Origin of the sequence: Arthrobacter terrae (assembly GCF_015708085.1) — a bacterium.
GTDB classification, from domain to species: Bacteria; Actinomycetota; Actinomycetes; order Actinomycetales; family Micrococcaceae; genus Arthrobacter_M; species Arthrobacter_M terrae.
Window position 1 is genome coordinate 1 of the sequence record NZ_JADNYM010000009.1, and the last position, 57,671, is coordinate 57,671.

General features: G+C 60.6%; 45 protein-coding genes, 1 other RNA gene and 2 pseudogenes (1 of these 48 running past the window's edge). 17 read left to right on the top strand and 31 right to left on the bottom strand.

Annotated features, from left to right (window positions below; translation table 11 throughout):
• Positions 1 to 346 (bottom strand): hypothetical protein (locus tag IV500_RS08305; protein WP_196396347.1); only part of this gene is annotated, 346 nt, incomplete at its 3' end.
• A gap of 147 nt (positions 347 to 493) precedes the next feature.
• Here IV500_RS08305 and IV500_RS08310 point away from each other — a divergent pair.
• Positions 494 to 865: a hypothetical protein gene (locus IV500_RS08310; RefSeq protein WP_196396348.1), complete on the top strand. Its 372-nt coding sequence runs from the start codon at positions 494 to 496 to the stop codon at positions 863 to 865.
• A 66-nt stretch (positions 866 to 931) separates the two neighbouring features.
• On the opposite strand, the gene IV500_RS08315 is transcribed toward IV500_RS08310, so the two are convergent.
• Complete coding sequence (locus IV500_RS08315; RefSeq protein WP_196396349.1) at positions 932 to 1,684, bottom strand: Type 1 glutamine amidotransferase-like domain-containing protein; 753 nt, start codon at positions 1,682 to 1,684, stop codon at positions 932 to 934.
• Between the two features lie 371 nt (positions 1,685 to 2,055).
• Here IV500_RS08315 and IV500_RS08320 point away from each other — a divergent pair, with 371 nt between their 5' ends.
• The 3 genes from IV500_RS08320 to IV500_RS08330 all read left to right on the top strand — a co-directional run bounded on the left by IV500_RS08320 (position 2,056) and on the right by IV500_RS08330 (position 5,465).
• On the top strand, positions 2,056 to 3,681 hold the full coding sequence (locus IV500_RS08320) for a ribonuclease J (RefSeq protein WP_230854704.1): 1,626 nt from the start codon (positions 2,056 to 2,058) through the stop codon (positions 3,679 to 3,681).
• A gap of 288 nt (positions 3,682 to 3,969) precedes the next feature.
• Positions 3,970 to 4,704 carry a hypothetical protein gene (locus tag IV500_RS08325; RefSeq protein ID WP_196396351.1) on the top strand — a complete coding sequence of 245 codons (735 nt, stop codon included), beginning with the start codon at positions 3,970 to 3,972 and terminating at the stop codon, positions 4,702 to 4,704.
• Positions 4,701 to 5,465 (top strand): hypothetical protein, encoded by a 765-nt coding sequence (locus tag IV500_RS08330; protein WP_196396352.1) that lies wholly within the window; start codon positions 4,701 to 4,703, stop codon positions 5,463 to 5,465. The genes IV500_RS08325 and IV500_RS08330 overlap by 4 nt, the downstream gene beginning before the upstream one ends.
• Positions 5,466 to 5,676: 211 nt before the next feature.
• Here IV500_RS08330 and IV500_RS08335 read toward each other — a convergent pair whose 3' ends face one another.
• The 3 genes from IV500_RS08335 to IV500_RS08345 form a co-directional block, all read right to left on the bottom strand.
• The gene (locus IV500_RS08335; RefSeq protein WP_196396353.1) at positions 5,677 to 6,594 is read right to left on the bottom strand and encodes a hypothetical protein; all 918 of its coding nucleotides are present in this window, start codon (positions 6,592 to 6,594) and stop codon (positions 5,677 to 5,679) included.
• Positions 6,595 to 6,666: 72 nt separating this feature from the next.
• Positions 6,667 to 8,052: a reverse transcriptase family protein gene (locus IV500_RS08340; RefSeq protein ID WP_196396354.1), complete on the bottom strand. Its 1,386-nt coding sequence runs from the start codon at positions 8,050 to 8,052 to the stop codon at positions 6,667 to 6,669.
• Positions 8,053 to 8,333: 281 nt separating this feature from the next.
• Positions 8,334 to 8,885, bottom strand: a complete 552-nt coding sequence (locus IV500_RS08345) for a DUF6328 family protein (protein WP_230854705.1) — start codon at positions 8,883 to 8,885, stop codon at positions 8,334 to 8,336.
• Between the two features lie 120 nt (positions 8,886 to 9,005).
• On the opposite strand from IV500_RS08345, the gene IV500_RS08350 reads away from it, so the two are divergent.
• Complete coding sequence (locus IV500_RS08350) at positions 9,006 to 9,242, top strand: hypothetical protein (protein WP_196396476.1); 237 nt, start codon at positions 9,006 to 9,008, stop codon at positions 9,240 to 9,242.
• Positions 9,243 to 9,286: 44 nt separating this feature from the next.
• On the opposite strand, the gene IV500_RS21420 is transcribed toward IV500_RS08350, so the two are convergent.
• The 9 genes and pseudogenes from IV500_RS21420 to ftsE form a co-directional block, all read right to left on the bottom strand.
• A complete protein-coding gene (locus IV500_RS21420; protein WP_230854706.1) occupies positions 9,287 to 10,663 on the bottom strand; it encodes an APC family permease in 1,377 nt (458 codons plus the stop codon).
• Between the two features lie 94 nt (positions 10,664 to 10,757).
• Positions 10,758 to 11,582, bottom strand: a pseudogene (locus IV500_RS22265) (amino acid permease); the annotation flags it as partial.
• A 225-nt stretch (positions 11,583 to 11,807) separates the two neighbouring features.
• Positions 11,808 to 12,174, bottom strand: a transfer-messenger RNA (tmRNA) gene (ssrA, locus tag IV500_RS08360).
• Between the two features lie 109 nt (positions 12,175 to 12,283).
• A complete protein-coding gene (locus IV500_RS08365) occupies positions 12,284 to 13,597 on the bottom strand; it encodes a glycoside hydrolase family 3 N-terminal domain-containing protein (RefSeq protein WP_230854708.1) in 1,314 nt (437 codons plus the stop codon).
• 35 nt (positions 13,598 to 13,632) lie between these two features.
• A complete protein-coding gene (locus tag IV500_RS08370; RefSeq protein WP_196396355.1) occupies positions 13,633 to 14,517 on the bottom strand; it encodes a cytochrome c oxidase assembly protein in 885 nt (294 codons plus the stop codon).
• The gene (smpB, locus tag IV500_RS08375) at positions 14,518 to 14,988 is read right to left on the bottom strand and encodes an SsrA-binding protein SmpB (protein ID WP_196396356.1); all 471 of its coding nucleotides are present in this window, start codon (positions 14,986 to 14,988) and stop codon (positions 14,518 to 14,520) included.
• 132 nt (positions 14,989 to 15,120) lie between these two features.
• Positions 15,121 to 16,512, bottom strand: a complete 1,392-nt coding sequence (locus IV500_RS08380; protein ID WP_196396455.1) for a murein hydrolase activator EnvC family protein — start codon at positions 16,510 to 16,512, stop codon at positions 15,121 to 15,123.
• Positions 16,513 to 16,579: 67 nt separating this feature from the next.
• Positions 16,580 to 17,494, bottom strand: coding sequence for a permease-like cell division protein FtsX (ftsX, locus tag IV500_RS08385; protein WP_196396357.1), 915 nt, complete (start codon positions 17,492 to 17,494; stop codon positions 16,580 to 16,582).
• Positions 17,491 to 18,234: a cell division ATP-binding protein FtsE gene (gene ftsE, locus IV500_RS08390; RefSeq protein ID WP_196396358.1), complete on the bottom strand. Its 744-nt coding sequence runs from the start codon at positions 18,232 to 18,234 to the stop codon at positions 17,491 to 17,493. The genes ftsX and ftsE overlap by 4 nt, the downstream gene beginning before the upstream one ends.
• A 215-nt stretch (positions 18,235 to 18,449) precedes the next feature.
• Here ftsE and IV500_RS08395 point away from each other — a divergent pair, with 215 nt between their 5' ends.
• Positions 18,450 to 19,586 carry a carboxylate-amine ligase gene (locus IV500_RS08395; RefSeq protein ID WP_196396359.1) on the top strand — a complete coding sequence of 379 codons (1,137 nt, stop codon included), beginning with the start codon at positions 18,450 to 18,452 and terminating at the stop codon, positions 19,584 to 19,586.
• 53 nt (positions 19,587 to 19,639) lie between these two features.
• On the opposite strand, the gene prfB is transcribed toward IV500_RS08395, so the two are convergent.
• From prfB to IV500_RS08435, 8 genes are all read right to left on the bottom strand, one after another.
• Positions 19,640 to 20,758, bottom strand: coding sequence for a peptide chain release factor 2 (prfB, locus tag IV500_RS08400; protein ID WP_196396360.1), 1,119 nt, complete (start codon positions 20,756 to 20,758; stop codon positions 19,640 to 19,642).
• 91 nt (positions 20,759 to 20,849) lie between these two features.
• Positions 20,850 to 21,317 carry a pilus assembly protein TadG-related protein gene (locus tag IV500_RS08405; protein ID WP_312875868.1) on the bottom strand — a complete coding sequence of 156 codons (468 nt, stop codon included), beginning with the start codon at positions 21,315 to 21,317 and terminating at the stop codon, positions 20,850 to 20,852.
• 116 nt (positions 21,318 to 21,433) lie between these two features.
• The gene (locus IV500_RS08410; RefSeq protein ID WP_230854709.1) at positions 21,434 to 21,976 is read right to left on the bottom strand and encodes a hypothetical protein; all 543 of its coding nucleotides are present in this window, start codon (positions 21,974 to 21,976) and stop codon (positions 21,434 to 21,436) included.
• Positions 21,957 to 22,370 (bottom strand): TadE family protein, encoded by a 414-nt coding sequence (locus tag IV500_RS08415; protein WP_196396361.1) that lies wholly within the window; start codon positions 22,368 to 22,370, stop codon positions 21,957 to 21,959. The genes IV500_RS08410 and IV500_RS08415 overlap by 20 nt, the downstream gene beginning before the upstream one ends.
• 6 nt (positions 22,371 to 22,376) lie before the next feature.
• The gene (locus IV500_RS08420; protein ID WP_230854724.1) at positions 22,377 to 22,562 is read right to left on the bottom strand and encodes a hypothetical protein; all 186 of its coding nucleotides are present in this window, start codon (positions 22,560 to 22,562) and stop codon (positions 22,377 to 22,379) included.
• Between the two features lie 143 nt (positions 22,563 to 22,705).
• Positions 22,706 to 23,647, bottom strand: coding sequence for a type II secretion system F family protein (locus IV500_RS08425; RefSeq protein ID WP_196396362.1), 942 nt, complete (start codon positions 23,645 to 23,647; stop codon positions 22,706 to 22,708).
• Complete coding sequence (locus tag IV500_RS08430) at positions 23,644 to 24,498, bottom strand: type II secretion system F family protein (protein WP_196396363.1); 855 nt, start codon at positions 24,496 to 24,498, stop codon at positions 23,644 to 23,646. Before IV500_RS08430 ends, IV500_RS08425 begins: the two co-directional genes overlap by 4 nt.
• Positions 24,498 to 25,721 (bottom strand): TadA family conjugal transfer-associated ATPase, encoded by a 1,224-nt coding sequence (locus IV500_RS08435; protein ID WP_196396364.1) that lies wholly within the window; start codon positions 25,719 to 25,721, stop codon positions 24,498 to 24,500. Before IV500_RS08435 ends, IV500_RS08430 begins: the two co-directional genes overlap by 1 nt.
• Before the next feature lie 1,043 nt (positions 25,722 to 26,764).
• Between IV500_RS08435 and IV500_RS08440 the strand changes: the two genes are divergently transcribed.
• A complete protein-coding gene (locus IV500_RS08440) occupies positions 26,765 to 28,927 on the top strand; it encodes a GH25 family lysozyme (protein ID WP_196396365.1) in 2,163 nt (720 codons plus the stop codon).
• A gap of 335 nt (positions 28,928 to 29,262) precedes the next feature.
• Here the strand turns inward: IV500_RS08440 and rfbA are convergent, their stop codons facing one another.
• Positions 29,263 to 30,135: a glucose-1-phosphate thymidylyltransferase RfbA gene (gene rfbA, locus IV500_RS08445; RefSeq protein WP_196396366.1), complete on the bottom strand. Its 873-nt coding sequence runs from the start codon at positions 30,133 to 30,135 to the stop codon at positions 29,263 to 29,265.
• 57 nt (positions 30,136 to 30,192) lie between these two features.
• Between rfbA and rfbB the strand changes: the two genes are divergently transcribed.
• The 8 genes and pseudogenes from rfbB to IV500_RS08485 all read left to right on the top strand — a co-directional run bounded on the left by rfbB (position 30,193) and on the right by IV500_RS08485 (position 39,993).
• Complete coding sequence (gene rfbB / locus IV500_RS08450; RefSeq protein ID WP_196396367.1) at positions 30,193 to 31,191, top strand: dTDP-glucose 4,6-dehydratase; 999 nt, start codon at positions 30,193 to 30,195, stop codon at positions 31,189 to 31,191.
• A 3-nt stretch (positions 31,192 to 31,194) separates the two neighbouring features.
• A complete protein-coding gene (locus IV500_RS08455) occupies positions 31,195 to 32,646 on the top strand; it encodes a sugar nucleotide-binding protein (RefSeq protein ID WP_196396368.1) in 1,452 nt (483 codons plus the stop codon).
• Between the two features lie 174 nt (positions 32,647 to 32,820).
• On the top strand, positions 32,821 to 33,876 hold the full coding sequence (locus IV500_RS08460) for a glycosyltransferase (RefSeq protein WP_196396369.1): 1,056 nt from the start codon (positions 32,821 to 32,823) through the stop codon (positions 33,874 to 33,876).
• Positions 33,869 to 34,825 (top strand): NAD-dependent epimerase/dehydratase family protein, encoded by a 957-nt coding sequence (locus IV500_RS08465; RefSeq protein ID WP_196396370.1) that lies wholly within the window; start codon positions 33,869 to 33,871, stop codon positions 34,823 to 34,825. Before IV500_RS08460 ends, IV500_RS08465 begins: the two co-directional genes overlap by 8 nt.
• A 34-nt stretch (positions 34,826 to 34,859) precedes the next feature.
• Positions 34,860 to 35,327 (top strand): GtrA family protein, encoded by a 468-nt coding sequence (locus IV500_RS08470; protein ID WP_196396371.1) that lies wholly within the window; start codon positions 34,860 to 34,862, stop codon positions 35,325 to 35,327.
• A 45-nt stretch (positions 35,328 to 35,372) separates the two neighbouring features.
• Positions 35,373 to 36,233: a glycosyltransferase family 2 protein gene (locus IV500_RS08475; protein ID WP_196396372.1), complete on the top strand. Its 861-nt coding sequence runs from the start codon at positions 35,373 to 35,375 to the stop codon at positions 36,231 to 36,233.
• A gap of 60 nt (positions 36,234 to 36,293) precedes the next feature.
• Positions 36,294 to 38,552, top strand: a complete 2,259-nt coding sequence (locus IV500_RS08480; protein WP_196396373.1) for a hypothetical protein — start codon at positions 36,294 to 36,296, stop codon at positions 38,550 to 38,552.
• Between the two features lie 177 nt (positions 38,553 to 38,729).
• A pseudogene (locus IV500_RS08485) lies at positions 38,730 to 39,993 on the top strand (IS701 family transposase).
• A gap of 145 nt (positions 39,994 to 40,138) precedes the next feature.
• Here the strand turns inward: IV500_RS08485 and IV500_RS08490 are convergent.
• From IV500_RS08490 to glf, 5 genes are read right to left on the bottom strand one after another with little or no spacing between them, the layout of a single operon-like run.
• On the bottom strand, positions 40,139 to 42,220 hold the full coding sequence (locus IV500_RS08490; RefSeq protein ID WP_196396374.1) for an acyltransferase family protein: 2,082 nt from the start codon (positions 42,218 to 42,220) through the stop codon (positions 40,139 to 40,141).
• Positions 42,217 to 42,966 carry an ABC transporter ATP-binding protein gene (locus IV500_RS08495; protein ID WP_196396375.1) on the bottom strand — a complete coding sequence of 250 codons (750 nt, stop codon included), beginning with the start codon at positions 42,964 to 42,966 and terminating at the stop codon, positions 42,217 to 42,219. Before IV500_RS08495 ends, IV500_RS08490 begins: the two co-directional genes overlap by 4 nt.
• A gap of 1 nt (position 42,967) precedes the next feature.
• Positions 42,968 to 43,846: an ABC transporter permease gene (locus IV500_RS08500; RefSeq protein ID WP_196396376.1), complete on the bottom strand. Its 879-nt coding sequence runs from the start codon at positions 43,844 to 43,846 to the stop codon at positions 42,968 to 42,970.
• The gene (locus tag IV500_RS08505; protein WP_196396377.1) at positions 43,843 to 45,852 is read right to left on the bottom strand and encodes a glycosyltransferase; all 2,010 of its coding nucleotides are present in this window, start codon (positions 45,850 to 45,852) and stop codon (positions 43,843 to 43,845) included. The genes IV500_RS08500 and IV500_RS08505 overlap by 4 nt, the downstream gene beginning before the upstream one ends.
• Positions 45,849 to 47,033, bottom strand: coding sequence for a UDP-galactopyranose mutase (glf, locus tag IV500_RS08510; RefSeq protein WP_196396378.1), 1,185 nt, complete (start codon positions 47,031 to 47,033; stop codon positions 45,849 to 45,851). Before glf ends, IV500_RS08505 begins: the two co-directional genes overlap by 4 nt.
• Before the next feature lie 263 nt (positions 47,034 to 47,296).
• Between glf and IV500_RS08515 the strand changes: the two genes are divergently transcribed.
• The gene (locus IV500_RS08515; RefSeq protein ID WP_196396379.1) at positions 47,297 to 51,544 is read left to right on the top strand and encodes an FtsK/SpoIIIE domain-containing protein; all 4,248 of its coding nucleotides are present in this window, start codon (positions 47,297 to 47,299) and stop codon (positions 51,542 to 51,544) included.
• Here the strand turns inward: IV500_RS08515 and IV500_RS08520 are convergent.
• Complete coding sequence (locus tag IV500_RS08520) at positions 51,507 to 51,902, bottom strand: hypothetical protein (RefSeq protein ID WP_230854712.1); 396 nt, start codon at positions 51,900 to 51,902, stop codon at positions 51,507 to 51,509. The genes IV500_RS08515 and IV500_RS08520 overlap by 38 nt on opposite strands.
• A gap of 334 nt (positions 51,903 to 52,236) precedes the next feature.
• Between IV500_RS08520 and IV500_RS08525 the strand changes: the two genes are divergently transcribed.
• A complete protein-coding gene (locus tag IV500_RS08525; RefSeq protein WP_196396459.1) occupies positions 52,237 to 52,485 on the top strand; it encodes a WhiB family transcriptional regulator in 249 nt (82 codons plus the stop codon).
• Between the two features lie 66 nt (positions 52,486 to 52,551).
• On the opposite strand, the gene IV500_RS08530 is transcribed toward IV500_RS08525, so the two are convergent.
• Together IV500_RS08530 and IV500_RS08535 are read right to left on the bottom strand one after the other, a co-directional pair.
• Entirely contained in the window at positions 52,552 to 54,042 is a 1,491-nt protein-coding gene (locus IV500_RS08530; protein WP_196396380.1) for a sensor histidine kinase, read from the bottom strand.
• A 5-nt stretch (positions 54,043 to 54,047) separates the two neighbouring features.
• Positions 54,048 to 57,671, bottom strand: the 3' portion of a protein-coding gene (locus IV500_RS08535; protein ID WP_196396381.1) for an NAD-glutamate dehydrogenase. The gene runs 1,257 nt beyond the window's last position; only the last 3,624 of its 4,881 coding nucleotides appear in the window; its start codon lies off the right edge, out of view — the gene reads right to left on this strand; the stop codon is at positions 54,048 to 54,050.

Here is a 57,671-nt window from a genome sequence, read left to right on the forward strand (position 1 = left end):
CCACCGCGACCGGGTCCAGGACCGCCGGGGCCTCCTCACACACCACCGCAGCCAACAACGTCCGGGACCGGGCCTGGCCATGCCACAGGCCCCTCTCCACCACGTCCTTCACCGGACCCCACACCAGGTCCAGCACCACCGCACCACCACGACCGTGCCCGGACCTGCGTTTTTGCAGCTGCCCACGCCGCCTGACCAGCGCAACCCTGCGCCCGCCACCGGGAGCCGCCACGTCACCCGAGGCCGGCCCGCGCCCCGCAGCCGGGCCGCGCCCCACCGGCCGGGCATGGTCGGGAGCCTTGAGGAATTCCTCAAGAAGCGCCTCAAAACCCTGACCGGTTCCCATACCTTAAGTTTATCCTAATCCGTGGTATCAGACCATAGTTCTATCGAACATATCTTCCACTATTCCCTGCATTGGAACGCGCTCCTGGAACCGCTTCCGACGTCGGGACATCTGCGGAATCTGCCTCGTCCTTTATCCTTTATTAAGATGATTACCAGACGAGACGCTGCCCTTGCCCTTGATATCCCGCTAGAGATGGCATACAAACATGGCATACCGGCCCGGATGGCCGAGACCGAATTCACCGAGATCCGGGACAACCCCCCGGCGTGGTTGGTTCAGTCACGCGCCAACCGGACGGGTAAGAGACCGGTCTGGGTCCACTTGCGCTGCTACATCTGCGACTACACTGAGGCTGCTCGTCCAAAAAAGTGGTGGCCGGATTTCAGCTACGTCATTTGTGCCGACCACGAGATCGGCGAGCTGCCGGGTCCGGACGCCGGCTCCCGGCGCAGCGAATTCGATGGTGTGGGCAGTCGCTTCATTGGCATCCTCGATGAGCCAATAGCACCGTCCTGATCGGATCCGGACAGGGTGGGGAGACGTTTCCCCGTACCGGGCTAAAGGCTTGAGCTCAGCGCAGAATCAGTGCAGAAGGCGGGCCGCCAAGCGCTGTTCACTGGCCACAGCATCCGGCCCTTCTCCGGCGGCGGTAGAGACAATGTAGGCAGATTTGCCGGGAACTTCGGTGACCACGTCGATCAGCTCCGTGCCCCGGTACACCAGGCCAACGCCGTCGTCGGTGCAGTGCGTAACTCCCAACGTTCCGTCGGCCACTAATCGATGCACCAGCAATCTCCGGCCGGGCTCCGAGTCGTAATGCACGCCGTTGCCGTATGGCAATAGTCCAAGACCGTTGGTCACCGCCCGGAGTTCCGGGCCAAAGGAATCCGTCGTTCCGCCGTCGAACCAGCAGATCGACCCCGCAGACACGCCGGCCAAGACCACCCCTGCCTGCCAAACCCTGCGGAAGATATGGTCCAGACCGTGCACGCGCCATACGGCCAGCAGATTGGCGACGGATCCACCGTTCACCCAGACGACGTCCTGCGCCAGGAGATGCGCCTCCAGCTCAGCGGCATCGCCGAGGTTGGGCATTGGAAAGAGATTTAAATGCTTCAGCTCGAAGCCGGCAACGCGCGCCGCTTCACTAATGTCATTATTGAACCAGCGTTGGTCACCGCTGGCCGTCCCCAGATGCGTGATCCGTGGTGCCCTTGCGCTGACACCGGAAAGTTCGACGGCGTGATGTACCAGTGCGTTGAATTCCAACGCGGTCCGGACGCCCGGCTTATACCCACCGGAGGTTGCCAAAATTGTGGGCTGATCTGCACTCATGAGGTGCCCTTCTGTCGACAGTTGCACGGCGGAAACACACTGTGCTGTTATTTCCATTATCGTAAGTAGTACCGAGCTTTCGGACGAAGCGACGTGGTACCCACTCCCGGGTCGCCGCAGAGGTGCGGCAAAGCCGCATTCCTCGTCTGATTCCTCCACATGGATTTTGGACACCGATTTTTCCAGACCTGTTTTTTTGACGCCGTTTTCCGCTACCGCAGCGCCTGCGGCGCCGTACGACCCCCGCCCCGCAGGGGTCAGGGCCAGCACAGACTTCCAGCCGCTAACGCGGCGCTTTTCGACGAAAGTGAACCACTATGAACCTGCCCCACCAGCTCCCTGTCGCCCCGCCTGCACTACCAAATGGAGCCATGCGAGTCATGAACCTTGGCGGACTTGGCGAAGTCGGCCGCAACATGACGGTCTTTGAGTTCGCCGGCAAGCTACTCGTGGTGGACTGCGGCGTACTCTTCCCGGAAGAACACCAGCCCGGCATCGACGTCATCCTGCCGGACTTCAGCTCCATTCGCGACAGGCTCCAGGATGTTGTTGCCATCGTTCTCACGCACGGGCATGAGGACCACATTGGCGGCGTGCCGTACCTGTTGCGCGAACGACGCGATATTCCCGTTATCGGATCCAAGCTGACGCTGGCCTTTATCAAGGCCAAGCTCAAGGAACACGGCATTAGCCCCCGCACGGTTCAGGTGGCGGAAGGGCAGAGCAAAAAATTCGGCCCCTTTGACCTCGAGTTCTTCGCGGTCAACCATTCAATCCCGGACGGTCTGGCAGTCGCCGTCAAGACCGGTGCCGGAACGGCGCTGCATACCGGCGACTTCAAGATGGATCAGTTCCCGCTGGATCAGCGCATTACCGACCTGGCCGGCTTTGCCCGACTCGGCGCCGAGGGCGTTGACCTATTCCTGACGGACTCCACTAATGCCGAGGTTCCCGGGTTTACCACGTCTGAGGAGGATCTGGCCCCGGCTATTGACACCGTGTTCCGGACAGCCCCGCGCCGGATTATCGTTTCCAGCTTCGCCAGCCACGTCCACCGGATCCAGCAGGTCATGGACGCGGCCCATCGGCACGGACGAAAAGTTGCCTTTGTCGGCCGTTCCATGGTCCGCAATATGGGCATTGCCCGTGAACTCGGTTACCTGACGGTCCCGCGCGGCACGCTGGTGGACTTCAAGGCGCTGTCCAACCTGCCGGACAAGAAAGTGGTGCTGATCTGCACTGGTTCGCAGGGCGAGCCGATGGCCGCGCTGTCCCGGATCGCGAACCGCGACCACATGATCGAGATCGGTGAGGGTGACACTGTTCTGCTTGCCAGCTCTCTCATCCCCGGCAATGAGAACGCCATTTACCGTGTCATAAACTCGCTCACCCGGCTGGGCGCCAACGTCGTCCATAAGGGCAATGCCAAGGTTCACGTCTCCGGACACGCCAGCGCCGGGGAGCTCGTGTACTGCTACAACATCGTCAAGCCCAAGAACGTGATGCCGGTACACGGCGAGTTCCGGCACCTGAAAGCCAACGCGAAGCTGGCGATGCGCACCGGTCTGGAAGCAAGCCAGGTGGCCATCGCTGACAATGGCGACGCCGTCGACCTGCACAACGGCAAGATCAGCATCACCGGCAGCGTTCCGGTCGGTTACGTGTTTGTGGACGGACAGACGGTTGGCGGTGCCACCGAAGAATCGCTGGAGGACCGGCGCAAGCTGGCCGAGGAAGGGCTCATCACCGTCCTGGCCATCGTTGACCCGGAAACGTCCGCGCTGGCAGAGGATCCGGAATTCTTCGTTCGCGGCTTTGTGCATAAACCCGCCGATTTTTCTCCCGCCGTGCAAGCCATTGAAAAGGCCCTCGGTTCGGCTCCTCGCTCGCATTCGAGTGAGCAGCTTGAAGCCTTGATTGAAAATACCGTGAGCCGCTGGATGCACAAGACCTACCGGCGCAGCCCGCTTGTGACTGCCATTATCGTCGACGCATAAGCACCGCTGCCGGTTACTGTCGGTCTTGGCGCACGTTGGTGCACCTTGGGGCGCGATGCTTCCCGGCACAGTTCTGGCTGCTCCGCCCGTTTCGCGGGTCGGGTTACGCGGGGCTGACCCGAGCCCGTCCGGCACCGGCAAAAAAGCCGGCCCTTCGTTTCACACTTGGGGGGTGCGTGAAACGAAGGGCCAGCACATCAAGCATACCCACAAATCCCCTGGCGCAAACTCCTTTTAGCTAAAATATTGGATAACCAATTTTATTTCCGTCGAAAGTGGGAAGACCCCATGTCAGTGCCGGCCAAGGCGTTCACCCAGTGGCTCCATTCGGTGGCGCCTGGCACTAGCACAGCCGCCGTTTCCAGACTCTCGGGGATTAAGCGATCCACCCTTGCCCAGCAGTTGGTCCGAGGGAAAGTCGCTGTCGTCACCGTCGTCAGCATCAGCCGCGCCTTCGATATCGACGCCGTTGCCGCCCTGTCCGGTTTTGACAAATACTATGATCTGGCAAGTGGGCTGCTGCCGCCAACCGAAGCCGAGCTGGTCAGCCAGATTTCCGATGTTGACCTGCTCCGCGAGATCGTGGCCCGGAATGCGATCGTAGATCCGCCCGAGCCGGCCGGCAAACACATCCTGACACCAATGCCACACAAGACGTCCGTCCGCAGCTGGATCGATGCCATTGACGTCCCCGGTCTTAGGCATACAATCTCCCGGGACCTGCAAATGGCGCCGCAGAACCTTTCCGCGCAGCTAAGTGCCAATCGGCTCGCACCCGAGGTCGCTGTGCAGGTTGCCCGGATTGCCGGCGTCGGGCTCACCGGTGGTTTGGTTGTCACCGGTGTTCTTACTCCCAAGGAAGGCGGCTGGCCCGAGGATGCGCGCGGGAAAGCGCTGCGCGCGCTGGGAGACACAGACCTCGTCACGCTAGCGGCAGCACGGCTTGACGCACTCGGAAAAGCGCTGCGGCGGACCGATCAGGACAATGAACAGACAAATGCACTGTGGGAGAATCTCGGATGATTGCTGTACTACAGTGGGTCGCACTGGGCGCGTGCCTGTTTTGCGCGGCATGGCGTGTCCCGGCGACCCTCCGGGGCCGGAACACCGGGCTTTTCTGGGCATTCGTGCTGCTGTCGGTCGCTGTTGGGCTGAGTCTTCCGGAAATCTATCTGGTGGTGGATGCCGGGCTTGGCGGACGCAATATCGCCAATCTCGCCATCCGCTTCGCGTTGTACGCGATTTTTTACATACTTGCCGTGAAGTTTGCGGCCGCATACCGTTCCGCCAGCAGTGCCCGGCTCATCCGCGGGCCCGTCGGAATCTCGTTGCTGGCGCTGATCAGCGTCGCCACGTTGGTGCTGTTTTTACTCAGCGATCTGCCGAGCACCAGCGTTGGTCTGCAAAGCTACAGCAATCAGCCGTCCGTGCAGGCCTATGGTCTTCTCGGACGGCTATATCCGGCGTACGCCGCGGCTTGCCTGATCCGCCCCACTGCGTTGGCAGCAGTGTCTGCGGGCGCTGCCGGGCGCAAAACGGCCGCCACCGCTGCAGGCCTGATCTGCTCAGCCTTCATCATGGTCCTGCTCTTAACGGCGATGCAGATCGCCGCGGCTGCGGTTCCGCTGGTCTCGCAGCTAATTGCGCTGCTCTCCTACACGGCCATCGTCTGCATGGCGCTTGGTCTTTCCTTTACTTGGATATCGCTGCGGATGGAACAGCGCCGAAAATCCCAGGGGGCCAGGGCAGGCGGGCAACTGCATGGCTGGCACGACGCAACGTGACAAAGATAACTTTACGATGCGCACATTTTCATTACAACATGCAATAATCATGAATATGTGAACAGCCGACGGTTTGGCCGGAAGCATGGGGACTTGGGGGGTGAGTGGTGGAGGGCTTGGTCCTTCCACCACTCAGCCATTTAACCTACGGCGATTCCGCCCGCTCAGATCGTCCCCGCGGCCAGAAGAAAGCCGACGGGCCACCTGCGGCTCAGCTGAGAACGCTCAGCGTCAGGTCGAGGGCATTAAGCAGCAGGGCGAGGATGGACGTTCCGAGACCCGCAACCAGCAGAAGACCAGGTTGGGCCAGTCCAATCACGACGCGGCGCAGCTCCGGCCGGTCCTGCAGGAACTTCTCCGGCACCTTTGAATGCGCAGGTGCCTGCCGCCATCCGCGTAACCGGCCCAGGAACCACGCGCAACGGATGATGAGCGCCAGCCAGAGCACGCTCACCACCAGCGGGAACGCTGCCAGCAGCAATTGGAACCCGTAACCGGTGACCTGCCGTTCGTCAGCGGCGGACAGCGACTGGATCGTCGTGGAGATGGAGGCGCTGAGCACTACCGAAAATGCCCAAATCACGAATGCCAGCACCAAGCCAAGGAAACGCACGAAGAAGTGGCTAAGCACCGATTCTGAGGTTGGTTTGAGGTGCCTGCGGGGCGTAGCGTGCAGCACAGTGACGGTTGCCAGGAGCGTTGGTAAGGCCGCCAGTCCCACCAGCAGATACCATATCCATCCCGCTAGTTCGGCAAACTCGTCCACGACGATCAGAACGGCCCATGATCCGGTCCAGATCCAGCCGGTCCGCAGCGGGCTTCGGACCAGCCAGCCGGGCAGCCAGCCGTCAGGGGCGGTGGTGTTCGACGGCGGCACTCCCCGATTCAACCAGCTCGCCGCCGGTCGGTTCGCGGATGCAGGCCCCGACGATCGGACGGTCAAACTATCGGATTCCGCTCTCCCGGTGGCAGCGCCTCCGGTCCGCCGTCGTCCGTGCCCGCCGCCGTGGCCCGCTGCACCGTCGTCATCCACGCCGTCGTCGCCCGCTGCACCGCCGTCATCCGCCCCGCCGTGGCCCGCAGCACCGCCGTCAACAGCACGCTCGCTCACAGCATGGTCCTCGTTCATAGCCCTACTGTAGCGAGCCTTACACCATGGAGCTCGCCCCCGGTTTTAGTCCATGAAGCCTGCTGCGCCCCGCTACCACCGGATTCGCGCAAAGTCCGCCCGCAGCCGCGCACCCCGGCCAGGATTCAGCGCCTCAAGCCAAGCAATCCGTCCCAGCAAATGAGCCCTGAAGTCACCATGTCCGTCACGGTTTTGACCGGCCGGACCATGGACGACGCAGTTGTGCAGCACCGCCTTCAACCGATCAAACTCCGACCGGGCCACATTGGTCCGCTCATTGACCACAATGCCCGTGACCACCTGCCGCACGCCCGCGGCACGGACGCGTGACTTGCGTGGGTTCAGTGCGTGCCCCTCCTCCCCCACGATCCGTGCTGCTCCGCGGACAAAGGCATCCGCCCGGCCGGCCAGCTCCTTGCCGCCGCTGAAGGTCAGATCGTCCGCATAACGCGTGTAGACCGCACCCGCTACCGACGCCCAACCGGACAGCCGTGAATCCAGCCGGCGCACGGCCAGGTTCGCAAGCATGGGTGACGTTGGCGCGCCCTGCGGCAAGTGCGGCAGGGAAAGGGCCTGCCGCAGCGCAAACCGTTCGTCCACAGCACCGCCGGGCGGCATCCGGGAGAGCACCCGCGGCGGCACCACATGCGAGCAAAGCCCTGTCAGGAGGTGCGCCACGCTTTCCGAGTAACCGGCCTGCCGGAGAATCCCGAAGACTTTGCCGGCCGTAACGCGGGCGAAAAATGCCGTGAGGTCCAGCGCGATCACCATCTGGGCTCCGGTATGCAGACGCGCGCCGGTGACAGCGCTGCGTCCCGAAACGAACCCGTGCGCGGCGTCATGCAGCGGGACGGGCGCAAGGATCGAGCGCAGTACGGTTCGCTGCAGGGACCGCAGCCGGGGTGCGGGGATCTCCAACAAGCGCGGCGTTCGGCCGGAGCGGGTGCGCCAAACATAGCGGTAGTGCTGCAGCCGCGGTTCGGCCCGTCCGTTCCAGTGCTTCACGTCCGCGAACCAGTCGAGTTCTCCGGACGTCAGTTCCAGCAGGTCCGCAAGGTCCCCGGCGCTTGAGATGCGCGGGATCGGGAACGGCGTTTGGCGGGCCTGCCCCGGCGCCAGCACGTAACGGGCAATCCGGATCGGTACCCGCTGCCGGGCAGCCCGGTCAACCGCGTTAATGAAAGCCGGGCAGCCCTCGACGACGGCGGCGAGTTCCCGCACGGCGTCAACCGGTGGCCGGGGGTACCAACCCAAAACCTGCGCCGCCAGTGAGGGTAACCAGCGTCGCCGGACTCCCAACAGTTCGGTACCGGACTGGACCAGACCCGCCTTCGTCCATTCCCCGGCGGCAAGAAAGGCGAACGCCACAGCAGTGGCAACGCCCGAGGTTGTGGGGTGTGGGGTCCGGGCGAGCACCCTGGTTCCCTCGGATTGGATCCGGCGCGGCGCGTGCATCATGAATCCGCCCGAATCGTCACCAAGGCACGTGTGCGGTGGCTGATGGATGACCCGTCTATCTGTGCGGGCGCGCAGCTGCGCGGAGCGCAGTCTGGCGCCTGCGGCGCTTGCTTCAGGTAATTCTGCGTGCCCCAGGGTAGCCCCGGAGAGGACGGTATACGAAGTACACCACCCGCCTCATCCGTCAGCCACCGCACGGGCCCACGCTAGCCGATCGCCGGCATCAACGCCAGCATCGCTTTCGGGTCACCGCGGTTGGTAACACTTCGAAGGCCCTTGATTCAGGAGCCTTCCTCTGCGTCCGCCCTGACGCCATTGGGCGTGCTTTTGCGGCCGACAAGGGCCGGATAGGCCAGCCAGAGGAGCCCGACGACGATCAGCAGTACCAGCAGCACGGTGATGCCCGCTGCCCTGCCCACCACCACATCGAAAACCAGGGACGCTGTCCCGGCCGCAAGCACAGCAGCTCCGATCAAGGCAATCCGCACTATCACCGCGCTCCTTTCGACAATTTCATGCTTGAGCCGTTGCCGGAAGAGAGTCCGGTGAAGCCCGATGGGCGTCAGCAGCAGGACAGTTAGTACGGCAGCGAGGATCACCAGGATCAGGTAAACAATGCGCTGAATATCATCGAGCTGGCCGAACCTCTGCTGGAACGGAAGTGTGAATAGGAACCCGGCCAGGATCTGGGTTCCCGTCTCCATCACCCGCATTTCCTGCAGAAGCTCGCTCCAATTCCGGTCGGCCTGCTGCTCACGGGTTTCCTGTCGCTCCGGATCGATAATGTGATCTCCGTCGGCGCTCTTCATGGATTCCTCTCCCGCGGTAATCATGCGTTCCACCGTACCGCGACGGTACCCACGCCACGGACGGCACCGGCAAACGCAACGCTTCCGCCTGACGCTTTCAGCTCGTTCACCGGGGAAATCAGCCAGATTCATTTGGCCACCGCGATGCCCAACAACAAACCGACCCGGCGGGATGAGGCGGACCCGGCGAAACGCGCCGTTCACCGTCGTCGCGGAATCGGCCGTTGTTACACCGAGCCCGTTCTCTCCGATCCGGGCCAGGGACATGACCGCCGAGGAGGGTGTCCGCCGCATCTGTACTGGCTAGGACGGGGAGCCGTCCGGTTTGTCCGCGAGGATCTGGTACTGGGGATTGATCATCTGCGCCGGCTCTTTCTCTGATTGCTGCCGTACCTTCCCGCTAACCCGCAAGGCCATGCCCGGCATCATCGGCTGTGCCAGCGGTCCGTGAAACTGGAGGATAAGTTCGCCGCTTTGGTCGTGATGGTGGCACGATATCTGGTGCGCGGACTGCTTCCGGTCGTCTCCATGCTGAGCACGCGTCCCTCGACTGTTGCGCGCTGGCCGGGAATAAGGGCTTCGATAGGGATCGCGGCGGGTGCCCGCTCATGGCTCTCCTGCCCGTTTTCGACTCTGTCCTCCTCACCAGCCATGCGTTCCCTGAGCCGCTCGACCTTGCGCGTGATGCGTTCCTCAGGCAATTCGGGGAAAGTCTGCCGGATCTGTGCCTGCACATCGAATGGAACAATCGTCGCAACGGCGTGCGGTATGCGGCTGACCACCCGCGCGATCCGGTCCGCGGTCCGATCATGCAGCAACCGTCCCAGGAACGGTGCGTAGCTGCGCCGCGGCAGGAGCACGGTGACGCCGGTGTTCTCCTCCTCAAGTGCCTGGACCACCAGCCTTTGGGCGGCGTGGGTGATCCGCCGGTCCGGGCAGTCGATTATCTCCAGCTTCGCCTTGATGCCGAAATGTTCCCAGCGTTGGCGAAGCCGCTGAGCATAAACGTCGTCGATCATGAAATGCACGGCAGTCAGCTCCGAAGCGCGGAGCCCGCGGGCGTACCGGAGCGCCTCCAGCACGGCCAGATCTATTGAGCCAACCATCAGGAAGACCTTGCGGTGAGCGTACTGGGATTCCAACGGGGCGCTATGGCGGAGCTTTTCCAGCACGGAGGCCTCGGCCCGGTACTCGCAGTTAAGGCGCATCAGGATATAAACAAGGACCGGGAAAGCGACAACGACGAGCCAGGCACCCTCGGTAAACTTGGCCACCGCGAAGATGCCGACGACGATGGTCGCGAGGATGCCAGCGCCCAGGTTGATCGCCAGCGGCCATTGCCAACCGGGCTCGCGCGCGCCCAGATGATGTTTTGTCATCCCGTAACCGGCCATCACAAACCCGGTGAACACACCGATCGCATAAAACGGGACCAGAGCATTCACCGACCCGCCGGTGACCACCAGGAGCAGCACAGAGACCACCGTGAGCACGATGATGCCGTTGGAGAAGACCAGCCGGTGCCCGCGCTTGGTCAGTTGACGGGGAAGTAATCGGTCCTCTGCGACGAAACTCGCGAGGAAGGGAAAACCATTGAAGCTGGTGTTCGCGCCGGTGTAAAGAATCGCCGCTGACGCGATCTGCACCAGATAGAAGAGCACGTTGCCGATCGTGCCGGTGCCAAAGACCGCGCGGGCCTCCTCGGAGAGCACCGAGGGATAGCCGGCCTGAAATGGGGTGGCATGTGTGACGAACGCCAGATACGACACTCCGGCGACCAGGAACCCTAGAATGCATGCCATGGCGGTCAGCACTTTGCGCCCCTTTCCGCCCTGCCGGTTCCCGCAGCGCGCTGACCGTATTGGAAATGGCTTCTACCCCCGTCAAAGAGGAACCGCCATTGGCGAAGGCGCGCAGCACGATCAGGATGCTCGCCCCCATCACCAGCCCGTCGCCCTGACGCACCTCAACAGCGCCGGCCAGGTGCCCGGCGTCGTACTGCGGCAGACCGCCAAAGAACAGCTGGCGCAGCACGCCGACGACGATCATGGCGCCGATCATGATCGAGAAGAAATAGGTGGGCACCGCGAAGGGCGTACCAGCCTCGCGCAGACCGCGGAGATTGACGTAGCACATCAGCAGGACGACGGCGATGGTGATTTCCAGGCTGTAGGGACCCAGCGGCCGGATGGCGGACACGACCGCGACGGTGCCGGCAGCCGCCTGGACCGCGACCGTCACGACGTAGTCGATGAGCAGGGCGGCCGCCGCGACCTGCGCCACCTTGGGGCCGAAATTCTCTCGTGCCACGACGTAGGATCCACCGGCCTGGGTGTAGACCGTCAGGACCTGCCGGTAGGAGGCCGCCACCAAAACCAGGATCAACAAAATAACGCCCGTGATCGGCAGGACCAGGGCGAAGGCGGCCAAGCCCGCATACGGGAGCAGCTCCAGGAGGATTTCCTCGGTACCGTACGCCGAGGAGGAAATGGCATCGGGGGAAAGCACACCCAGGGCCACCGGATTGCTCAGCTTCTCCGACTTCAGCTGCGCGGTGATCAGCGGCTTACCCAAAAATACGCGCTTGAGCACGCAACCTACGGTCTCGGGCACGCCGCCCGGACGGACCCGGTCCTGCTGCGCAGACACGGCGAAGCCTCCCGGCACTGCCGGGTGGGTGCGCGGTTTTTTAGGATTCCGGCCCGGGTGGCGCCAGCGCACTGCCCTTTAGCAGCCAGCACGCGCTGCTGCCGAGTTTCGTGGTGAACGGCGCGCAGATCCTGCCTGCGGCTATCCGGATCGCGCCGGAACACCAGGCAGGAGGGTGTTCCGCTCTTGCGGCGGCGTTCATCGACGCTGGCGATGATTTATCGTAGATCCGAGTCAGCACTTTTGCCAGAAAAGAACAGCAGGTCAGCGGCGATATGCCGCTGACCTGCTGTTCTATGGTGGAGATGGGGGGAATTGAACCCCCGTCCGATGTTGTGTTGTCAGGTCTTCTCCGGGCGCAGTTTGCGTCGGTTTTTCTCAGCCCCAGCTATCCTGCAAACGAGTAGCTGCCAGGCTCAGTTACATAAGTGTCCCCTATGCCCCTGTAACAAAGGCGTAGAGCAGTGGCCCTCTAAATGACGCCAGGATCCGGGGCGAGAGCAGACCCGGTCTGACGGACTGTCTTACTGCTTAGGCAGCAAGAGCGAAGTCAGTGCGCGATGTTTTGGCACTTATTGGTTTACAGAGAGCGTTTACGAGATAACCCTGTATCCTCGGCCCGCTTCACCTGTCGCGACGAACACCGTCGAAACCAGTCATCCCCATATTGTTTTATCAAAGTCCAGCGGTCCCCAAACGTTCAGGAACCACCGGGGTACTTAGTCTAACGCACTTGCGTCGAGTTGTATTCCGAGCGTGTCAGGCTGCGTTCCTCAGCCGGCAGACAGCAGGCCGCTTTCGGCTTTTACCTCAAGGACTTTCAGGGCCGCAGCGTCGACGACGGCGGCGAAGGCCTGGTCCGCCGCCTGCCGGGCCAGGATCCCTTGAGACAACTGCGGCAGGATGTTCTGGTTGGTGCACAGCGCCATGGTCCCGCCGGCGGCGATAAAGTCCGCCGCCCGGTCCGACGGCGCCGCAAAGGAGAGCTGGACGGCGTCGCAGATGTCGTCGGAGACGATGATGCCGGTGAATCCGAGGTCGTCACGGACCATGCCGCGCATGATGATGGAGGAAAACGGCGCAATTTCTCCGGGGTCTATCGACGGGTAGGACGCGTTGGAGATCATCATCCAGCGCACACCGGCGCGCACCGCATCGCGGAAGGGCGCAATGAACGGGCCGTTGCGCACCGTAATGCCATCCGTGACACCGCTGGTGGTATCCGTATTGGCGCTCACCCTCCCCAATCCGGGAAAGTGTTTGACGGCCGGCGCCACGCCCGCGTCTGCCATACCTTGGGCAAAGGCGACGCCGTGCGCCGAAACATCCGCCGGGGTGTAGCCGTACTCGCGGCCGAAGTGTCCGATCGGAGCGTTCGCCGGCGCAAAATCCGCGCCGGGAACGGTATCGAGCGACGGCGCAAAGTTCACATTGACGCCTGCGTGGGCCAGCTCATTTCCCCAAAGTTTTGCGTCCGCGCGTAATTGGCCCGGATCAAGGGCACCCTGAACAACCGCCGCGGGAATATCCGAAAAACCAGGTCCATTCATAATCTGGACCATGCCGCCTTCCTGGTCCGTCGCGATGAATTGGCGAACGCCCGCGGTGCCTGGCGCGGACACTTGGGCCTGCAGGGAGGCCACGACGCCGGCGACCACGTCCGTTCCGGCGTAGCTGCGTCCCTTCAGGAAGACGTTCCCCACATGGTCCTCGTTAAGCGCGGCAAGAGTCGCAGCATCCGGTCCGCTCACCGGCGAGCCCACCATGAGCACCTGCCCAACCCGCTGCTCGGGGGTCAGCGTGGCGAGCGTTCGCTGTGCTTCCTGAACCGGCGACGGCACGGGAGGGGGCGACGGAACGGAAGAGGGCGACGGCGGCTGGCTTGGCACCGTCGTCGTCTGCCCTGGCGCCGTAGTCGTCTGCCCTGGCGCCGTCGTCGTCTGCCCTGGCGTTGGAGCGGGTGCAGTTGAATCGCGTTCCGTTGGAGCCGCTGTCGTCGGCCCGGGCGAGGCGGCATTGACCGCGAAGATAATCCCCAGCACAACGGCGAGGCCGGCAACCACGCCCAGCCACCACCGGCGGCTCATTTCTTTAGCCATACCGGTTCACGAGCCATACCGGGTCACGAGCCATGCCTGAACAGGTGCGCTTCGTTGAGAGCATCCATCTCGTCATCGCTCATCTCGTCCAACACCTTGCTTTCGCCCTTGTCGGTCTGGGAAAACCTGACAAAGAGCAAGATGATGATCGGCAGATCGGCGGCCTCGCAGATAAACCAGAGCCAGTCGCCCGCCAGCTGCTGATCCCGCAGTGGGTTGGGAAACCAGGCCGGACGCGCCCCGGACACTGCCGCGGCGCCGTCGAGCACTGCGTTGTTGAGCCGCAGCAGAATGCCGGGAATGGCGTCGGCCAGCAACTCGATGAAGGCGAAGACAAACTGCAGCATCAGCAGCGACGTGGTGGTCCGGGTGCCGGCCTCGGTGATGGGCAGCACCAGCAACAGACCCAGCAGCGGGATGCCTACGGTCAGCAAACCCTCCATGGGCGCACTGAGCCTGGCAAAACCGGCCAGCGGCGTGAGCATGGCCGAGAACAGCAGCAGGCCCACCAGCGGCGCAACCGCGGCGTTGCCGAAGAACTTCATCGGCCACCGTCCCGCTGTGCTTAGACCACGGCGCAGACCGGGACTGGTAATGGCCGCCTGCGCCAGCCCTAGCGGCAGGCCGAGTGCGAGCAGAATTGGCACTACAAACAACAACAGCGCTAAACGTACGGAAAAGGCCCAGCGCAGGTCGGTGGAATACGCTCCCAGGAAACCGAAGGAAATGAATGAATACGTCCCCAGGCCCAATAGATAGAAGCTGAGCACCCGCCACACGGGCCAGCGGGTTCCGGCAGTCCGCACCCGCGCCAAACCGAAGGCGTAAAGGCCTCCGGCTGCCAGGACGAGGGCCAGCGCCCATGGATCCATCGCCCAGGTTCCGAAGAATTGCTGCAGTCCGGGCATCTAGCTGCGGTTCTTCTCCCGCATGGCGCGCAGCGCCTCACGATTGTCCTGCTTTTCGCGCAACGACTGGCGCTTGTCGTAGTCCTTCTTGCCCTTCGCAATGGCAATTTCGACTTTTGCCCGGCCGTCCAGGAAATACAGCTGCAGCGGCACAATGGTGAAGCCAGACTCCCGGGTCTTGTGGCTGATTTTTTCCAGTTCTTCGCGGTGCAACAAGAGCTTGCGGCGCCGGCGGGCGGAGTGATTGGTCCAGCTGCCATTGAGATATTCCGGAATATAGACGGACTCCAGCCACAATTCTTCGTTGTAGAGGGTGGCGAATCCGTCCACCAGCGAGGCGCGCCCCTCGCGCAGCGACTTGACCTCGGTTCCCATCAGGACCAACCCGGCCTCGAAGGTGTCCATGACGTGGTAATCGTGCTGGGCCTTACGGTTGGTGGCCACCACCTTGCGGCCACTTTCTTTCGGCACGGCATTACTCCTTGGACGTCATAGCGGTTTGAACACAGGACTTCCTAGTCTACGCGCATCAACTGTGCCACAGATGCTCGTTAATGCGCCGATACCGGCATCTGCGGCACAATCGATGGGTTGTCCGGTTTGTTAGCCCAACAGCGGCATGGGATCCACCGGGCTGCCGTTGAGCCATGTTTCAAAATGGGCGTGGCAACCGGTGGAGTTTCCCGTGCTGCCGGAGTATGCGATCAGGTCTCCCGAATTCACATGCTGCCCGGTCTGTACTGCTACGGAAGAGTTGTGGTAGTAAACCGTGGTCAGGGCATTTCCCTGTATCACCCCGTGGCTGATCATCACCGTAAAGCCACCCCCATATGGGGTCCACCCCGCCGTAGTCACCGTTCCGGCCGCAGGGGCGTAGATGGCAGTACCACAGGGGGCACCGAAATCAATGCCGGTGTGGTCGTAAAACCCTGTCCCATTGAAATCGATCGTGCCCGGCGGGACGGGACGGTGCTTGACGAATCCGGAGGTAATCGCAATATTGGCAGCAAAAGGATGCCGGAGACCGAAGGCGGACGGATTACCCTGCGTCTGCGGCGCTGGGGGCACATAACTATTGTTGCCGGCCGCTGCGGCAGCCGCCGCCTCCGCCGCAACCCGCGCCGCTTCCGCCGCCGCCGCGGCGGCCAGTTCCTGACGCTGCCGTTCCGCGATCTGACCGGCCACTGCATCCTGCTGGGCCTTCACGGCGGCCATCTGCGCCTGGATCTGTGGTTTCTTAGCGGTCAGCTCTGCGTCCAGAGCCGCCGCGTCCGCGACGAGTTTGTCCACCGCAGCCTTCTTGGCCTCGGCCTCGTCCCGGGCTGCCTTCTCAGCGGCCAAAGCAGCATCCGCCTTGCCTTTAAGGTCCGTGATCTCTGCCTCCACCGCCCCGAGCCTGGCCTGCGAGTTGACGTTGGTGGCGTTTTGCTGCGAGAGCTTGTCGAGCATGGAATTCTGGCTCCGCATGGCCTGATCCGCCAGGTCCATCCCGTCCGCGAGGTTGCCCGTTGAACTGGAGCCGAAGAACAAGCTCAAATTGGAGGGCACCCCGCCGGATTTATAGGACTGCGCCGCAATCTGGCCAATCAGCTTCTTGGTATCGGTGAGCTTTTCCTGATCGGACTGGATCTGTCCGGTAATTTTATCTTTGTTCTGCTGCGCCAGGCTGACCCGTGCGGCGAGGGCATCGACGGCGCCGGTGGCAGCACCGACGCGCGTCTGCGCGTCAGAGAGAGCGGCCTGCGCACCAGGAAGCTGGCCGCGGTAGAGGGTGAGGTTGGCAGCGGCCGTGGCGATACCGGCGTCAAGGAATTCCAGCGACGATTCAACATCGTTCGCCTGATTCTGCAGCGCCTTGGCCTGGTCATCAAGGTTGTCCGCCTGCGCTGCGGGGGCCCCGCTCAGCAGCGCCGCCGCCAGCACAGCTACCGTGGCCACGCTGACGGCGCTGGTGCGTCCGCGCATCCCCAGACCCTTGGCCCAGGAACGCGGCATGCTGCCGCCCGGGCGTCCGCGCTCGAACATCTTAGCCATGGGCTGTGTCTCCTCGATGGTCAACTACCTACACCTTCAGATACTTGCGCAGCGTCAGCAGCGAGGAAATGCCCGCCAGCAGTATTCCCAGCACCAGCAGTCCCGGTGTCAGGATCAGGACTTGGTTGGCAGAGATAAACGCTGTGTCTTTGTACTGATCTGCCAGATAATCCTGAATAAAGAACTTAGCGACCGCCCATACCGTGCCGGAGGCCAGCACTGCGCCAATCACCGCGGCGATCACACCTTCCAGCACAAAAGGCAGCTGAATTACCGCCTTGGACGCACCGACCAACCGCATTATCCCTGTTTCCCGCCGTCGGCTGAAGGCCGATAGCCGGATGGTAGTGGCGATTAGTAGGATAGCGCAAATAATCATGAGACCCGCAATCCCCACGGCCACCAGCGAGGCTATGTTCATTACGGAGAAGAGTTTCTCCAGCAGCTGACGCTGATCGATCACCGTTTCCACGCCCGGGGTGGCGGAGAAGGTCTCATTGATGATCTGGTATTTTTCCGGATTGACCATATTTACCCGGAAGGACGCCGGAAGCTGATCCGCGCTGACCGAATCGACGATCGGCGAATTCGCAAACTGCTCTTTGAAGTGCTTGAGCGCATCGGCCTGTGACTCATAGGCCCAACTCGTCACGTAGGGTTTCACCGCCGCAGAATCCAGCAGAGTCTCAATGTTCTTTTTCTGCTCATCGGTGGCGGGCCCGGAGGCGCAGCTGGGAGACGTGGAGGTATCAACGCACAGGAAGACCGCCACCTGGACCTTGTCGTACCAGTAGCCCTTCATCTGGTTGATCTGCATCTGCAGCATTCCGGCTGTACCAACGAACGTCAGTGACACAAAGGTCACCAAAATGACCGAAACCACCATCGAAACATTCCGGCGCAGGCCCCCGCCGATTTCGCCGAGGATAAAGGCGAGTCTCACTTGTGGGCCCCCGCGGAACGTCCGGAGCCGGAGTCAGCAGCCGGAATTATCGGCATCATCGACGTGTACAGGGCCTTCGCCTCGTCGCGGAGCACGACCCCGTTGCGCAGCTCAATGACGCGCTTGCGCATTTCGTTGACGATGTCGTCGTCATGGGTTGCCATCACCACAGTGGTGCCGTTGCGGTTAATCTTGTCCAGCACTTTCATAATCCCCAGTGAGGTGGTGGGATCCAGGTTTCCGGTGGGCTCGTCCGCCAGCAGGATCCCGGGCTTGTTGACGACGGCGCGCGCGATCGCCACGCGCTGCTGCTCGCCTCCGGAGAGTTCGTGCGGCCGGCGGTTTTCTTTGCCTTCAAGCCCAACGGTTTTCAACACCTCAGGCACGGTCTCGCGGATGATTCCGCGGCTTTTGCCGATCACCTGCATCGCAAAAGCCACGTTTGCGAAGACGGTCTTATTGGGCAGCAGCCGGAAATCCTGGAAGACAACGCCAATGCCGCGGCGCAGTTTCGGCACCCGCCAGCTGGAAATATTCGCCACATTCTGGCCCGCCACGTAGACGATACCGCCGGTGGCGTGGTCTTCCTTGAGTACCAAACGAAGAAAAGTGGATTTGCCGGAGCCCGAGGCCCCGACCAGGAAGACGAACTCCCCACGGTCAATCTCCAGCGAGATCGAGTCCAGGGCCGGACGGGTCTTCTGGTCGTAAATCTTGGTGACGTTATCGAAACGAATCATGGCTCTTTTGGACCCAGTCAGCAATGGATTCTGACATGCCGATGCTCGGGTATTTGGTGGGGGGAAGAATACACCGGCTTATCGACTATAGACATTCCTTTGGTCATTCGCCGCAACGCCTGGGGCGTGTCGCAGCGCAGAGCAGCCACAACGCGGGCCTGACGCGGCAGGCAGTCCTCCATTAGGCTCGTGGGGTTGGCTACTTCAGGAGCATCATGGTCACGTTCGGGATAGAGGAAGAATACCTGTTGGTGGACCCGGTAACCGGGCTGCCAAAGTTCATTAGCACGGAGGTCAGTCGTGTGCTGCAGTCGTCGGTGGAGGTTGATGACGGCGACATCCAGCATGAGCTGCTGGCGTGCCAGCTGGAGACATCCACTCCCCCCTGCCACACGGCTCAGGAGGCGCTCCACTCTCTGCTGGCCTTTCGCGTCGAATTGGCCAAAGCGGCCTACAAGTCACTGGCCCGCGCCGCGAGTACCGGAGCCGCCCCGAAGATGGAAGAGGCACCGCCAAAGGTTACAGACGATCGTCGTTACCACCGGCTGCGGCGCAGCGCCCGTGCCATCGTTGCGGACCAGTACGTCAACGGACTGCACGTCCATGTCCAAATCCCGGACAGGGAAGCGGGCGTCAACGCACTAAACCGGATCCGGCCGTGGCTGCCGGTGCTGGTGGCGTTAAGCGCCAACTCGCCATTTTGGCAGGACCGGGACAGCGGTTTCGAAAGCTGGCGGACGATCAGCTACCGCCGCTGGCCAATCCAAGGGGTTCCGCCGGTCTTTATTGACGCCGCAGATTACGAGGCGCGGGTCCAGCACCTATTGGACACAGGGGTGATCATTGACCGGGGCGTGATCACGTGGGTGGCACGGCTGTCCGAGAACTACCCTACGTTGGAAGTGCGCGCCTGCGATGCCCAACTCGAGGCACGCGATTCGGTGTTGCTGGCTGTCCTGATCCGTGCCCTGGTGACCACCGCATTAGATGACCCATCGCGGCTCGACTCTCTGCCGGCCGGTTCAGCGCACGCCGGCTCAGCGCACGCTCACCTGCAGCTCACGACGGAAATCATTGACGCGGCCCTGTGGCAGGCTGCCAGGCACGGGCTGACCGGAGATTTGGTTCACCCTGTAACCGGCCGGTTGGCGCCTGCAGCGAATGTTACGGCCGCCCTTTTGGCTCTGGTGACGCCCGCACTGGACGAAGCCGGCGATTACGGTTTCGCCGTGGACGGGCTAGCGCGAATCGCGGAGCGCGGAACAGGGTCCATTCGGCAGCGCCGTGCGCGTGAGCAAGGTGGCCTTCCGGCGCTGTTGGACCTTTTCAGCGGATCGCTGACCGCCCGCTGAATGCTGGGCACCGGCACCCCTGATTTATTGGGCGCCGGCTCTATTCGGCATCTTTACTGAGCGTCGGCGTTCCGATTATCGGCCCGCCAGCGGATCCCGGCGTCGATGAAGTCGTCAATTTCGCCGTCGAGCACTGCCGAGGTATTCCCCACCTCGTACTCGGTCCGCAAATCCTTCACCATCTGATAAGGATTGAGCACGTAAGAGCGCATTTGATCTCCCCAGGATGCCTTAACATCCCCGGCCAGCAGCTTCTTTTCGGCGTTCTCCTCGGCTTTTTTGATCAGCAGCAGACGCGACTGCAGCACCCGCAGCGCCGCAGCCCGGTTCTGCAGCTGGGATTTCTCATTCTGCATAGACACCACAGTCCCCGTGGGAATGTGCGTCAGTCGAACCGCGGAATCCGTTGTATTCACCGACTGCCCACCCGGTCCAGACGAGCGGAACACATCGACGCGGATCTCGTTGTCCGGAATGTCAATGCTGTCCGTCTGCTCGATCAGCGGAATAACTTCAACGGCAGCAAATGACGTCTGCCGTCGACCCTGGTTGTCAAACGGGCTGATGCGGACCAGCCGGTGGGTTCCGGCCTCCACGCTGAGTGTGCCGAACGCATACGGTGCCTTCACTTCGAACGTAGCGGATTTCAGCCCCGCTTCCTCCGCATAAGAGGTATCCATCACCGTTGTCGGGTAACCGTGCCGCTCGGCCCACCGCAGATACATCCGCAGCAGCATCTGGGCAAAGTCCGCGGCATCCACGCCGCCCGCGCCCGACCTGATGGTCACTACGGCCTCGCGTTCGTCGTACTCACCTGCCAGGAGCGTGACAACTTCCAGCTCCTGCAGTGCCTTGCGCAGCACGGGCAGATCCTTGGCCGCCTCGGCAAGCGTGTCGGCGTCATCCTCTTCCTGCGCCAGCTGGACCAGGACCTCCAGATCGTCGATCCGGGCCTGTAAGGACACCAGCTTCTCCAGTTTGGACTGTGCGTGCGAGAGCCTGGAGGTGATCTTCTGTGCCGCAGCCGGATCGTCCCACAGATTCGGCGTTCCGGCCTGATCACTGAGATCTTCAATGCTCTCCTTGAGCGCGTCGACCTCCGACACCTGCTCGATGGAAAGGTAGGTTGCCCGGAGCGCCCGGATCTCTGCAGCAAAATCGATTTCAGCCATGATAATCCAGCGTACGGCATCAGCCGGTGCGGGGTTCTATAGGCGGACCGCTTACAGGGCTGTCCGGGGGCGCCTAATAGTGTCATGTTTGTCAGCGGGCCAAATGGGACCTGGCCGTGCTCGTTGCCGTGATGGCGATCCCGTCCGGGACCAGAAAATTGATGAAGAGCGGATGCACGACGTCGGTCAGCGTCACCTTGGCGCTCCGACCATCGTCCGTTCCGGTTCCTGCACCGACGGCGGGTGCTGTCAGGTTCAGGTGGCCAGAGTTCCGATACAGGTACGACACCGCTGCTGCCTGTACCCCGCCCTCGGACAATGTGGTCACCGGCGGTCCGGTCTTTCCGACGACACCGCCGAGAGTGAAACTGTCCGCTGCGGCAACGGCAGCGCCGTCTGCCGCCGAGAGTAACTTCTTATGTCCAATGTAGACACTCGATACAGCGGCGACGACGGTGACCAGCAGCAGTGCCAGGAGAACGTAGCCGATAATCATTACCATTAGCTCACCGCCCTCCAGATCCTTTTCCGCATCGCCCTTGGCAGCATTTTCCTTCACGGCGCCTTGCTTTGCGGGTCCGCGTTTCCCGGCACCATCCTTGGAGGTCCTTTCCGTCGCGGGCCGGTTGCTTCCCGCAGCAGAGCCTCTTGGGCTGTTTCGCTGCCTTTCACCCCTCATCGGAACCTACCCACGAGTTGGCTTGCCGCAGCCTCCACGGTGGCAGCGGTCAGCTGAACGCCCGGCAGCGACGGGACCAGCGGTAACGGCACTGCCAAACTCACCGTGGCTGTTACCAGCGAGCCAGGGCCAGCACAATCGGCTGGATCGCACTGCAGGTCCAGCCGAACGTCATTTTGGCCGAAGCCATAATCGGCCATGGCCAGCACAACGGCCTCTTCCGCTGCCGTCCGCGCCGCAGCAGGCTCCGGCGCGGCAACATAGACCTTGGCGGCCTGATCAGCAGCGCCAGTAACGGCGTAGGCCCCTGCCTGCAGCTGCCCGACGGTAATTACCAGATATACCACCGGGATCATCAACAGCACGGCCAGGAACACAAACTCCACCAGCGCCGAGCCGGCGTCGCCACTTTCGGACTCCACCAGCGCCGAGCGGGTCTCTCCGCCCTCAGGCCGGCAGCCACCGGCGGGCCGGTTTTCCAGCAGCAGGTGTCTGAGTTCGAGCTGGCGGAGGCAGCCCTTATGGTTGTAGTGCAGCATGCCCGGAGACCTCCATTGTGGAGCCGGGACCGATAAGTCCCAGCACGGGCAGTGGAGTCTGAACGGTCACCTTGAGCGTTCGCACGCCCATATAGACTTCTTCGGTAACGGTGACCGCGCGGGCGTAGTCGGCGTTCAGCGCACCCGTTATCAGTTCCTCCGTGCGGTCCTTCGCATCGGCGGCGTTCCTGTCCCCCAAGGTTCCGTAGCGGGCTCCGGACGCGGCCGCATCGACCACCGTATTGTGCACGTGGAGTACCAACGTCAGTTGAATAATGATGAGAAACAGAACCGTCAGCAAGGCCCCAACCAGTATGAAATCCACCACCGCGGACCCCGCCTGCGCCTTGGACTGCACCCCAGATGGGGCTTCGTCATCGTCGCCCCCGTTCATTGGGGTTCATCCGCCTTTGTTGACCTGGCTGATCGCCTGATTGAAGAGCCCCTCCAGCGCAGGCCCTGCAATGGCGAGCAGACCTGCGACCAGCACTGCGGACATTAGCGTGATCATTACCCAGCCCGGAACATCGCCTCGGTCGCCCGGGTCCCTGCTGCCGCCGTCGTCCACGGCAGCTGATCCGGCCAACCGGCCGGCGAAGTACGCCGGACCTTGCCGGATCAACACTGTCCTGAGGGCCCAAAGCGCGACCAGCAGCGCCGCTGGTGCCAGTTTTAGTTGTTGCATCGGTTTACTCCTTGCCAATTGTCATTTCATCTCAAACAAAGGTCCTAGAATCCGAATTGGAGCAGCGCCAACCCGGGGAACACGGCAAAAATAATGGTCAGGGGCAATACCCCGAAAACCAGCGGAACCATCATGCCGATCTCCTTTCGCCCCGCTGACTCCATCAGCTCCCGTTTGGCTGTATCGCGGACGTCCTGAGCCTGCGCGCGAAGGACGTCCGCCAATGGTGTGCCGCGCTCCACGGCGACAATAATTCCGTCCACAAACCGCACCAGCGGTATTATCCGGGTCCGCTCGGACAATCCAGTCAGGGCCTGAATTAACGGGATCCCGCTTCGCGTTTGAGCCAGTACGATCTTAAATTCGCCCGAAAGCTCGCCATGCGAGGACCGACAGACTCTTTCCAAGGCACCGGTTGCGCTCTCCCCGGCACCGACGGCGAGCGCCATCAGTTCCGCCAGACTGGGAAATTCCGCCAGGATGCGCCGCTGACGGTGTTTGATCCGAACGGTCAGGAAATAGTCCTTGGCGACGAACCCGGCTCCAGGCAGCACAATCGCACCAAAGAGCGCTAGGGATAGATTGAAACTCCCTGTTGCCGCGGACAGCACTACCGAGGCAACTACCAAGCCCAGGCCGGCTGCTGCCCACAGCACTTGGCGGGCGCGAAAATCCAGCGGGGTCTGGTTCCGTCCGGCCTGCCTGAGCCGAACTGCCAACGCAGCAGCACCGATATCGAATCTGCCCAGCCACCGGATTGCATCGGCGATAAGCGCACGCAATATCCTCTCCAGCGGTCCAAAAAGCACTTGAGGTCCGTCAATATCGCGCAGGAGCCGCGATTGCGGGGCGACGAAGCGCAACTGCGGCTCGATCCGCTCCGCGAAACTGGGGCGGCGCATGAACGGCAGCCGGACGAGTACCAGCCAAAGTCCCGCTCCGAGGATTCCACCGGCAACGATTGCCAGAGCAGCGATGGTACTCATCGAAGTACCCGCTCATCCGCCGGCAGCGTGCCAATGCTGAGCATCACTCGGTAGCAAACCACCGAGACCAGCAGGCCGCCGGACAGAACCAGCCACCCGGCCGAAGAATTGTAGGCGGCGACGGCTTCCGGGCGTGTGGCCAGCAGCATCAGGACCAGCCATGGTGCCGCAACGGCGAGCCGTGCGGCGTTCACTGTCCAGGACTGCCGCGCCTCCAGCTCACTGCGCGTTCTGGCATTGTCCCGAAGAAATCCCGCCAAGGTGCCCAGCAGCCGGCCCAGGTCGGACCCGCCTACCTCACGGGTAAGACGCAATGCCTCGATAATCCGATCTGCGACGGGATCGGCCAGTCTGTCCTTGAGAACGGTCAACGATTGATCGAATTGGCCACCAGCGCGGTACTCGGATCCAAAATCGATGAAGAAATGCCGCAATTGCTCGGGTCCCTTCTCTCCGAGCTGGGTCAGGGCCTCTGGCAGGGACAGACCCGCGCGGATGGCGGAGCGCAGGTGATCCACCACATCCGGCCAGAGTTGCCGCAGAAGCGCCGTGCGCCGCCGCGCCCTCCACCGCACTGCGGCGAGCGGAAGGTAGGCGCCAAACAACCCGAAACAAAAGGCAATCGGCAACGAGCGCGTCGGCAGGTAAAAGAGGACCACCGCCAACAGTCCAAGGCAGGCGCAGCTGAACAGCAATCCAGCCGAGCTGACCCTTTCCACTCCTGCACGGAGCAGAAGTTCGTGCAGATGATCCACGCGGTCCGGCCGCGGAGCACCCTGCGGCAGCTGCCAGCAGGACCACCAGATCAGAAACAGCCCCAGCCCGGCCAGCAGACCTGCAGCGGCCGCCATCAGCTTGCCTCCAAGAGGGCGGCCACGTCGTACCCGGCAGCGGCAAATTTCTCCGGGGCCGGCATCGAGGTTGCCACCGGCCGGAGGCTCCCACCGGTCATCGCAAAGACGGTACCGGATTCAATGACACCGTTTTCGACCCGCCGGCCAAGGAAAAGAATCTCCGAGACAAGGCGGCGCCCGTTGGGCAACCTGACACAGTGCACCACCAAGTCAATGCACGACGCGACAGTAGGCACTACAAAGGACGCGCTGATGTTGGTTCCGGCCAGCAGCGGGAGCGTGCAGAGCTTCGTCACCGCGTCATGCGCCGAATTTGCGTGGATACTGCACATGCCGGGTAGGCCACTATTTAAAGCGATGAGCATATCCAGGCTTTCCGCCTCCCGGACCTCCCCGACGATCAGCCGATCAGGGCGCATCCGCAGAGCCTCTTTCACCAGCCTGCGCAACGGAATCTCGCCCTGGCCCTCCAAATTCGGCTGGCGGCACTGCAGCCCCACCACGTCCCGCAGCGGAAGCTGGAGTTCGAAGAGCTCCTCCACCGTCACCACGCGCTCCCGCGATCCGATACTGGCACACAGACAGTTAAGCATTGTGGTCTTACCCGCCTGCGTGGCACCGGAAACCAGGATATTCAACCCGCTGCTCACCGCTGCACCCAGGAACCGGGCCGACTGCGGGCTGAGCGTACCGAGTCCCACCAAATGCTCCAGCCTGCTGGCCTTAACGATGAACTTGCGGATGTTGACCGCCCAATGCCGCCGCGTAACATCGGGAATCACTACATGCAGTCTCGAGCCGTCCGGGAGGGCAGCATCCACAAATGGACTGCTCAGATCCAGGCGGCGCCCGGAACTCTTGAGCATGCGCTCCACCAGGTCCCGGATCTGCTGATCGGTGAGCGTCAGGGATGTCAGCTCGGACTCGCCGTTCCGGGCCACGTAGATTTCTGTGGGTGCATTGATCCAGACTTCTTCGATCGAGTCATCGTCCAGAAAAGGCTGTAGGGCGCCGAAGCCTGCCACTGCGTCAAATACGATCTGACGGGCGGACGTGCCTGACGTCAGCGGAGGCACGGCTCCCAGCAGTGAGCGTTCGTCATAGTCATTGACCGCTGCCTCCACCAGCCGTCTGACCTCGGCGACCTGCCGCAGCGGATCCAACCCGCGGCGGCGGATCAGCTCGCGGACCTCGTCCTCGACCACACTGACAGCATCCATGTACGCCGGCGTTCCCTCCAACAAACCGGACCCCAACGCGGGGTTCTGGGTGTGAGCCTAGGGCAGATCCTGTTGGCGGTCTATAGGCTTGCTGGGCCTGTGGATATCGGGTTGGTTCGCAGCCTGGAAGAAACAACTCCGGTGGCAGTTAAGACACACTCCCGGCACGAATTGCTATCTTCGATTTCCGGCACGTTTCCCGCTGGTGTGGGACTCAGGAAGTGCCGTCAGGATAGACACAGCCGCATCCGCGCTAATCTGACGTGATCATTGGAGACCGTCCCCGGTCCTGGCGCAGAGCTCCTTGATATCGCCTTCCCGCACTTGTTTGAAACTGAAGGTACTCGTGTCCCCTAATCGGCAACACACGAAGGGCTTGGCTACGTCCTACGACGGCGTACAAAGCACTCCTGCAACCTTGGTAACATAAGCAACAAAAGCGGTGGCTTGTCTCGGCTACCTCTCGGCAGGTCCGCACTCAACACTCATCGGTATCGCCACCCAACTCGATCCAAGCGCCGGAAGACGTCTCCCAGCCCGCGCTTGTCACTGTCCTGACAAGGAAAACAATGCTCCAGCCTGGCTCGCTTCTGCATCTTCGCGGCCCAGCAACAAGGTTCTGCGTGTACATCGCGGTTTCCGTGTTGCTCGTCACATCAGCCGCCGTCAGTCCGGCGTCAGCGGACGTAACACCGCCTGTTCGGGACAGCAAAACTCAGGCGACGACGTCGCCAGCACCGACGCCCGACCCGATCGCGGTACCAACGACGACGCCGACGCCCGACCCGATCGCCGTACCAACGACGACGCCTAAAATGTCGCTCGCTCCCACAACAACGCCTTCCCCTGCGGACAGGACAGCGACCGCTGAGCCGTCAGCGCTGAACGTCCCTTCGTCTGGCGCCGATCCGGGGCATGCTATGGGCAAGGCCGGAAAGGACGCACCCGCCAGTTCGGGTTCAGCGTCCGCCGGAAGTCCAAAGCTAATGGACCCCCACGCGCTATCTGTCAAAACCGCGGGTCAGCCCTCTGGGACTTCGGGTATGCCTATGGGCATCGACGTCAGCGGCTGGCAGGGGAATGTGAATTGGGCTGCGCAGCGGAACAACGGTGTGCGCTTCGCTTACGTCAAAGCCTCCGAAGGTACCTCTGCGATGAACGACTATTTCGGACAGCAATATAACGGAGCAGCCGCCGTGGGCATTCTTCGCGGTGCCTACCACTATGCCCGGCCGGACCTATCGAGCGGAGCCAGCGAAGCTCGAACCTTTGCTAACAGCGGCGGAGGCTGGGCAGCCGATGGACGCACGCTGCCCGGTGTCCTCGATCTTGAGGCCGGCACCCCGCGGACTTCAGGAACTTGCTATGGGAAGACCCCCGGGCAGCTTACCGCTTGGACCCGGGACTTCACCAGCACCTACAAGGCGCTAACCGGGCGCGATGCTGTCATTTACACCGGATACTACTTTTGGCAGGATTGCCTTGGCGGTACCGCCTCGTTCAGCGGCACCAATCCCCTGTGGATTGCGGCCTACGGTGCTGCTGCAAATAATGTTTACATTCCCGGCGGCTGGCCGCAGTACACGTTCTGGCAATACACGAGCGATGGTGGCGACCAGAACGTCTTTAACGGCTCCTATAGCCAGCTTCAGGCGTTTGCCGCGACCGCCGGTTCTGAGCCAGGAACGCTCTTGGTTAAAGGAACCTCAGATCCCACTATTTACATGCTTAGCGGTTCCAGCAAATATGCCATACCGGATTGGGCTACGTTTCTGCGCTACCAAGGCGTCAGCGCTCTGCTGACTCTTGACGATGGATACTTGGCCCGTCTCACCACGGGGCCCGCCGTGGGGCGGTTTGTCCGGTCGCCTGACGGCACAATCTCCTTGCTGAACGGAGGCGCCCTCAATCGAGTACCGAATTGTTCCATGATGAATGATTTCGGGGGCGGGAATTGCACAAATTGGGTACCGCTAAGCAATACTCAGCTGGCCCGCTTTTCCAAGGGCCCGGAGCTGGCCAATGCTGTGCTGCTGCCTGGCAGCCGTAATTTGTTCGTCAAAGGCGGTGCCACGCGTGAGTACTTCGATGTCAGCGCACTGACCCAGGCAGGTCTGCCGACCAGACAGATCTCCCTTCCTGAAGACATGTTTACTAGTGTCCCGAGAGGTACGCCGATCATGCGTGCGGACTCTATCGCCATCGATCGCGAGACGGGAACTCCATATCTATACACGTTGGGCCAGCTCCACGCCCTTCCCGTTTCAGTCAATAAGGAGAACGTCTGGACTCGGTCCTTGGCCGTTTATCACATGGACGCGGTCAGCCTCGGCAAGCTCAAAAAGACTGGTCCTTACACGGGGTGGGCGGCCAATGCTTCCGGCTCCAAGGCTTATCTCGTGGGTTCGGAGAAAAAGTTTCAGCTGACTTCCGCACCTAATTGGGGTGTGTCTGTTACAACGATGTCCGATGGGCTCTTGGCTCTCATCGCCAATGGGAGCAGAATCTCGCTGCCTGCCCTCATTTCCATCGACACCAGTGCAAATATCTACGCGCTCGACGGTGGAAAATTCCGCCAAATTTCAGATTGGGCGACGCTGACCAACCTCTTCGGTCCCACGCTGCCACCAATAGTTGACCTGCCGCCAATGGTGACGAACAGCCTAGCCCCCGCGGCGCCTATTTTGCCAACGGGCAAACTGTACGTCGCTCCCACTAGCCCCATGGTCTATCTCAGCGATGGTACGGGATCGATGGTGCCGCTGCCCAACTTCTCCATCGCTTCCCGGCTCGGAATCAACGGTTATACCCATGTGTCCACCGCATCATTGGCTCCCTACAGAATATCCAATCAGGTCCTTACACCCGTTTTGAACTGCAACGGCGGCAAATATCTCCAGCGCAACGGTAAATTTGTGAGGCTATCAACGTCGGTATCCTCCACTGGCCTCCTCCCTTCAACAGCTCTGGCGCGTTCAACCTGCCAGGCCTTGGGCGTTCCAGCATCGGGATTCACCACTGTTTCTAGACCAGTGTTCGTTATGGATGATGCTTCAAGTACCGTCTACTCGCTTCAGGGGAAGACTAAACGTCCCGTAGGAAATTGGGCTCGGCTGGTCTCCCTAAACGGTGGAAGGACCGATCCCATCATCGCAGTCTACGACGTCGCGACGCTGGCTTCCTTGCCATCCGGGAAGGCGGCCTAGAGGTAAGCCGATGAGGCTTTTGTCTGGACCCGAGGCTTATCCAGCATCATAGACGAGTCGCTAGAGACGAGGTCGTGCTGCTGTCCAGGGACCTGCGTGGGCTGATCGGGAACCCAAGATTACTAGCGTTCGGGTTCCCGGTCTGCCGTCCGGCATATGTCCCATACAACCGCTGACCTAAACTTCGTCCGTGGTGACCCAGCAGAAATGCGGTCCTTAGATATGCCTACTGGAACTGGCGTCGATTGATCAATGAGAGCACTGCCGGATCGCATTCGTTGGATAGAGAGTGGAATCCTCCGCAGCAGCTTTGGTGTGACCACCGATGTAAATTCTCAGAGATCGTCCCCGCGGAGCAGATTCAACAGATATTGGCCGTAGCCACTCTTTACCAGCGGCTCAGCCCGCTGACGAAGCTCATCATCATTAAGGAAGCCCATCCGCCATGAAATTTCCTCCGGGCAGCCGATCGACAAACCCTGACGTTTTTGGACCGTCTTAATGAACTCCGACGCTTCATTCAGTGAATCGAAGGTTCCGGTGTCCAACCATGCGGTGCCCCGCGGCAGGATCTCCACCTGTAGCTTTCCGCGCTCAAGATACGCCCGGTTGACATCCGTTATTTCCAGCTCGCCACGAGGTGACGGCTTTAGATCCCGGGCGATCTGCACAACATCATTGTCGTAAAAGTAAAGTCCTGGAACAGCGTAGTGACTTTTCGGCTTCGCCGGCTTTTCCTCGAGAGAGATGGCGTGGCCGGAGCCGTCAAACTCGACCACTCCGTACGCCTTGGGATCGGCGACCCAGTATCCAAAGACGGCACCGCCGTCGATGTTATTAAAGCGCCGAAGCTGCGTGCCCATCCCCTGGCCATAGAAGATGTTATCTCCTAGCACAAGAGCGACCGGACCGTCGCCAATGTGCTCGGCACCGAGCACGAAAGCCTGCGCGAGACCGTCCGGGGAAGGCTGCTGGACGTAAGTGATGTTGACACCGAATTTGGACCCGTCTCCGAGCAAGCGCTGGAACTGCTCGGCGTCGTGCGGTGTTGTGACTACCAGGATGTCTTGGATACCCGCAAGAATCAGCGTTGACAGCGGATAATAAATCATAGGCTTGTCATAGACGGGAACAAGCTGCTTGCTCACACCCAAGGTGATGGGATGAAGCCTGGATCCGGTTCCACCGGCAAGGATTATTCCGCGCATGCGTACAATCATGGCGGAATGTCCAGAGGTGCAGCAAATCCCGTAACCTTGGAAACTATGCAACGACTCCTCGTAACCGGCGGCGCCGGCTTCATCGGTTCCAATTTTGTGCATTACATTCTGGAGCACACAAACTTCCACGTCACAGTGTTGGATAAGCTAACATATGCCGGAAACCGCGAGTCCCTCAAACATCTGGACGGCGAAAGGCTCACCTTCGTCCAGGGAGATATTACGGATGCCGTTTTGGTCGCTGAATTGGTTCGGGCCACGGACGCAACAGTCCACTACGCAGCCGAGTCACACAACGACAACTCATTACACGATCCCAGGCCCTTCCTGGACACGAACATCATCGGTACCTACACACTGATCGAAGCCGCCCGGCGCTATGCCAAGCGATATCACCACATCTCCACCGATGAGGTCTACGGTGATCTGGAGCTGGACGACCCTGAGCGCTTCACGGAGAACACTCCGTACAACCCGTCCAGTCCGTACTCTTCGACGAAGGCTGGATCGGATCTACTCGTGCGTGCATGGGTCCGCTCCTTCGGACTGCAGGCCACCATCAGTAACTGCTCGAATAACTACGGTCCCTATCAGCATGTGGAAAAGTTCATACCCCGGCAGATCACCAATGTGATCGACGGCATCCGGCCTAAGCTCTACGGCAACGGCCAGAATGTAAGGGACTGGATCCATGCTAACGACCACTCGTCCGCTGTTCTGGCGATACTGGAAAAGGGCAGCATCGGCGAGACCTACCTGATCGGTGCAGATGGCGAGAAAAACAACAAAGAGGTTGTGGAGCTGATCCTCACCCACATGGGACTCCCGTCCGATGCTTATGACCACGTCATCGACCGAGCAGGCCACGACCTGCGGTACGCCATAGATTCGACCAAGCTTCAGACTGAGCTAGGCTGGACCGCCCAATTCTCGAATTTTGACGCCGGCATTGAGGACACGATTATGTGGTACTGCGACAATGAGTCCTGGTGGCGCCCGCAAAAAGCCGAAACCGAAGAAAAATATAAGGAACAGGGACAGTAGATCGTGAGCATTGCGTTTTCAAAGTCCTTGTCGGCAACGCAAACAGCAATTCCGGGACTGATCGTCTGCGACTTGCCCGTCCATGGCGATAACCGCGGCTGGTTCAAAGAAAACTGGCATCGTGAAAAGATGGCTGCACTGGGACTGCCGGACTTTACACCAGTACAGAATAACATTTCATTTAATGAAAAGGCAGGAACGACCCGTGGAATCCATGCGGAACCGTGGGACAAATTTGTCTCGGTCTCATCGGGACGAATATTTGGAGCATGGGTTGACCTCCGCGTAGGGCCTTCTTTTGGCGCCGTTTTTACTGCTGAACTTGACTCCTCAAAGGCAGTCTTTATTCCACGCGGGGTAGGAAATTCGTTTCAGACGTTGGAGGACAATACGTCCTACGTCTATCTGGTGAATGACCACTGGAGTGCTGAAGCCCAATCACACTATACATTTCTGAATTTAGCCGACGAGTCGGTTGCGATTGAATGGCCCATTCCGTTAGAGGAGGCGGAACTCTCGGATAAGGATAAGGCCCACCCGCGTATGGCCGATGTCTGCCCCATGGCGGCAAAGCAAACCTTGGTGGTGGGCGCGGATGGCCAATTAGGTAGCGCGCTGCGGGAGCTCTATGCCGACGACGCGAAAGTCGAGTTTGTAGGGCGAGTCGACTGTGACCTCACCGATGACAATTTCTACGCCTCCCGAAACTGGAAGGGCTATGACACCATCATTAACGCCGCGGCGTTCACCGCTGTCGATGCTGCCGAATCGCCCGATGGCCGGACCGCAGCGTGGAAAGTCAACGTTGACGCCGTCACCAAGCTGGCGCGGGTGGCCATCGAAAACTCGTTGACAATGATCCACATTTCCAGCGATTATGTCTTCGACGGCACTCTGTCTGAGCACACAGAATATGAACAGCTTTCCCCGCTTAACGTCTACGGACAAACTAAGGCCGCCGGAGACGCCGTCGTGTCTCTTATCCCCCGGCATTACATTTTACGAACCAGCTGGGTGATCGGTTCTGGAAATAACTTCGTCACAACCATGGCATCCCTTGCAGAGAGAGGCATTTCACCGTCGGTAGTCAACGACCAGATTGGCCGGCTGACCTTTACACAAGACCTAGCCGCATGCATTCAACATCTGGTGTCCGTGACAGCCCCATACGGTACCTACAACATCACCAATGACGGCGATCCTCAGTCCTGGGCGGATATAGCCGCGGACGTCTTCGAGCTTGTGGGCGCAGGACGGGACTGCGTTAGCGGCGTCAGCACAGCGGAATACTTTGCAGGAAAGACTTCTGCCGCCCGACCCTTAAACAGCAGTCTTGATCTTGCAAAAATCAAGGCGGCTGGTTTTTTCCCGGCAGCGGCTAAGAAGCGGCTAGACATGTATGTTGCGTCCCTAGTCTCGTCTTCGGGTATGAGTGGGAGACCAACGACGACGTAAGCGCCGCCGGGGCTTCCCGGTAGGGTTCGGGGATCCATGATCATGCCGGCAACAGCATCGACATCATTGGCATGCCATGAAGGCTGATTAGCCGCAAACGAATTCCAGTCCCCGTCGCGACAAGAGGATCTTCACCTCAGGGCGACCTGTGGATAGCCGGTAGACTATGGGATCATGACGCAATTATGGACGGGCAACTCTGCCACCCCCCATCGTATTTCAGTAGTAGTTCCTGTATACAAGGGTGAGAGAACCTTACCGGCCGTCATCGCCGAACTAGCGCCGTACTTCGAGCCGTCTATCTCCCCCGATGGCAACAACTACGCTGTTTCTGAAGTTCTGCTGGTCTTCGATCATGGCCCGGACGACTCCGCCCGCGTCATCCGGGCGCTCATCGAAGAATACGACAATGTCCGCGGTGTCTGGCTGAGCCGGAATTTTGGACAACACCCGGCAACGCTTGCGGGCATGGCCTCCGCAGGCGGTGATTGGGTTGTCACCATGGACGAAGACGGCCAACACGATCCCTCGGCCATAGCCGACATGCTCGATACCGCCATGCGCAATCAGTCAACCGTGGTTTATGCCGAGCCCAGCAATAGGGCACCGCACGGTGCACTGCGAAATCTGACGTCTAAGGGAGCTAAAAAAGTCGTCTCAACTCTCCTCTCGAATCCCGCAGCCCCCAGCTATCAAAGCTTTCGCCTCGTGGCGGGGGAAGTTGCACGTTCCGTGGCCGCCTACGCCGGCAACGCTGTTTACCTGGATGTTGCATTGGGCTGGATTGCTTCCAATGTCAGCACGTGTCCTGTCGCCCTGCGCGACGAAGGGGATCGCCAGTCGGGCTACCGCCTGCGTACCCTCCTCTCGCACTTCTGGCGTATGGTGATTTCCAGCGGGACCCGAGGGCTGCGAATGGTCAGCTTTATTGGGGCCATCTTTGCTCTCCTGGGCCTTGGAATGGCGGTATATCTGCTCATCGCTGCCTTAACCGGGCACATTGCCGGACAGCAGGGGTGGACCTCCACCATGATTGTATTGCTGATCGGCACAGGCGCCGTCCTGTTCTCGTTGGGGGTCATTGCCGAATACGTCGGCGTAAGTGTAAATATGGCGATGGGCAAGCCCGCCTACTTGATCGTAGGTGATCCCGCCGTCGGACCACTGGGCAAAGCTGCGGCGGTTAGAGAACGCCAGCCGTCCGTCGATCAGACCTCCTCAGATGCCTGATCCCGTTTGGGTAGTCGGGGCGGGAGGCTTATTGGGGACCGGCGTCGTGGATGAATTTCGGCGGCGGGGCCATGACATCCTGACTTCGCGTGTCCCATGGGCGCGTCCACAGGAGGCCAAGGCCGTCCTCCATGACGATGCCCTTCAACTCGCCGCCCGTGCTGCTGGACAGCCGTGGATCATCGCCTGGTGCGCAGGTGCCGGCGTCACTGGCTCCTCACAGCAGGATCTTGACACTGAACTTGAAGTCTTCGGCTCCGCTCTTGCTTCCATTGCTAAAGCGCTACACGGCCCGGGACATGCCTTGGGCCGCATGTTCCTAGCGTCCTCCGCAGGCGGAGTGTATGCCGGATCGCCCTGTCCTCCCTTCACTGAGGCCAGCCCGGTTCATCCGTTGGCGCCCTATGGTGTCGCCAAGCTTGCGGCTGAGCGGCTGACCGCAGACTTTGCTGCCGCCTCCGAAACCTCCGTCCTGATCGGCCGCATCGCAAACCTGTATGGTCCAGGACAGAACCTGGCTAAACCACAGGGGCTGATTTCCGTCTTGGTTAAGGCCCATCTGACGGGCCAGCCCGCATCGGTCTATGTGTCTTTGGACACGTTGCGCGACTATCTCTACATCGACGACGCCGCCCGGCTTGTGGCAGATAGTATAGACCGCCTTGCCGGCCCTGATGTAGCCTCCGGCTCGGCAATCATCAAAATTCTAGCCACTCAGCGTGCAGATACCATCGGAGCACTCGTCGGAGCCTGCCGGATGGTCTTTAAACAGCGACCTCGAATAGTCCTTGGTGCGTCCCCTCATGCCAAAGTCCAGGCTCACGATCTACGAATGAAGTCCGTTGTTTGGCCGGAGCTCGACCGCAGGACCTTTACCCCGCTTGCTGTCGGCATCGATGCTACGGTCCGGGACATGGCAGGTCGTAGAAATAGGGATGGCCGACTATGACCCGTATCCCACCTCTCGGCACAGCGAGGAATCCGTGAGTACTCAAACATCCCAGCCGAATGAGCCCATTCGCGGCATAACAGCCGGCCCTCCCGGTCCTCTTCGGAAGTTCGTCAAGGACGAGAGAGTTGCTTTCCTCTTGGTGGGCGGAGCGAATACCGCCTTTAGCACCGGGCTGTTCATTGTGCTTGCCCTTGCCTTTCCAAGCACACCGTCGTTCATTCTCCTGACTGTCTCGTGGACTATTTCGCTGGTGTCAGTCTTCATGGTCTACAGGAAACTGGTGTTCCGGGTCAGCGGACATTTCTGGCTCGATTTGGGCCGCTTTGCGTTAGTCAACCTCACGTCCTTGGGTCTTAACGTGCTCCTGCTGGGGATCCTGGCCGACGTGCTGGGCTGGCCTCGAATACCGACGCAGCTTGGCATTACCGTAATTTCGGTGGTTGTCAGCTATTTTGGCCACAAGTATTTTTCGTTTCGCCGGTCGGCGGACAAAGCATGATCGTTTCTTCCGAGAGCCCCTTCTTCTTCGCATTAGGAATCCAGCATGAACCCTAAAGTCTCCGTCGTCATTCCCGCCTACAATAACGCCCACTACATTGCTGAGACACTGGACTCAGTGCTTAACCAGACCTATGACGATTTCGAGGTCATCATCGCCGATCACTCTTCCATCGATGGTACGGCTGAGATCATTAATAAATACGCCGATCATCCGAAAATTCGGATTTTGAGCCCAACAGTCGTGGGCGGCGGAGCTCAGGCCAATTGGAATCGAGTCAGCTCCGAAGCCACCGGTACGTACCTTAAACTGGTATGCGGCGACGATGTCATCGCTCCTACGGCGTTGGCGGAGCAGGTGGCCGCGTTGGAATCTCACCCATCGGCCGTTCTGGTTGCGTGCCTGCGGGATCTGATGGATGCTAATGGCGAAATTTTCATTAGGAGCCGAGGGCTTCAGGGCATTTCAGGACTCGTCACTGGCGAAGAAGCCATCCGCCAGACAGTTCGAAATGGGACAAACATTTTTGGCGAACCGGCATGCGTCATGTTTAAACGCGAACTGCTGGAACTCGAAGGCGGCTGGGATAATTCTTACCCTTATCTAATTGACGAGGCGACCTATGCCCGTATCTGCCAACACGGAGATGTCGTTGCCCTTCGCAAGAGCTTGGCATTCTTCCGTATAAGTGCGAGCCAATGGAGCGTCCGGCTAGCCCGGAAGCAGTCGGATCAGGCCATTGCCTTCCACCGCCAGGTTTCGAAACAAATACCGGGAGTCATCAGCAGCCTTGACCTGGGACTGGGAAACCTTAAAGCCATCGCCATGTCCTATGCCCGGCGTCTGGTTTATCTCCGCCTGCGTGGTCGGATGGGACGCGAAAAGGCGGTCGAAAGCACTGTCTAGCCAGCGCGCGTGCCCATTCAGTTTTCATTTATATTGCCGCATGAACGGACCATTCCTGCAATGATTTCAGCATCCACGCCGAACTCCGCCACGGATGCTCCGGCTATTCCTGCCCCCGGCGCGACGACTCATCCCAATGGGGCGGTGTGGATGGTGGCCACTGTCCTCGCGACTGTGACCGGAGCGCTCGTTCCGTTGATCTTCAATCCGCGCTTCTACTTCTATGACGACACAGCTGCAGGCGCCTACGGCATCTGGTATGAAATCGGCACGAAGCTGCGCGGCGGCCAGTGGCCCCTGTTCAGTGACACCGGATGGGCCGCCGGCAATTACGCTGCCGAGGGCCAGTGGGGTCTCTGGAACCCTGCGGTGATGTTAGTCGGACTGCTCGCCAGTGTTGCCAGTAACGCCGTGGTGTTCACCACCATCTTCAAGATCGTGCTCTTGGCAATTCTGGCCTCCGGCACGTATTTGGTGGCTCGCCGGCTCGGTTCTAACCCGCAGTGGGCCGCAGTCGCCGGGGTGGCGGTTCCACTTGCCGGCTTCACCGTGTATATGGACGCTGCATCCTGGGTCACAGGACTTATGGTCTTCAGCCTGTTGCCGTGGGCATGGTGGGGCCTTCATCGCAGCGTATTCTCGCGTCGAAATCCGGCACCTGCTTTGATAGCCAGCTATCTGCTAATCACTATTGGGTATGTTCACGGTACCCTGATGCTCGCATTATTAATTGTGTCCGTGCTGATCCAGTGCACAGTGGCCAGGCAGTGGAAATTGCTGCTCCGCACATTTGCCTTTGGCGTCATAGCCGCCATGATCGCCCTGACCGTCTACCTTCCCGGTGTGCTGACCGCCTCCGTTACCGTACGCTCCAGTGGGGTCCAAAACACGGGCTTCCTTGGCATCGACCTGACCGGGCTGGCGAGTTCTGCCATCGGAAGTTCCCTCCCCCAAGTCGCTGGTTGGTGGGGAACCTTCTCGCCGGTTCCGCTACTCTATATCGCGTGGTTTTTACCGCTGTTGGCCTTGGTCTCCTTGGTCGCTTTGAAGCGCATCATGCCGCAGCTGGTTAGTCTGATCACTTTTGGCGTCGTCTCCTTGGCCCTGACGCTCGCACCGAGTGATCTGGGACCGTTGCGTTTCCCGGTTCGCCTCGTCCCCTACGTGGCGCTGGTCGTGGTGCTCTTCGTTGCAGTGGTTCTGTCCCGTGCGTCGGTGAAGACCATTGGGCCCAAGCGCATAGCAGGCGTCTTTACCCTTTGGCTGATCGGTCTTTATTTGGCCGTCGCCCAGAATCCAACAATCTCCAAAGCCCACCTTCTTTTCGCGGTCCTATCGGCGGCCGGTCTGGGTCTGGTCCTGCTGGTCCTGAAGAGACCATCGTGGCCGGTCATCCGGCGAGCGGGCCTGACTGGCGCGGCGGTCTGCGTCATCGGTGTCAGCCTGGCTACGTCAGTACTGCAGCACCACTACTTCACCGGCGCCCCGTTGCCGGACTTCCACATGGCGGACACCGTGGATCAGTACAAGAAACCGCTCGAAGGAACTCAGGGCATCGCATTCGTATCGGGCAATCCGATTCCGTTGAGACCAGCGATCTGGGAAGAATCGTTATTGTCCAACCAGTGGTACCTCAGCGATGTCCAGGTTCAGAACTTGTACAGCCCGATCCTTTTCGCCAAGTACACGTACGATCTTTGCATGGACTCCCACGGGTGGACATGCGACCACGCCGTGGACACGCTATTCACCAAGGACCCAACCACGGGCAAGCCTTTAGTCGATCTCCTTTCGATAGACACGGTCCAGGTTCTTAAGCCAGCAAAACCCACCCCGGCCACCGAGCTCTCAAATCGCAAAGTGCCCGACGGCTGGACTGAGATCCATCGCAGCGATCTCTCGCTCGTGTGGGTACGGGACAAGCCGCTGATGAATACCGGAGGACCCGTTTGGACATCCTCAGCGCTGGATGTGAGCACGGTTAGCAACTCCAGTCAACATCTAGTGCTCCATGTGTCCTCCAACAGCGGCGGTACCGTAGTACTCAGCCGGTTAGCATGGCCAGGTTACGATGTCTCGGGTGCCTCGATGGCGGAGCCTACCCGCGGCTATTTGGTCACGCTCGCCATTCCCGCCGGCGCGGAAGGTACAGACGTATCCCTAACGTTCGAGCCTCCGGCGTGGAGGTTCTTGGTGGTCACAATTTATCTGGCCATGGCGGGGGGGCTTGCTTGGTGCATTGCAGAGTCCGTTATCACACGTCGCAGAAGCCGAAGCGAGATCCGGTCGAGCGCCAATAGGACCTTGGTGAAACAATAACAAGGTTACCTGCCGCATCCACACTGTTACCCAGCCACAGTTTCTGCTTAAATAGCGACGCCTCGTCAGTTGTTCATGTAGTTTCCGCCGCGATGAACCTCTGATGCCCCTAGTAGTACTTGGTTACGTCGGCGTGACGGCTTTTAATTTCTGAGTGATCCTGTTAATTTTTGAGGCATGAAACCGGATGAGCTTGCTGAGACTAAAGCGGAACTTGAAGGGTTCGTTCAGGAGGTGTTCGCCTCACTCCCTCGGGCGGATCAGCGGAACAAGGGGAGCCTGTATCTGCACGGCCTGATGCTGGACGGGCGGCGGAAGTCGATGCAGCCGATGGGTGCCCGGCTCGGGATTGATTACCAGCGGCTGCAGCAGTTCGTTTCTGCCTCGCCGTGGAAGGTCGAGCCGGTGCGCCGGTTGCTGGTGCGTAAAGCTGTGGAGGTGATCGGCCCCGATGCGTGGGTGGTTGACGATACCGGATTCAAGAAGGAAGGGGACTCCTCTCCCGGTGTCGCGCGGCAGTATTCGGGCACGTTGGGCAAGATCGGCAACTGCCAGATCGCCGTGAGTATCCACGCCGCGACGGATAAGGCCTCCTGCCCGCTGGACTGGCGGCTCTATGTGCCCGAGGCATGGGATGACACGTCCGCGGACACGAATGCCCAAGCGGAAATGATTGCCGCCCGTCGGGCCAAGGCGCAGATCCCCCAGCTCCAGCGCCACCGGACGAAGTGGGCGATGGCGCTGGAGATGATCGATGAACTCGAGGTTTGGGGCTACCGGCCTCCCATCATGGTCGGGGACCCCGGCTACGGGGAGATCACCGCGTTCCGGTCCGGGCTGACCGAGCGGGCGATCCCCTACATGGTCGCCGTCAAGCACTCGCCCCACAGCACATCTGCAGGACGCAGCGATCGGCGTGGCCCAGTACGCGGGCAAAGGACCCCACTCAAGCCAGCGCCGCTACCTCGACGCCCCCACATCCCTGAAGGACCCCGTCATGGCAGCCGGCCGTAAGGGATCGCATCAGGTCACCTGGCCCCACGGCACCAAGTCCACCACGAGCAACAAAACCGCTTCGATGAGGTCGGCGTTTCATCGCACTGCGGTCCGGGCCGCAAACCGTGAAATTCCCCGCGCCCAGGACGGCTCCCTGCCCGCCGAATGGCTGCTCGCCGAATGGCCCAAAGGCGCCCCTGCACCCACCGATTACTGGCTCTCCACCCTCCCGGAAACAACACCACTGAAAGAACTCGTCCGGATCGCGAAAATCCGGTGGCGCATCGAGCACGACTACCGCGAACTGAAAACCGGACTCGGACTGGACCACTTCGAAGGCCGCACCTGGCTCGGCTGGCACCACCACGCCACCCTCGTCACCGCCGCCCACCTGTTCATCACCACACTGCGCCTGACACGCCCAAAAGCGCCTGGGGCAGCCTGAGCCTCTCCGGCATCCTCCGCGAGCTCCAACACCTCGTCGCCGCACGAACCCGATACTGCCCCCACTGCCACCCACAAGCACCAACATAGCCGATTACTACCAGGATGCGTGGAGAGTGCTGACAGAAACCAGTTGGACGAGACTGTTACAGACCTAGGGCGGCCCCAAGCGGGCCAGCCAAGGACTTGGCGAAGGTGTTAGTCATGTGATTATCACGGTAGACCATGACATTGCCAATCACAGCTGGACAGATGTTTTGTTGGCACAAGTAGTGCCTCATATTCACCACGCGAACTCCTGGGATGTCCGCACCTACTTGTCGCAGCGGATCAACTGGATCATTGGTCGTCGAGGCGGGCGTTTGGCATTTTGCCGATACTGGGCCGTTAAGCGCCACGCAGTCCGGTACCGATACGACGGGATAAGGGTTATCCAATATCACGCTGACTTCAATGTGGGCAGCGATCAGAGGTTTGACGAGGGCCTCGTAACCGCTAACGAGTTCTCTTGGGTCTTGCCAATGCCAGTGCAGTGCAGCTTCGTAGGCTTGAGGAGTCATTCCGGAGATAACCACCATATCCGGATGGAGCGCGAGGATCTTCTCCAGCGAAGCCTTGTTTTGCTCCGAGCAGTTTGTCAACGCCACACCGCCTGAGGATGCCGGAGCTGTAGAGAACGGACAGCCATTACGGACCATGGCTCGAACCTTCCAGCCGAGCGGTTCCACCAGGTCAACCAACGGATCGACGTACTGGGCTGCGTGCGAGTCGCCAATGACCACCATCGATGAGTGACCGGATAGGTCGCCGAACCAGCAGGAAGTATCGGGCACCGTGGCAGGATCATACTGATTGCAGCCCGCCTTGTCGGTCATAGGACCGTCCTGAGTTGCTACCGCCGGATCAGGGCGAACGGGTAAGCCTGGCTTCACTTGGTGTGGACTAGCTGCGTCGAAGGCCAGAGCACCGGGATAATCGACAGCATTTATGACCCTATTATTCTGCTCGATCTTGTCTTGGACGATCAGCCAAGGCCCCAAAGCCGCCGTGCAGGATAGCGCCAACAGCGCAGCGCCCAACACGTAAGCCGTCCTGTGCGGAACCAGCGCCCGATTAAAACGGCGGCCGGCGGGCGTTCTGATTGGCTGCCCGTGGCGCAGTGGCTGTTCAATGTACTTGTATGACAAGACTGCCAAGACAATACTCAGGGCTAGGATCACGATTACATCATGCATTCGCAGCGGATGGCCCAGCCGGAAGACGTAGAACACGATTATCGGCCAGTGCCACAAATACAGTGAATAAGAGATGTCACCGATGTATGTAATGGGGGAAAGGCCCAGTAATGAGGTTAGAGAATATCGTGCGGGCACCCATAACGAATTAGACCCGGCCGCGATGATAAGCATAGTTCCAGCAACGGGCACCAGCGCGATCGAACCAGGGAATTGCATCGTGGTCGTGTAGACCACCGCGGAAATTCCCACCAGCGCGAACCCTGTCCAACCGGCGACAACACCTGAGGTACGGCGTAGGGAGAACTTAGGCATAAGGATGGCCAGAACACCACCCAATCCCAGTTCCCACATACGCGTCGTACTGGCAAAGTACGCTATGTCATGATTGGAGGCTGAAAAAACCACCGAATGAATAAATGATGCGACGGTGATGACCGCAAGTACGCCCAGACACGTCATTTCCTTTCCCCGTTTGAACAGATGCGCGAAGACAGCAGCGGCCATCAACAGCAGCGGGATCACAATGTAAAACTGTTCCTCCACAGCCAGAGACCAGTAATGCTGCACGGGGGAAACTATGGCGGTGGCGTTCGCGTAGCTCGTCGATCCTAAAGCCAAGTTCCAGTTCTGCACCTGCAGCGCAGACAGCATGACATCTTTGGCCACGCTGGGCCATCGACCCTGCGGCAGCAGGACCACCGTGGCCGCCATAGTGGTCAGCAGAACAGCGGTGGCTGCGGGTAATAGTCGTCGAATTCTCCGCGCATAGAACGCCAGTAGACGGATCTGCCCGGTCTTCACGGCTTCCCGCACCAAGGAACCGACGATCAGGAAACCAGAAATCACGAAAAAAACGTCAACGCCCACGAATCCCCCTGGAAGGAGCACGGGAAACAGGTGGTAGACAATCACCATGCCAACAGCAATGGTCCGAAGACCTTGGATATCTAACCGCTGCTTAGAGGGGCGTCTGGAAGTTTGGTCAGTCATTTGCCTCGCAGGACACCCACTGCCTCGTGAATGGGTCCGTCAAAGACCACATGACCGTGGTCAAGTAAGATACCGCGCGAACAGATTTTGGAAACTACGTCCAGATCGTGACTCACGACCACTAGGGTCTTCCCCGCCTCTGCGAGCTCTTTGATTTTTTTGAGGCACTTCTTCTGGAACGGTTCGTCACCGACGGCAAGAATCTCATCGACCAGAAACACTTCGGGATCTGTGTGAACGGCTACAGAGAATGCCAGCCGTAGGTACATCCCGGAGGAGTAGAACTTGACCTCTGTATCAATGAACTGTCCGATTTCGGAGAACTCGAGGATCGAGTTGAATCGATCGTTGATCTCCTCCTCCGTCATTCCCAGAATCGCTCCGTTGAGGTAAACGTTGTCGCGGCCAGAGAGGTCCTGATGGAAGCCTGCCCCGACTTCAATCAGACCCGCAACCCGTCCACGCGTATGAACCGATCCTGAATCCGGCAGCATAACACCGGAAATATGCTTCAGTAGTGTTGATTTACCAGAACCATTGAGACCCAGCAGTGCGACGGTCTCACCCTGCTTGATGTCAATGGATACGTTATCGAGCGCGAAAAATTTCTCTACCAAGTCACCCTTGCGGCCCTTGGCAAGCCACACAACTGCTTCCTTAATAGAACGAGTGTGACGCAGCACAAATTGTTTACTGATGTTCTCGACCGCAATGGCCGTCGTCGTGTTAAAGGTCGTGGTTGCCATATCAGAGCTCCTGGGCAAAGCGGCCCTCAAGGCGGCGAAAAGTCAGCTGCCCGAGAAGTAGGACTGCTATGGAAACAACTATGCCCAGTGGTATCCAAAATGAGAGAAGATGTGGCGGGATGCCCGCGCTGCCGTCCGTCGTCGGAAGCCAGAAAGTATAGTGGAACGCCTCGACTGCAATTGTGATGGGATTCGTCTGGTAGACGTTATACCACCCTTCACCAAGTTTACTTTGGACCATGGTCGATGCATACATCACCGGTGATGCCCAAGTCGCAATCATCAGGAGCATATCCACGAAGTTTTCTGAGTCCCTGAAGTAGACGTTGATTGCTCCAAATAGCAAGCCCAGCCCAGTGGCAAGCAATGCCACGATTATGAAGCCGCAAACTGCCGCTCCCAGCTGGATCACGTTGGGATGCCATCCCGCCACAAAACAGGCTGCGACCAAGACCACCAATTGGGGAAAGAAGTGCACTGCCGAAACCCATACGGACGCGACGGGAAAAAGCTCTCGGGGGAGATAAATCTTTTTGATTAGGCCACCGTTACCGACAATGGAACGCGCGGCATTACCCAGTGCCTCGGTGAAGAAGTTAATCAACACGATACCCGAGAATAAATAGACGGCGTAATTTGGTAGGCCACCCGGATTCCTCGGGCTTTTCTCCAAACCAAGAAAAACACCAAGTGCTATGTAGAAAACTATGAACTGAACTCCGGGCTTAACATAGGACCACAACAGACCCAGAACCGATCCGCGGTATCTGACTTTTAGTTCCTTACGAACCAGAAGCTTGAGGAGAAATCGTGACCGAAATACGTCCCCAAGACCACCGCCCAATCCGGGCTTGACCAGCGAATCAACGTTGGAACTCATTGGCTTTGATTCTCGCTATGGGCGTCAAACGTCTTCTTCCACTCCTCGAAGGAGGTTATCGCGGGCAAGGCTGCCTTGTATTCGGCACTGAGCTTCTGCCAATCGCGCAAGAGGACGGCATGCAACCTCGCACTCTCAGCGAGCATCTCCCTTAATTGCTTGGGATCCCTCTTGTACCAGGAGGCTCCGGTTCCCTCAGCATTGGTGACTACAGCACTGTCGAACTGAGACATTCGCCACCAGCGGTTATCCTGGTGCGCAACGCTGGTCTGCGGCCGTTCCATGCTCAACGCCGTTACGGGTTTTGTCAGTTGGCGGACTATGGTTTTCGCAGCCCAAGGGAGCAATGACATCTTTGAAGGTTGACGGACGCCGTGCCCGTGCCGAGGCGGTTTCGCCATCTTCGGGGTCGGGTAAGAATCCGGTTCAGCCGCAAACTGTGAATCGGAATAGCCTTTCATCATTTCTCGAATTTCGGGCAGCTTTTCGGGAAGTAATGCGTGCAGGTGTTCCGGCCCTGCAAGCAGATCCTCTAACGCCATGTTCCGCCCTCGACCGGTGGCGTACTGCATCGATACCAAGTGCTTGATGTCGTTGTAGTTGGACTCCCTCACTACCCGCCCGCCATGTTCGTAGGGACTGTGGATGAGGGCAGTGATAATCCGGTTCCGCGCGTGAAAGTACGCCTGCCAACCGACAAGGTCATCCTTGTCGATCCAGGAGACGTGCCAGACTGCTGCGCCAGGCAACGACACCGTCGGGAATCCGGCTTCCTTGGCCCGCAACCCGTATTCTGCGTCGTCCCATTTGATAAAAATGGGCAGCGACAGCCCAATTTCACGGATAACCTTCGTGGGGATCATGCACATCCACCAACCGTTGTAGTCCACGTCGCAACGTCGGTGTAGCCACGAAGTATGACGCAGGTTAGATCGCATGAAATCGTGACCGAGGATCATGTCTTCGTGCGGCAGCGCAGGCTGGAAACGATAAGGATTCACGATCTCACCGAATGTGTGCAGAACAGTCCTGTTGTAGAGATCGAACATGTGCCCACCCACGATGCTTGGCGTCTTGCAAAGGTCCGCGAAGGTCAGCAGCCGAACGATACTTTCAGGTTCAACGACGATGTCGTCGTCCATCAGAAGAGCGTAGTCGCTACCGTTCTCTACCGCCTCATACATGCCCCGCGAGAAGCCACCGGAGCCGCCGATGTTGCCCTGATTGATGACGCGCAGCTTTCCGCCCAAGGCTGCGGCTACATCCTCAAAACCATCTGCATCTTCCACCTTTTGCGTGCCCTGATCGACAAGAATAACTTCCTTGACGTTTTCCAGTGCTTCGGGATGCTCCGACAATAGACGCAAGTTATTCATGCAAAAATCGGTTTTGTTCAGCGTGGTGATTTCGAGAGTTACTGAACCCGCGCGCTTTGCCTCCCCCTCGCTCTGCCACTGGGCTTCCTTCAGCACCAGTGGCTCCGAGCCGGCCACCAAGTCAAACCAGTACCAGCCGCCGTCGCCGAACGGCGTCAGCGTCAGATCAAATGTGTTGGTGGCGTGGCCGTCCACCCGTCGGGTATCCACGCGCTGTAGGGAACCGCGGGCATTGGATTTGTAGACAATAACAGCTCCGATACCGGACGTCTTTACGGACAATCGAACGCTATTAACGGTTGTCCAACGGCGCCAGTAGCTGGCGGGGAAAGCGTTGAAGTACGTTCCGAAGGAGACCCGTTCCCCAGAGCGGACCGAAGTAGACCGACGGGAAAGAAAGTCTTCAACATGAACCTCCGTTCCGGCGCCGTTAGCCGACTGCGGTCGCGGCGACCCGTAAGGGTCTTGCCCCATCGTGGGCAGCTGTACCCCAGTGGCGCTGCCACTGTCCATATACAGCGGCACCGTGTCCATCTGGCTCTGGCTGGGCAGGATTACCCGCTGCAGGATCCGCCAATTCTTCTGCAGATCCTCAACCGTCTCGTTTTCAGCCTTTGCTTCAACGCTCATGCGTCCACTCCTCCGCTTTCCAGCTTCGCTCCGCCGGTAAAATGCGGCTTGATCTTGTTGTCAAACATGTTCAGCGCAGAGCCAATCGCCATGTGCATGTCCAAATATTTGTAGGTTCCCAGCCTGCCGCCGAACAGCACGGACTTTTCATCCTTCGCCAAGTCGCGGTACGCGAGCAGTTTAGCCCGGTCCTCTGAAGTGTTGACAGGATAATATGGCTCGTCGCCCTTCTGCGCGAACCGGGAGAACTCGCGCATGATGACGGTGGCGTCCTTGGTGTAGTCCCGCTCCGGGTGGAAGTGCCGGAACTCATGGATACGGGTGTAGGGCACGCCGTCGTCGGGGTAGTTCATGACCGCACAGCCCTGGAAATCCTCAGTCGGGAGCACTTCCTCCTCCAAGTCGATGGTGCGCCAGGAGAGGTCGCCTTCGGCGTAGTCGAAGTAGCGATCCACCGGCCCAGTGTAGACGACCGGCACCTGGCCCAACACTGTCGACCGGCCGAACTCGCCGTCGTCGAAAAAGTCGGTATTCAGGACAACCTCGATGTTTGGGTGGTCGGCCATCCGTTCGATCCAGGCGGTGTATCCATCCACCGGCAGGCCCTCGTGCGCGTCGTTGAAGTAGCGGTTGTCGTAGTTGTAACGGACGGGCAGCCGGGAAATGATCTCCGCCGGCAGGTCCTTGGGATCCGTCTGCCACTGCTTGCCCGTGTAGTGCTTGATGAAGGCCTCGTAGAGCGGCCGCCCGATCAGCTGAATGCCCTTGTCATTGAGGTTCTGCGGATCCGTGCCGGCCAGCTCACCTGCCTGCTCCTGGATCAATGCCCGCGCTTCGGCAGGCCCCATCGACGCACGGAAGAACTGGTTGATGGTGCCGAGGTTGATAGGCATTTGGTATACCTCGCCGTTATGGCTTGTGTAGACCTTGTGCTGGTAATTCGTGAACTGCGTAAAACGGTTCACGTACTCCCACACGCGTTCGTTGGAGGTGTGGAAGAGGTGTGCTCCGTAGCGGTGCACCTCGATTCCTGTCTGCGCTTCCTTCTCGCTGTAGGCATTGCCGCCGATATGGTGCCTGCGGTCCAGTACAGCGACCTTCAAGCCCAGCTCGGTGGCGGCGCGTTCCGCGATGGTCAGGCCAAAGAAACCCGAGCCGACAATGACGAGATCAGCGTTCACAAACTCTCCTGTGTATATGCGTGCGGACACAATAGTGCCCACGTCTACACGCCAAGGTTACCCGATTCGCGGGTTCCCCACCCATTGCCCGGTTATGTTCCCCGTCGTTCCGGGTGCAGTCCGGGTTCGGATTGCTGCCAGTCCTCCACACCCATCCGACGCCGCAGCGATTGCCACAATTACAACTGTGACCCCCCTGACGCGCCCGGCTCCTTCTACCGTTAAGGACGGCCACAGGGCCAACCAGGAGGTATGAACCGGCCATGAGACTCGAGCTGAGCGTGGTGGCAGCACCCGGTTGTAACATCGCGGAACCCGTCGAACTTTCCGTTGACGTCCCACGGGGAAGCAGCGGCACCGTCATCGACGATGACTTCACCCGCCGCTGGTCGGAGACTACATTCTCACTGAACGGCCGGCCGCTGGCGGACCTGACCGTTGGTACTCCCCCGCTGATCAGCGGGGGAGTTATCGTTGCCGGTTCCATCGGGACGACCGTCGAACGCAAGTACCCGTCACTGGTGCTCGAGGTGTTGGCCGGACCGGATTCTGGTGCCGTCTTTGCCCTCAGCCGCGGCCGGTACAGGATCGGCCGCGGACGTGTGGAAATCAGCATCCGGGATCCTGCACTATCCAGGATTCAAGCCGTACTGGAGGTGGGCGAGCACGTGATTTCGCTGCGCTGTCCGGCTGGCTATAATGAGTTTCGAGTGGCTGGAAGGCGGCTGCGCAGCGGGGTGATCACCGTCGGCAAAACCATCGATTTCGGTTCCACCAGGATGCGGCTGGCTTTCGTTCCGGATCCAGAAGAGCTTCCGTATCCCGGTGGTGAGTGCCAGGTTCCCCTGCCCGTCCGGCGGACACAGCAGCGGGCAGGCCGTACCTGGTCGCTGGCGGTCACGGGCGGAATGCCGCTTTTGTTGGGGATCGGCTTGGCCCTGTGGACGGGTCAGTGGATGTTTATGGCCTTTGCCTTGATGTCGGCCATCAGCGTCTGGCTTCCCCTTTTAGGGGGCCGCCGCCGCAAGGCCTTCCGCTCCGAGTTGGCCTCTGCGGTTAAGGCAGACTGCCGACGCCGGCTTGCGGACTACCCGTCGGCTGCGGACCTGGTACTTCGGCTGGGACTCCTTCCGGTAGGCCAGGACGACGACGACGGCGCTTGGAGACGCGCTGGGGCAAGCGTAAGCACGGGTTCTCTTGTGTACCTCCGGGTGGGAACGGCAAAACTGCCGGCGAACCTTGTCGCGGTGCCGGCGGATGAGAACTTTCTTCCGCCGCTGGTGTCCGGTTTGCCGGTGCTCGTGTGCTGGGAAAAATCCGTCCCAGCAGCGGCTTCGAAGCGAGGGCTGGTAATTTCGGGTCCGCGTGAATGCGTGAACGGGCTGCTCAGATACCTGCTCATGCAGCTCGACTCAGCCGGTGTACGGACCGTGGTGTTTGGTCCCGTCGACACGCTGCCGTGGGCGGCCCGTTTTTTGCCCAATGTTGTGCTGACCACCAACCCCGCGACAGTGTCTGTACAGCTGTGTCTTCCCGGGCCGGCCGCTGTGGTGCGGACCGCAGTCCCGGTGGCCGCCGCAGCCGGGGGAACGGAAAACGGTGTACCGCCGGCTGCTTGCGACGTCCACCGGTATGCGGCCGTGGAGCTGATTCTGGGAAACGCCGCAGGGCCGCCTGTTTCCACCGGGTCGGAATCGGCAGGAGAACAACGAACAACGGGCAGCCGGATCCGCCTCACGGCGTCCGCTGACGGCGTGCAGGGGCTGCTGGATGGCTCACGGTTTGTCCCGGATCTGGTCAGCGCAGTGACTTTCGAACGGTTCGCCCGTCGACGAGGAGCTGCATGCTCTTCACACGAAGCAGTTCCGGAAGATGGCATCCACGGCATTCCTGACGCTTTCGCGTTGCCGGGGCTCACAACGCCGGAAGGAGTCCTGGACATTTGGCGGCAAAGCAGTGCTGCCGCCTTGGCTCCCATTGTGATCGGCGCTGCAGACCGTGGTCCTTTGCTGCTTGACCTGGAGCGTGATGGGCCGCATTTACTGGTCGCGGGCACTACCGGATCGGGGAAATCCGAGCTGCTGCGTACGCTGGTGGCCAGTCTGGCCGCGATCCACCCGCCGTCGGCACTGCAGCTGCTTTTCCTCGATTTCAAGGGCGGATCGGGCCTGGGTCCACTCGCTGAGTTGCCGCATTGCGCCGGACTCGTTACGGATATCTCCGGCCACGGCCTACACCGGGTGTTGGCGTCGATGCGGGCCGAGTCCCGCAGGCGAGAGGACCTGTTCAGCCAGACCGGAGCGCAGGATATCCGCAGCTACACGGCCGCAGCCCCGGCGGCTGTAACGTCCCTGCCATGCCGACCGGTTCCGCAGTTGGTGATCGTTGTTGACGAGTTCAGGATGCTGGTGGAACAGGCCCCGGATGCTTTGTCCGAACTGATGCGGATTGCCGCGACCGGCCGTTCGCTGGGAATTCATTTGGTGCTGGCCACGCAGCGGCCGCAGGGTGCCATCTCGGCCGACATCCGCGCAAATGTCACCACCAGCATCTGCCTGCGGGTGCAATCAGGATACGAATCCCTGGATGTTATCGGAACCCCCGTGGCCGCCGGTATCCTTATCTCGTCGCCGGGACGGGCATTTATAAGCCGCGGAGGAGAGCTCCCTGTTGAATTTCAGGCGGCAGTGTTGGGGACAGCTCAGAGCCGCGACGCGGATCCGGTTATTCGAACGAGCCGGGTGGCAGCGCAGGAGGCCCCATTGGCTAGACCAGAGACCGATTCCGCAGATGCTGCCCGCGAATGGAGCCGCCTCCTTGGCGCTGCCCATATCCTGTCCGGGGACAAACTGCCTCCCCCAGCACTGGCACCGGAATTACCTCAGGCGCTGACAGCCAAAGAACTGGCAGGAGCGGCCCCCGGAGAGCTCTCCCTAGGACTCTTGGACGTGCCGGAACGGCAATGCGTGCTGCCGCTGACGTGGGTTCCACGGAGGCAATCCCATCTTGCTCTGATTGGTCCTGCCTCTGGCGCCCGGGCTGACCTTTGCCGGCTCCTGGCAGAGCAACTGCCGCAGCACCATAGTTTGCCTGCCTGGTTGTACTGCCTCGATGGAGATGGCTCGCTTGCCTCCTTGGCCGATCATTCTGGCGTCGGTGCTTATCTGCAGCCTGCCGATCTGCGCTCTGCGGCACGCCTGTTCCAGCTGTTCGCGGACCGCTCCGACGAGCCGGAGGAAGGGACGCCCCTGCTGGTCCTCGTCATATCAGGATGGGGGCGCTGGCTTTCCGTCATCCGATCCTCCCCTTGGCCCTGGTGTGAGGACCTGCTTGCGGACGTGGTCCGTGGCGGTGGCAAATCCGCGGCGGTGTTACTGATCAGCGGCGAACGGGAACTCGTGACGGCCAGGTTCATTGCGGGTATCCCCAACAGGATCTTTTTCCCGTTGGGCGCCAGTGCGGAATCCACGGTGTCCTGGCCCAGATTGCCGCTGGTACCCCGCTATCCGGGGCGAGTACTCGTGAGCGGAACTATCGCCGACGACTCCGCTTGCGCTGCGGGCGCCCTGAATTCAGGCATTCTTTCTGCGCAGCTGGCTCTCCTCGACCCCGAGCCGCGTACCAGCGACCAAGAAACGCTGCAAGGGAAACCACCGTTCACGGTTCGCGCTCTCCCCTCGGAACTTACCGTTAGCGAGGTCCTCGTCCGGGCGCACGCCACGTCAACAAGCGGGCCCGTTAAATGCCCGGATCCCGGTCATGACCCTGCTTCTGATTCGGCACAAATTCTGCTGGGGCTCGGCGGCGACAACCATGATCCGACGTACGTTCGGCTCGATCCGGGATCTGTCTTACTCGTGATAGGTCCGCCCCGGAGCGGAAAAACCACTCTGCTGGCAACCCTCGCGGCGCTGAATCCCGTCTACTTTGATTGGCATCATCTGGGGCAGCAACTCAGCTCCGACAGCGCAGCGTCATCGAACTGCCTGACGCTCGTCGAAAGGAGTGCTGCCAACGGACGGATTCTGGTGCTGCTCATCGACGATGCAGAAGGCCTGAGCACCGAGGTTCAGGATATGGCCCTTTGTTTGCACGCTGCCGGGGCAGTGGTCGTTGCCGCTGTCGACTCCCGCTCGCCAGGCGCGGGCAGGTTCCAGCTTGCCTCGGTCGCCAGGAATCGCGGCATCGGGCTGGTCCTGGCCCCACGGCGTCCGGCCGATGGCGACTTCTTCAACTGCCGATTGGACGCTGACGGACATCTGCCGACCGGACGGGCCGTACTGATTGACCATGGCAGTACCAGGTGGCTGCAGCTCCCGCGGATCTCAGCAGGAAAACAACCGGTCACGTTGCCGACCGCTGCGACGAGGGCGACGCCTGCAACGACGGTGCTTCCCACAGACACAGTACGTCCCACGACTACAGCACTGCCCCCAGACACAGCACTGCCCCCAGACAAAGGGCGGTCCCGAGCTACAGGGCGGGTGGGCCGCCACCGGAGCGCAGAGTAAACGCGACGACTCTAGGGCTGAAGAGCAATACCAGGACCGCCAGTGGAGGAATCAGCATGAGCAACCCGGGCAGGGCCAGCCCGCTGAGCAAGGTCGGGACCGCGATGGTTAGCATCAGTAATTGCCAGACAAAAGCGGCCGCACGGGTCCATCGGTATCCACGGTAAAGATTGCCGCCCACGGCCAACAGGCCTACACCCAGGGCGAACAGCAGTACCGCCATGAAAATCGAACCTCCCAGTGAGAGCGGAGCGGACGTCAGCAGGTTCACTACATACAAAGCCCCGATGACCAGCAGGGCAAGGGACTCCAGCAGCAGCACAGCAGCGCAGACGACGACTCCGGCCGGCCGGCTCAAGCCGGCCCCCCGGTCAGGAGACGAATTTGCCGGCTCCTCAGGCGTGTCGCCGGGCCGAGGAGGTTCATTGGCAGCAGGTATTGGCACAAGGGCACCTTACCTGAGAAACTTGGCTTGAGGCCGCCGGGAAGCTTCAGATCCGCGGCCCGGTGTGATGCATCGCTCACGTCCCAACGCCGTTTTAAGGTCGCTAACCTCTTGTTTACGCTGGATTAACATGACACGCTTGTCTAAGTGACCAAGGGGGCCCGAGGGGCCCCTTTCTTATGCGGCTGCACGTGAATGTTTTCACAAAGTCTGCCGCCCCCGTATTAGAAGGAGAAAAGTGATCAGCATGGACTGGCGCAATCGCGCCGCCTGCCTCGACAAAGACCCGGAGCTGTTTTTCCCGGTCGGAAACACCGGCCCCGCGCTGCTCCAGATCGAGGAAGCGAAAAGTGTATGCCGTCGCTGCCAGGTCATGGACACCTGTCTTCAGTGGGCTCTGGAGTCCGGCCAGGATGCTGGCGTATGGGGTGGCATGAGCGAAGACGAACGCCGCGCTCTCAAGCGCCGCGCTGCGCGGGCCCGCCGCGCCAGCTAGGTATTCGCGCGGCAGCCGGCGGGCTTGGCCCAATTCCTGAAAGCCGCGGCCCGGTCTGGGCCAGGATCAGGCCCCGCGGCTGATCAGGGCCATTTCAAGCTCCACCGTGGTGCCTCCACCTGATCGGGACGACCAGCGAATGGACCCGCCGAGTTCGCTGGTCACCAGGGTGCGGACAATCTGCAGCCCCAAGCCCTCACTGTATGGTCCCGACGGAAGCCCCACTCCGTCGTCAGATACCTGTACGTTGAGAATTTCATCGCCGTCATCGCTGATACTCCGGTTGGCTTTGAGCCATACGGTGCCCTCCCTGTCCTGTAACCCGTGCTCCACCGCATTGGTGACTAGTTCGTTGATCACCAAGGCAAGCGGCGTTGCAAAATCACTGGGCAATTCGCCGAAAACACCTTCCCGCTCGGTGCTGACCCGTTGGGCCGGTGAGGCCACCTCCGCGGAAAGCCGGAACTGGCGTCCGATCAGTTCGTCAAAATCGACGCTCTGGGCCAGCCCTTGGGACAGCGTCTCGTGCACGAGGGCAATGGTCCCCACCCGGCGCATGGCCTGGGCCAGCCCCTGCTTGCCTTCCTCGCTTTGCATTCTGCGGGACTGCATGCGCAGCAGTGCGGCCACGGTCTGCAGATTGTTCTTAACCCTGTGGTGGATTTCCCGGATGGTGGCGTCCTTGGTCACCAGCTCCTGTTCCCGGCGCCGCAGCTCGGACACGTCGCGGCATAGCACAACGGCACCGAAACGCTCGTTGGCATCGCGCAGCGGGATAGCCCGCAGCGACAGACTGACCCCTCGGGATTCGATCTCGGTCCGCCACGGCATTCGTCCGGTAACGACCAACGGCAGTGTTTCGTCTACCATGCGGCGGTCCTGCAGCAGCGCCGTGGTCGCCTCGGCCAGGGATCTGCCCTCCAGCGATTCCACGTCGCCTAACCGGCGGTAAGCCGATACCCCATTGGGGCTGGCGTACTGCACAATGCCCTCAGCATCGAGTCGGATCAGGCCGTCGCCGACCCGCGGGGCACCGCGCCGGGACCCGGTCGGTGAGGCGAAATCCGGCCACAGCCCCAGCGTGCCCATTCTCAGCAGATCGGAGGCACACTGCCGGTAGGTGAGCTCCAGCCGCGATGGCATCCGCGAACTGGAAAGATCCATGTGCGTGGTTACTACAGCCAGCGTGCGGCCGTTGCGGACCATCGGCACAGCCTCCACCCGCATTGCAATCTCGGTATTCCAACCGCTTGTATCCGCGGAACGCTCAATGACCTGGCTGACCCATGCCTTAGCCACTAACGGAGACAAGTCGCTGCGGATCCGGTCGCCGACAAAGTCGGAGTGGAACACGGTATGCGTGGTGGAGGGCCTGACATGGGCCAACGCAACATAACCGTGCGCCGGGTCCGCGTCCGGAAGCGGAAACCACAATGCGAGGTCCGCGAAGGCGAGGTCCGCCACGAGCTGCCAGTCCCCCACCAACAGGTGCAGCCACTCCGAATCTCCCGGGCCCAGATTGGCATGATCCCGGATGGGGTCGGTGAAGATTGCCATCGTCGCTAGTGCCGCACAATGGAGCGCAGGAGCCTCAATGCCACCGACAAGGACGCCATGTCATCTTGTTCCAGCTGATTGACCTCGTCAAACATCTTTCGGGCCCGCCCCAGCTGCTCAGCGTTCTGTGCCTCCCATTGCGCGATCCGCTCCGCAGCGGGTAGCCCCGACTGGGTACCACTCATCACGGCAACGGTCATGTCCGACGTGGTCGCGTATAGGTCGTCACGCAACGCCGCACGCGCCAACGACTGCCACCTGTCGTCCCGCGGCAATGCTGTGATCCGCTCCAGCATTCCGTCGACCCCAAAGTGGTTGTACAGCGCAAAGTAAACGCCTGCAATATTGTCCACCGGCTCCTCGATCCGGCCTGCAACCTTGGCAACATCCAGCAGCGCAAAGCTCTCGAACAGCTGGGCCCAACGTTGCCCCAACTCGCCACGGACGTCCCACTCATCGGAGCGTTCCTGTAACGTCTCGATCCGTGCCTTGTCGACGCCGTCCAGGAAATCGGGAAGTCCATTTCGCAAACCGGTCACTACGGGGCCGAACTGAGCAACGACGTCGTCAATCCGGCGACCATCGGTGCCTTGGTTGGCAAGCCAGCGGACCCCTCGATCCAGCAGCCGCCGGATGTCCAGCTGAATACCCGTCCAGTGCGCGGTGGGGAATGACGGCGGCAGGGCGTTGAGTGCGTCCAGCATGCCGTCCAACTGGTAGATCTCCCGCATTGCGACAAAGGCGCGGGCAATGACCGCCTCGCTCATGGAGGTTTCTTCCATGGCACGGAAAGCGAACGTGATGCCGCCGATATTGATCATGTCATTGGCCACCACGGTGGCGATGATTTCCCGACGCAGCGGGTGGCTGTCCAACTCGGCATCGAAGCGCTCCGCCAACTGGCTCGGGAAATAGCTCCGCAGGGTTTTGCGGAACCAAGGATCGTCGGCGAGGTCGCTGGCTGTAAGGGCACCCGCGAGCTCGATCTTCGCATAGGCCAGCAAAACCGAAAGTTCAGGAGACGTCAGCCCCTGCCCGCTTTCGAGCCTCGTCTTCAGCGTCGCCGTCGACGGCAAAGCCTCGATGTCGCGCTTGAGGTCCGCGGAGATTTCCAGCCAGTCCATCAGACGCTCGTAGCTGGGGCTGGCCTCGACCACGCGCGCCCTGTCCACGAGCAGCAGGATGTTCTGCTCCACATTGTCGTTGAGCACCAGAGAGCTGACCTGGTCCGTCATGTCCGCAAGGAACTGCGCCCGTTCCCCGGGGACCAGCTTCCCTGCCGCCACCATGCGGTCCACGAAGATTTTGATGTTCACTTCGTGGTCAGAGCAGTCAACACCAGCGGAGTTATCGATCGCATCGGTATTGAGAATCACTCCTGCGAGCGCAGCTTCGATGCGCCCGCGCTGAGTCATGCCAAGGTTTCCACCCTCACCGACCACCTTGACGCGCAGGTCCCGGCCATCTACCCGGATTCCGTCGTTTGCCTTGTCCCCCACCATGGCGTGGGTTTCCGTGCTGGCCTTGATGTATGTGCCGATGCCACCGTTGTAGAGCAGATCAGCCGGTGCCAGCAGGATGGCCCGTAGTAACTCCGGCGGGCTCAGCTTCGTGGTTCCTGTCGGTAGGCCCAGCGCGGTGCGCACCTGAGCGGAGATCGGAACCGTTTTGGCCTGGCGGGGGTAGATTCCGCCACCTTCGCTGATCAGCGAGGAATCGTAGTCCGCCCACGAAGAACGCGGCAGGTCAAAGAGCCTACGGCGCTCAGCAAAGGCGCTGGCGGCCTCTGGATTCGGGTCCAGGAAAATATGCCGGTGGTCAAAGGCCGCGAGCAATCGCACGTGCTCGGAGAGCAGCATCCCGTTGCCGAAGACGTCCCCTGACATGTCCCCGACGCCGACGACGGTGAAATCCTCGGTCTGCGTGTCCACGTCCAGCTCACTGAAGTGTCGCTTCACGGATTCCCAGGCGCCCCGGGCCGTGATGCCCATGGCCTTATGGTCGTAACCGACTGAACCTCCGGAGGCGAAGGCGTCGCCGAGCCAGAAGCCGTATTCGGCAGAGAGCGAGTTGGCAATGTCGGAGAAGGACGCGGTTCCCTTGTCGGCCGCGACAACGAGGTAAGAGTCGTCGTCGTCGTGCCGTACAACCCGCTCCGGCGGGACCAGCTGCTCGCCGTCAGTGCCGGTGACCAGGTTATCGGTGATGTCGAGCAGACCGCGGATGAATGTCTTGTAGCTGTCCACGCCCTCAGCCATCCACGCCGCACGGTCAACGGCCGGATCCGGCAATGCCTTGGCGAAGAACCCGCCCTTGGCGCCGGTGGGGACAATGACTGCGTTCTTGACCGTCTGCGCCTTAACCAGTCCGAGGACCTCGGTCCGGAAATCCTCGCGCCTGTCCGACCAACGCAAGCCGCCGCGGGCCACCTTGCCGAAGCGCAGATGCACGCCTTCAACCCGGGGCGAGTAGACCCAGATCTCGAACATCGGCCGAGGGAAGGGCAGCCCGTCGATCATGGCGGGGTTGAGCTTGATGCTCAGGTACGGCTTGTCTTGGAAGTAGTTGGTGCGCAGCGACGCTTCAATCAGGTTCGCCAGCGTGCGCAGCACCCGGTCGGCATCGAGGGTTGCGACGTTTTCCAGTCCTGCGCTCAGTTCCGTGCGCACCTGGTCCAGCCGAACGGCACGTGCCTCGGCGCTGAGTTCTGGATCAAAGCTTGCGCCAAAAAGCTCCACCAGGGAACGTGCCACCCCGGCGTTAGCCAGCAGCGTGTCCGATACGAAGCCGTAGGAGTTGGCATTACCCATTTGGCGCAGGTACTTAGCGTAGCTGCGCAAGATGACTATCTGCCGCCAGCCCATGCCCTCGCGGAGCACCAAGCGGTCGAAGGCATCTGATTCGCTGGCTCCGGTGATGGCGGCGCCAAAGGCCTCCGCGAGCAGGCCGGCGGTGGCGATCGGGTCGATTCCCTTCGGATACCCCAAGCCCAAATCGTACAAGAAGAAATCCCGTTGATCTGCGGTCCGGATTTCGAACGGGCGCTCGTCCAACACCTCAAGTCCCAGGTTGTGGAAGTAAGGCAGGATCTGGCTCAGGCTCTTCGGATCGGCCATATAAAGCTTGATCCGGGCATCCTCCTCCCGGTCCGCCTCGCCGCCCTGCGGGATGTAGACGTAGGTTCCGGGCATACAATGCCCGACGTCGCCGCCGGTTGCCTTCAGTGCCTTGTAGGCAGTATCAAACTCTTCAAAGCGGCGGATGTCCTCCAGCCCCTCTTCGACCTCGAAAATCACCCGGTATCCGGCGGGGAACGCGTCGGACCACTTAGCTGCCAGCCGGTTGGCGCTTTCGAGTTGGTGCGCGCCGCGGAGTACCTCGCTAATGCCCTCCGGCCAGGACCGCGCCGCCATGACCAGTCGCTGCTCCAACGCGGCGGCGTCCACGGTACCCAGCTCTTCGCCCTTGGGCAGCCTGATCCGGAAAAAGAGCCGGGCCAGGGCCGATTCGCTCATCCTGGCTTCGAAGTCAATGGACACGGCGTCGAAGGTGCTGGTCAGCTCCGCTTCAATCCGGTGCCGGACGGCGGTGGTGTACCGGTCCCGCGGGATGTAAATCAGAGCGGACAT

Bases quoted from the DNA above. Each gene is read 5' to 3' on its own strand.
- IV500_RS08480 (WP_196396373.1), top strand. From the start codon at position 36,294: ATGATTTCAGCATCCACGCCGAACTCCGCCACGGATGCTCCGGCTATT.
- IV500_RS08500 (WP_196396376.1), bottom strand. From the start codon at position 43,846: ATGAGTTCCAACGTTGATTCGCTGGTCAAGCCCGGATTGGGCGGTGGT.
- IV500_RS08490 (WP_196396374.1), bottom strand. From the start codon at position 42,220: ATGACTGACCAAACTTCCAGACGCCCCTCTAAGCAGCGGTTAGATATC.
- IV500_RS08435 (WP_196396364.1), bottom strand. From the start codon at position 25,721: ATGGATGCTGTCAGTGTGGTCGAGGACGAGGTCCGCGAGCTGATCCGC.
- IV500_RS21420 (WP_230854706.1), bottom strand. From the start codon at position 10,663: ATGGCATGCATTCTAGGGTTCCTGGTCGCCGGAGTGTCGTATCTGGCG.
- IV500_RS08310 (WP_196396348.1), top strand. From the start codon at position 494: ATGATTACCAGACGAGACGCTGCCCTTGCCCTTGATATCCCGCTAGAG.
- ftsE (WP_196396358.1), bottom strand. From the start codon at position 18,234: ATGATTCGTTTCGATAACGTCACCAAGATTTACGACCAGAAGACCCGT.
- IV500_RS08465 (WP_196396370.1), top strand. From the start codon at position 33,869: ATGCCTGATCCCGTTTGGGTAGTCGGGGCGGGAGGCTTATTGGGGACC.
- IV500_RS08525 (WP_196396459.1), top strand. From the start codon at position 52,237: ATGGACTGGCGCAATCGCGCCGCCTGCCTCGACAAAGACCCGGAGCTG.
- IV500_RS08440 (WP_196396365.1), top strand. From the start codon at position 26,765: ATGCCTATGGGCATCGACGTCAGCGGCTGGCAGGGGAATGTGAATTGG.
- IV500_RS08345 (WP_230854705.1), bottom strand. From the start codon at position 8,885: ATGATTACCGCGGGAGAGGAATCCATGAAGAGCGCCGACGGAGATCAC.
- IV500_RS08370 (WP_196396355.1), bottom strand. From the start codon at position 14,517: ATGCCCGGACTGCAGCAATTCTTCGGAACCTGGGCGATGGATCCATGG.
- IV500_RS08515 (WP_196396379.1), top strand. From the start codon at position 47,297: ATGAGACTCGAGCTGAGCGTGGTGGCAGCACCCGGTTGTAACATCGCG.
- rfbA (WP_196396366.1), bottom strand. From the start codon at position 30,135: ATGCGCGGAATAATCCTTGCCGGTGGAACCGGATCCAGGCTTCATCCC.
- IV500_RS08325 (WP_196396351.1), top strand. From the start codon at position 3,970: ATGTCAGTGCCGGCCAAGGCGTTCACCCAGTGGCTCCATTCGGTGGCG.
- IV500_RS08365 (WP_230854708.1), bottom strand. From the start codon at position 13,597: ATGAGCCGCCGGTGGTGGCTGGGCGTGGTTGCCGGCCTCGCCGTTGTG.
- IV500_RS08350 (WP_196396476.1), top strand. From the start codon at position 9,006: ATGCCCAACAACAAACCGACCCGGCGGGATGAGGCGGACCCGGCGAAA.
- IV500_RS08530 (WP_196396380.1), bottom strand. From the start codon at position 54,042: ATGGCAATCTTCACCGACCCCATCCGGGATCATGCCAATCTGGGCCCG.
- IV500_RS08505 (WP_196396377.1), bottom strand. From the start codon at position 45,852: ATGAGCGTTGAAGCAAAGGCTGAAAACGAGACGGTTGAGGATCTGCAG.
- prfB (WP_196396360.1), bottom strand. From the start codon at position 20,758: ATGGCTGAAATCGATTTTGCTGCAGAGATCCGGGCGCTCCGGGCAACC.
- IV500_RS08340 (WP_196396354.1), bottom strand. From the start codon at position 8,052: ATGATGCACGCGCCGCGCCGGATCCAATCCGAGGGAACCAGGGTGCTC.
- IV500_RS08335 (WP_196396353.1), bottom strand. From the start codon at position 6,594: ATGAACGAGGACCATGCTGTGAGCGAGCGTGCTGTTGACGGCGGTGCT.
- IV500_RS08395 (WP_196396359.1), top strand. From the start codon at position 18,450: ATGGTCACGTTCGGGATAGAGGAAGAATACCTGTTGGTGGACCCGGTA.
- IV500_RS08315 (WP_196396349.1), bottom strand. From the start codon at position 1,684: ATGAGTGCAGATCAGCCCACAATTTTGGCAACCTCCGGTGGGTATAAG.
- IV500_RS08495 (WP_196396375.1), bottom strand. From the start codon at position 42,966: ATGGCAACCACGACCTTTAACACGACGACGGCCATTGCGGTCGAGAAC.
- rfbB (WP_196396367.1), top strand. From the start codon at position 30,193: ATGCAACGACTCCTCGTAACCGGCGGCGCCGGCTTCATCGGTTCCAAT.
- IV500_RS08380 (WP_196396455.1), bottom strand. From the start codon at position 16,512: ATGCCGCGTTCCTGGGCCAAGGGTCTGGGGATGCGCGGACGCACCAGC.
- IV500_RS08320 (WP_230854704.1), top strand. From the start codon at position 2,056: ATGCGAGTCATGAACCTTGGCGGACTTGGCGAAGTCGGCCGCAACATG.
- IV500_RS08330 (WP_196396352.1), top strand. From the start codon at position 4,701: ATGATTGCTGTACTACAGTGGGTCGCACTGGGCGCGTGCCTGTTTTGC.
- IV500_RS08475 (WP_196396372.1), top strand. From the start codon at position 35,373: ATGAACCCTAAAGTCTCCGTCGTCATTCCCGCCTACAATAACGCCCAC.
- IV500_RS08425 (WP_196396362.1), bottom strand. From the start codon at position 23,647: ATGAGTACCATCGCTGCTCTGGCAATCGTTGCCGGTGGAATCCTCGGA.
- IV500_RS08415 (WP_196396361.1), bottom strand. From the start codon at position 22,370: ATGAACGGGGGCGACGATGACGAAGCCCCATCTGGGGTGCAGTCCAAG.
- IV500_RS08460 (WP_196396369.1), top strand. From the start codon at position 32,821: ATGACGCAATTATGGACGGGCAACTCTGCCACCCCCCATCGTATTTCA.
- IV500_RS08430 (WP_196396363.1), bottom strand. From the start codon at position 24,498: ATGGCGGCCGCTGCAGGTCTGCTGGCCGGGCTGGGGCTGTTTCTGATC.
- IV500_RS08410 (WP_230854709.1), bottom strand. From the start codon at position 21,976: ATGCTGCACTACAACCATAAGGGCTGCCTCCGCCAGCTCGAACTCAGA.